Source organism: Endobacter medicaginis (assembly GCF_014192375.1).
GTDB lineage: Bacteria > Pseudomonadota > Alphaproteobacteria > Acetobacterales > Acetobacteraceae > Endobacter > Endobacter medicaginis.
Genome location: NZ_JACHXV010000012.1, coordinates 1 through 55619 on the forward strand (window position 1 = coordinate 1; position 55619 = coordinate 55619).

Below are 55619 nucleotides of genomic sequence, written 5' to 3' on the forward strand. Positions count from 1 at the left end.
GCAATCGTTCCCGTGTTCGTCGTCATCGTCCTCACCCCTGAGGCGGAGACCGTCCGCTAACGGAGTGTCTCAAACAACCGTGGGGCGGAGGACCTGATCAATGTGATGGACTTCGCATTGCCGGGTTGCACGTTCGCCTCCAGTCGATGCAGCCCCAGATCATCGAACGCGTGCTTCACCACCTTCGCCACGGCGGCTGTCATGAGACCACGACCGCACCAGTCGATCATACCGTAATAGCCCAGATAGGCACTCCGGAACGCACCCCATACAATCTCCGTGAGAGTGATCACGCCAACGATCGTCTCGCTGCTCGTCTCGCGGGCCACGAAACCAAGATTCGGGCCGGTCAGGATCCGGCCATACCAGGCCTCGAAACCCTGCCGATCCGTAAAGGGCGTCACCCACGGGGCATGATGCCGGCGGCTCGCCGTGTTCGAAGCGATCAGGTCGTCGGCGTCAGAATATCTGACAGGAGCGGTAATGACGTGCAGCATGTCCGGGTTCGTAGCACGAGCAGCGCCGGTATCAGACCGTCAGGAGGTGGCAACGGCGAACTGCCGGGCGACGGCGCGCGCGATGTCACGTGGCTGGGCGGCCACCTGCGGCAGGCCCATCAGTTCGCCATGCGCGCTGCGGGCCAGCGGGCCAGCGACGAACAGGTAGGGGTGCGGACGGCCTTCGGCGCCGATCGCCCGGTTGTCGGCGGTCACGTCGAGGCCGAGGCCAAGTCCGTCCTCACGGACCAGCCCGGCGGCGGCAAGGCTGGCGAGCACCGGGCTGGTGGCGACGACCAAGCCGTGACCCGGGCCGGTACAGTTGACGACGTGGTCGATGTCGAGCGTCTGCGCGCTGCCGCCGCGCGGAGTCCATGTGGCACGCAGCGTAGCCCGCAGTCCGGCGGCGACAGGCTCCACCGAGCGCAGCCGGCCGGTCAGGATGTGGAGCTGGCCGGCCGCACGCAGGCGACGCACCGTGGCGTCGATCTGCGGGGCGGCCTGGAAACGGTGGGTGTCCCAGAACGCGCGCGCATGGCGCAACAGGCGTCGCTTCTCGTTCTTGGGCAAGGCGCGCCACAGGATCGGCGCATCTCGGCGCAGGGCGTCGATCGCGTCTTCCCACGGACGGCCGAGGACACGCAACTCGGCGATGGTCGCGCGGATGCGGCGCAGCAGCGCGAGCGCCGTGGTGGCCGGCGCGGTGGCGAAGTCTCCATACGCTTCCACGGCCTGTTCGGTGCGCGGACGCGGCAGCAGACCGTGGCGCGACAGCGCGGTGATCGTGCCGCGATGCCCGCGAGACGCGAGCGAGGCGATCACGTCCGACGCGGTCAGGCCGGTGCCGACGATCAGCACATGCGACGCCGCCCCGATACCGCCCACCGCACCGTCGGCCCACGGGTCGGCAACCAGGGCAGCAGGGGGCACCGCGCGCAGGAAAGGCGGTGTTGCCGGCGGCGGGTGCGCGACCGCGAGAACCAGCCGGTCGGCGACAAGATCGCTGCCGTCATCGAGAGCGATCGTGAATCCCTCGCCCGCGGGTGCGACCGCGACCGCCCGCGCGCGGAGATGGCGCAGCGCGATGCGCGGCGCGGCCTCACGGGCGAGCGCGTCGAGCGTCTCGGCCATATAGGCACCGAAGCGGCCGCGCTGCGGATACAGTCGCCCGTCCGGCAGGGCGGCATCGGGATCGCGCGCCGCCTCGTCCGCTTCCTCCAGCCAGCGATGGAACTGCGTCGGGTCCTCGGCGAACAGCGCCATGCGATTGGCGGCGACGTTGATGCGGTGCTGCGGATCGGTGCTGCCATAGGCGACCCCCGCGCCGAGACGGGCGCGCGGCTCGATGATGGTCAGCTCCGCCTGCAACGCCGGATGGTCGCGCAGCAGGTGGATGGCAAAGGCAGCCCCAGAGAAGCCGCCGCCGATGACGACGATGCGCAGCGCGGTCATCGCCTATTCGGCCGCCTCGGCGTGCGCAAGCGGGGCGAAGCGGTAGCGATCGGCAGGATGCTCCGCGCCCAACCGGTCGCCGCGGCCGAACAGCTTCTCGCGCAGCGTGCCGGGCCGGTAGCGCGTCTTGTAGCGGCCACGACGCTGAAGCTCCGGCACGACATGATCGACGAAATCCTCGAAGGTCTCCGGGGTGACAGCATAGGCGAGGTTGAAGCCGTCGACACCGGTCTCGTCGATCCAGCGCTCCAGCCCGTCGGCGACCGTCTGCGGGCCACCGACGAGCGTGGCGCCCAGCCCCCCGATCGCGGCATGCGCGCCGACCTCGCGCGCCGTCCACACCCGGTCCGGATCGGCGACGGTGAGCGCGTCCACCGCCGAATGAATGGCGTCATTGCGGATCTGGCGGATCGGCTCGTCGGGATCGAGGCGGGAGAAATCGATGCCGGTCCAGCCCGACATCAGCGTCAGCGCGCCCTCCGCGTCGGCATAGCGACGATACTCGTGCGCCTTGGCCTCCGCAGCCTCGTCATCGGGCCCGGTGATGACGGTCAGCAGCGCGAAGATCAGCACGTTGCCCTCCGGGCGCCCGAGCGCGCGGGCGCGCTTGCGGATATCGGCCACAGCAGGAGCGATCACCTGCGGCGACGGTCCGGCCACGAACACGCATTCGGCATGACCGGCAGCGAAGGCACGGCCTTTCGACGAGGCGCCGGCCTGATACAGCAGCGGCGTGCGCTGCGGCGAGGGTTCGCACAGATGCAACGCGTCGACGCTGAAGTGCTCGCCGCGATGCTCGATCCGGCGCACCCGCGACGGATCGGTGAACACCCCCGAGACCGGATCGCGCCGCATCGCATCGTCGGCCCAGCTTCCCTCCCAGAGCTTGTAGACCACTTCCATGTATTCTTCGGCGATCTCGTAGCGGGTGTCATGCGCGGTCTGGTCGCGCCCGGACGTGCCGCGCGCCGCCGAATTGAGATAGCCGGTGACGATGTTCCAGCCGATGCGGCCGCGGGTGAGATGATCCAGCGTCGACATCCGCCGTGCGAACACGAACGGGTGTTCGTAGGACAGCGTCGCGGTCAGCCCGAAGCCGAGATGCTCGGTGACCGCGGCCATCGCCGGGACCACCATCGCCGGATCGTTGACCGGCACCTGGGCGGCGTGGCGCAGCGCGGCATCGGCATTGCCGCCATAGACGTCGTACACGCCCAGCACGTCGGCGAGAAACAGCCCGTCGAACAGGCCGCGCTCGAGAACCCGGGCGAGATGCGTCCAGTATTCGAGCGTGTTGTAGCTCGCCGAGCGGTCGTGCGGGTGCCGCCACAAGCCCGAGGCCTGATGGCCGACGCAGTTCATGTCGAAGGCGTTCAACCGAATCTCGCGTGCCATCTGCGTGTATTCCTCTGGGCCTGCGTCACGCAAAGTCATATCCGCTTATGACATTCGGTCAACGTGTTTATAGTGTTGACACGCTCATTGGTCGTTGTTTCTTCTGCGACCCCAAACAGAGACGGATTTGTGCGATGACGGTCACGGCCGCTCCTACCAGCCCGGGCCACGATCCGCGTATCGAGGCCCTCCGCGCCCGGTTCCGGCCGGTCTTCGCGCGCATTGCCGAGGGCGCGGTGGCCCGCGAGCAGCAGCGCCAACTGGCCTACGACGCGGTGGGCTGGCTGCGCGAGGCCGGGTTCACTGCCCTGCGCGTGCCGGAAGACTTCGGCGGCGGCGGCGTGCGGCTGACCGAGCTGTTCGCGCTGATCACAGAATTGGCGACGGCGGATTCCAACCTGCCGCAGATCATCCGGGCGCATTTCGGCTTCGTCGAGGCGCTGCTGGCCGAGCCGGACCGCGCGAAGGTCGCCCCGTGGCTGCGTCTGGTCGCGGACGGCGCGATCTTCGGCGCAGCGATGGCCGAACAGGCCTCCGTCACCTCGGTCACCACCACGCTCACTCCCCGGCTGCAGGGCGGCTGGCGTCTCGACGGCCACAAATACTACTCCACCGGCACGCTGTATGCCGACTGGATCTCGGTGATCGCCGCCGAGGGCGACGACCGCGTGCTGGTGGCGATCGAGGCGGACGCACCCGGCGTCGAGCGGGTCGACGACTGGGACGGGTTCGGCCAGCGCCTGACCGGCAGCGGCACTACCCGCTTCGACGGCGTCGACGTGCCCGCCGACCGGGTGATCGCCCGCAACAGGCTCGCCGAACTGCCCTCGGAGCCGTTCTTCACCGCCTTCTGGCAGCAGTTCCACCTCGCCACCCTCGCCGGCATCGGCCGCGCCATCCTGCGCGATGCGATCGCCTTCACCCTGCCCCGCAGCCGCACCTTCTACCGCCCCGGCCGCTCGGTGCCGCGCGAGGATGCGGTGGTGCAGCGGGTGATCGGCCGGCTCTCCGCCCTCGCCTTCTCGGCCGAGACCCTCGCCGCCCGCGTCGCCGCCAGCCTCGATGCGGTCGCCGAACTGCACCGCAGCGGGCCGCGCCGCGACGCAAGGCTGGTTGCCGTCGAGATCGAGGCCTACCAGGCCCAGCAGATCATCCTCGAACAGGTGCTGGAGGCGGCGAACCTGCTGTTCGAGGTCGGCGGCGCCTCCGCCGTCAGCCAGACCCGCGCGCTCGACCGTCACTGGCGCAACGCCCGCGTGCTGGCCTCGCACAACCCCGCCAACCAGCGCGAGCGCGACCTCGGCGACTGGTATCTCAACGGCGTGCTGCCGGCCGATTTGTGGGCCCGGAACCATGCCGCCCAGGCCTCCTCTGCCCAGCAGGCGGAGCCGGCCGCTCGATGAGCGCCCTGGTCTCGAACGCCGACGACGTCTCGCGCCTGGTCAACGAGGGCCCGCGCCACGGCAGCCATGCCCGCATCGTCGTGCTGCTCGCCCTGGGCGGCATCTTCCTCGACGCCTACGACCTGACCACGCTGTCCTACGGCATCGGCGACGTTCAGCGGCATTTCCACCTCTCCGACGCCGGCACCGGGCTGGTCGCGGCGGCGCTGAACGCCGGCACCATCCTCGGCGCGCTGATCGGCGGCTGGCTGACCGACCGTTTCGGCCGCTACGCGATCTTCATGGCCGACATGGCGTTCTTCGTCGTCGCCGCCCTCGCCGCCGGCTTCGCGCCGAGCGCACCGATCCTGATCGCCGCCCGGCTGGCGATGGGATTCGGCGTCGGCATGGACCTTCCCGTCGCGATGGCGTTCCTCGCCGAGTTCTCCAGACTCGACGGTCCCGGCAGCAAGGCGCAGCGGGCGGCTGCCTGGTGCCCGACCTGGTATGCGGCGTCGTCGGTGTGCTTCACGCTGATCTTCGCGCTGTATTTCGCCCTGCCCGCGCAGCATGTCGACTGGCTGTGGCGCGCCTCGCTCGCCTTCGGCGCGGTGCCGGCGCTGGTCATCATCGCGGTGCGCAGCCGCTTCATGGCGGAATCGCCGGTCTGGGTCGCCAAACGCGGCCAGCTGGCCCGCGCGGTCGCGATCCTGCGCGACAGCTACGGCATCGACGCGGTGCTCGACCCGCACGCGCAGGTCACGCCCGAACGCAAGCCACGGCCGAGCTATCTCGTGCTGCTCAAGCCGCCCTATCTGCGCCGTTTCGTGCTCATCAACGGCTTCGGCGCCGCCAGCGCCTTCGCCTATTCGGCGATCGCGTTCGGCCTGCCTGGCATCCTGTCGGGCGTGCTGCATCAGGGCCGCCTCGGCGTGCTGGCGGTGTCGCTGGTGATGAACCTCGCCTTCGCCTTCACCGGCGGGCTGCTCGGGGTGCGGCTGACGCGCTCGCTGCCCTCTCTGTGGCTCACGGTGGCAGGCTACGCCGTCCAGCTGGGAAGTGCGGTCACCCTCGCCCTGATCGGCATTCCGCACGATGCGGCGCAGACCGCCGGCGCGCTGGCAGCGCTGGCCGCGTTCCTGTTCGCCCAGGGCTTCGGCCCCGGCTGCCAGTGCATGGTCTATCCGACGCTGTCCTATCCGACGATGCTGCGCGGCACCGGCGTGGGTCTCAGCCGCGCGATCTCGTCGCTGGCGACGACGGTTTCGCTGATGCTGCTGCCGGGGCTGAACCACCATCTCGGCACGCAGGCCTTCTGGGTGGTGGCATGCGCCCCCGCCCTCGGCATCGCCATATTGCTCGCGATGCGCTGGGAGGTGTTCGGCTACGATGCGGATGCCGATCCGGCGCTGCAACACACGGCAGACCGTGCCTTCTGGCGGCCCGGCGTCGCCCAGGCAGCGGAGTAGTCCGCCCGTGTCGACGCCACCGCGCGAGATCCGGCTCAACGCGTTCGCGATGCACACCATCACCCATCAGTCGCCCGGGCTGTGGCGGCATCCGCGCGACCGCTCGCGCGAGTTCAAGCGCCTGCCGCTCTGGCTCGATCTCGCCCGCCTGCTGGAGCGCGGCCTGTTCGACGGCATCTTCCTCGCCGACGTGCTCGGCCCCTATGACGTGTTCGGCGGTGACGCGCGCGCGGCGATCCGCTCCGGCGCCCAGTTGCCGGCGCATGATCCGATGCTGCTGGTGCCGGCGATGGCAACGGTGACGCAGCATCTCGGCTTCGGCATCACCGCCTCGCTCAGCTACGAGCCGCCCTATCTGATGGCACGCCGCTTCTCCACCCTCGACCACCTCACCGACGGCCGCGTCGGCTGGAACATCGTCACCGGCTATCTCGATTCCGCCGCCCGCGCGCTCGGCCTCGACGCGCAGCGCGCACATGACGACCGCTACGCCTATGCCGAGGAGTATATGGACGCGATCCTCGCGCTGTGGCGCGACAGCTGGGCACCGGACGCGGTGCGCGCCGACGCCCAAGGCTACGCCGACCCCGACCGCGTGCAGGTCATCACGCACCGCTCGCCGAATCTCCGCATGCAGGCTCTGCATCTGTGCGAACCGTCGCCGCAGCGCATCCCCGTCCTCTACCAGGCCGGCAGCTCGTCGGCGGGCCAGGCTTTCGCCGCGCGTCATGCCGAATGCGTGTTCGTCTCCGGCCCCTCCGCATCGGTGATCGCGCCGCGGGTGGCGAAGCTGCGCACCGCCCTGCGCGCGGCAGGCCGCGATCCGGCTGCGGTGAAGGTATCCGCGCTCGCCACCGCGATCGTCGCAGACACCGACGCCGAGGCCCGTGCGCTGCTCGACGACTACCGCGCCCATGTCGATCCCGAAGGCGCACTCGTGCTGCTATCGGGCTGGACGGGGGTGGACTTCGCCGGCATCGGCCTCGACGACGAGGTCCGCTTCATCGCCAGCGAGGCCGGCCGCTCGGCGATGGAGAATTTCACCCGCGCCGACCCGTCGCGCGCATGGAGCGTGCGCGAGGTCGCGGCCCATGTCGGCATCGGCGGCGCCGGCCCGGTGTTTGCCGGCAGTGCCGCCACCGTCGCCGACGCGATGGAGGCGTTCGTCGACGCAACCGGCATCGACGGCTTCAACCTCGCCTATGCCGTGCTGCCGGAAAGCTTCGAACAGGTGGTCGATCTGCTGGTGCCCGAACTCCAGGCACGCGGGCGCTACAAGACGGCCTATACGGAGGGCACGCTGCGCGAGAAGCTGTTACGCGAAGAGGTTCTTTCTTAAAAGAAAGAACCAAAGAACTTCGAAAGCTGCGAGCGGTTCGAGGGCGAGCGTCCGCCCCCGAACCTTCCCAAAACGGACGAAAATCTTTTTGCTTCTTTTTCTTCAGAAAAAGAAGATCACGCCGCATCCACCATCACGATCTCGCTGTCTTCCAGGGCGGTGATGCGCACCACATCCTCACCCTCGATCGCCGCACCGTCGCGGGCGCCGACGCGCTGCCCGTCGATCTCGATCGCGCCCGTCGCCGGCACCAGATAGGCACGGCGATCTCGGCCGAGCGTGTATTGGGTGCTCTCGCCGGCCTTCAGTGTCGCGCCGAGCACGCGGGAATCGCTGCGGATCGGCAGGGCGTCGTTGTCATTGTCGAATCCCGAAGCCAGCACGACGAACTGTCCGGCGCGGTCGCCCTTCGGAAACGGCTTCTGGCCCCAGGCCGGCTTCTCGCCGGTGCTGCGCGGCAGGATCCAGATCTGGAAGATGCGTGTGGTCGTGTCCTCGAGATTGTATTCGGCGTGGGTGATGCCGGTGCCGGCCGACATCACCTGCACGTCGCCGGCCTCGGTCCGGCCCTGGTTGCCGAGATTGTCCTTGTGGGTGATCGCACCCTCGCGGACATAGGTGATGATCTCCATGTCGCGATGCGGATGCGGCGGAAAGCCGGATTTCGGCGCGATGGTGTCGTCGTTCCACACGCGCAGGTCGCCCCAGTGCATGCGGGCGGGGTCGTGATAGCCGGCGAACGAGAAATGATGCTTCGCGTCGAGCCAGCCGTGGTTGGCGCCGCCGAGGCGGTCGAAAGGACGGATGTCGATCATGGATCGGATCTCCTGCGAGGCCTGTTCGGGCCCGGGGCCGATCCCCGGCGTCGATCCTCGCGTCGGACGGTGATGTAGCGCAGGACAGACGTTCGCATAATCCATATAAAACTGTCGGAACCGTTCAGTTTTCTGGAACACCGCCATGAGTCGCGCCGGAACCCCGACCTATGACCAGCTCCGCATCTTCCTGGCCGTGGTCGAGGCAGGCGGTTTCGCGGCAGCGGCGCGCCGGCTGGGGCGGGCGGTATCGGTCGTCAGCTACGGCATCACCCATCTGGAGGCGCAGCTCGGCGTGACGCTGTTCGAGCGCGAGGGCGCGCGCAGCCCGGGCCTGACCGAGGCCGGACGCTCGGTGCTGGCCGAGGCGCAGGCGATCGCGTCGGGATTCGACGCGCTCACCGCCAAGGTGCAGGGGCTGCTGGACGGGCTGGAAGCGGAGCTGCACCTGGCGGTGGATGTGATGCTGCCGGCGGACAGGATCGGCGTCATCCTGCGTGCATTCGCCACGCGGTTTCCGACCGTGTCCCTTCGCCTGCACGTCGAGGCACTCGGCGGGGTGGCGGCGCGGGTCGCGTCGGGAGGCGCCACCCTGGGTATTTCCGGGCCGGTCGGGCTGGAGGCACCCGGACTGGACCGCGAGCAGGCGGGCTGCCTGGCCCTGCTGCCGGTCGCCGCCCCCGATCATCCGCTGGCCCGCCTGCAGCCGATCCCGCCCGGGGCGGTCCGGCAGCATGTGCAGCTGGTGCTGAGCGATCCGTCCGGGGCGACGCGGGGGCGCGACTTCGCGGTGCTGAGCCCCGACACCTGGCGGCTGAGCGACCTGGGCGCGAAAGCCGCACTGCTGCGCGAAGGCATCGGCTGTGGCAACATGCCGCAGCCGGCGATCGCGAACGACCTGCTCACCGGCACGCTGGTGCGTCTCGAAATCCCGGAATCACCGGGCGGCCTGTATCGCTTCTTCGCCATCTGGCGACGCGACCACCCGCCCGGACCGGCGGCGACGTGGCTGCGCGCCCAGTTCGTCGCCCATTGCGCGACCGATGTCGCACCGCCCGGCCTGGCCGAGCTGTGAACGTCCCTTGCCGACGGCGTCCCGCCATGTCGTGATGCGCGGAGCGAATGACCGGCGAGGCAGGATGAGCGGGGCGACGGCGCGACGCGGCGCATGGACCGCCCTGCGGCAGTTGCTGCCCGAAGATGTGCTCGAATCCGTCCGTCTCGGCCTCACCGCCATCGCGGCGATCTACCTCGCGATGCTGTTCGAGCTCCAGGACCCCGAATGGGCCGGCTGGACGGTGCTGTCGGTGTCGCTGGCGACGCGGGCGAGCTCGCTCAGCAAGAGCCTGTGGCGCGCGATCGGCTCGGTGGTGGGCGCCACCGTGTCGCTGCTGATGATGGCCGCCTTCGCCCAGGACACGCTGGCCTTCGACCTAGCACTCGCCGCCTGGCTCGCTTTCGTGACGCTGTTCGCCACCGTCGAGCGCGGCCAGCGCAGCTACGGGTTCGCGCTGATGGGCTTCACCGTGCCGATCATCGCGCTCGGCACGATCCAGACGCCAGACAACGTGTTCCATGTCGCGTTTGCGCGCTGCTCGGCGCTGCTGCTGGGCATCGCCTGCGCGCATGTCTCCTCGGTCTGCGTCGCACGCAGCGTGCAACACGTCGGGCGGGATCTGGCCGCACAGATGGAGGCCACCGCCGCCACCTGCGCGCACTGGCTGGGCGGCATCCGCGACCGCACCGAACGCGGCGCGGCGCCGCTTGCCGACATCCTTGCCCTCGACGAGGCGATCGCCGGGGCGATGGTGGAGCAGCCGAGCCTGCGCACCGGCGGCCGGTTCGTCGTCATCGTGCCTTATCGGCTGCTGCGGCTGTGTACACAGGGGATGCTGGCGCGGTGGCTTAACACACCGGATTTCGCCGCCACCGCGCGGCTGCTGGCGATGCCCGAACACCTGCGCACACCCGGCACCTGGCTGCGGCGCATCGCTGTGGTCGCCCGGCTGTTGCGAGAGGGACGTCGGATCGGGCTCGCCTATGCGCCGGCGCGCCCGCTGGCGGTCGATCGCGACTGGGTGCAGGCACGCAACAACGCCATCCGGACCGCGATCGCGGTCTCGCTCGCCAATGCGCTGTGGTATGCGACCGGCTGGTCGTCGGGCCATGTCGCCGTGGTGTGGGCAGCCCTGCTGTCGACCCTGTTCGCCGCCCGCGCCGACGCCGCGGACGCGGCGCGCAACTTCCTGCTCGGCGGGCTGCTCGCAGCCCTGGTGGGTGTCACGACGCACTACACCGCCCTGACCCTGACCGGGCATTTCGGATTGCTGGCGCTCTCGCTGCTGCCGATGCTGATGCTGGCCGCGATCGGCCGGCTCGATCCGCGCGCGGCGATCGCCGGCGGCTATGCGATGGTGGTGCTGACCTTCGTCGGCCTGCACAATGTCAGCACCTTCGATCTCGGCGCCGATCTCAACGCAGTGCTGGCCAATCTCGTCGGCATGGCGATCGCGGTCGCCGCCTTCACCGCGCTGCCACCGCCCGCCGACGCAGCCCGCCTGCAGCGCCGCGCCCGCCGCCGCATGGCGCGCGACCTGCGCCGTGCGGCCTGCGCGCGGCTGTGGCTGTCGGCACCGGGGAACCGGCGCATCCCCGGCCGGTTCATTGGCCCCGTCTCCAGCCATCTCGCCTTCGATCATCTGTGGCTCGGCCGCATGGCGCGGCGCCTCGCACGCCTGCCCGATTCGCAGGACGGCGAGCCGGTGCTGCTGTGCGGCGCGCTGCTGATCGCGATGCGCCGCCAGACGCCCGCGCTGTGGGGGCAGGCGGGGCCGGCGCTGTGGCAGGCGCGTCTCGAGGCGGGTGCCGCGCTCGCCGAACTCGCCTCGCGCACGGAGGACGCGCTGTCGCGCCAGCGTCTGGACCTGCTGGTCCGGCTGGTCGATGCTCTTCCGGCGAACTGGCCCGGCCTGCTGCCGGGAGCTGGAGACCGGACCTGAGATGCTGCCGCTGCACGAGATCGACCTGCTCGGGATCTACGTCTCGCCGGTGGCGCTCTGCGTGGCCGTCGCCCTGCCGGCAGCGCTGCTGCTGCGCCGGCTGCTGGACCGCACCGCGATCAACCGCTTCGTGCGCAACCGCGCACTGGTCGATCTGTGCATGCTGATCTGCATCGGCTCGCTGCTGGTGTTGTCGCTGCGATTCGGCGCCTGAGATGAGCGACACCGCACCCGACGCCCGGCGGAGCCTGCGCGACCTCAAGCCGCCGGCGGTGTTCAACTTCGCCGTCACCGTGATCGCGCTGCTCGCCGCCGTCACCCTCGCCGTATTGGCCTGGCGCTACTACGAATACACGCCCTGGACCCGCGACGGCCGCGTGCGGGTCTACACGGTGGAGGTGGCACCGGAGGTGTCGGGCACGGTGGTGGACCTGCCGGTCACCGACAACCAGTTCGTCCATGCCGGCGACCTGCTGTTCCGCATCGATCCGGGCACGTTCAGCAACGACGTCACCCAGGCCGAGGGCAGGCTGGCTGCCGCACGCGCGCAGGCCGCCTATCTGGGGGCGGATGCGGCCCGCAACGCCGCCCTGCCCGACATCGCCGCCTCCGCCCAGCAGCGCCAGGATTCGCGCGGTGTCGCCACCCATGCCGAAGGTGCGGCCCTCGATGCGCTCGGCGCGCTCGCCCAGGCGCAGCTCAACCTCAAGCGCACCGAGATCCATGCCGCCGTCGATGGCTGGGTGACGGACCTGCTGCTCCAGAAGGGCAGCTACGCCCGCGCGGGGCAGCGCGCGGTCACTCTGGTCAATGCAACGAGTTTTTGGGTGGACGGCTATTTCGAGGAAACCCAGCTAGCGCGCATCCATCCGGGCAACGCCGCCCGGATCGTGCTGATGGGTGCCCCCGCACAACCGCTCTCGGGGCGGGTGATGGGCATCGGCCACGCGATCGAGGTCAACAATGCGCGGCCCGGCGTGCAGGGCCTTCCCAGCGTCGAGCCGATCTTCACCTGGGTCCGGCTCGCACAGCGCATCCCGGTGCGCATCGCGCTCGATCCGCCGCCCTGCGGCGTGGTTCTGGCCGGCGGCATGACCGCGAGCGTCACGGTTCTGGATCGCAAGGCGGCAAACCCGACCGCACCGCCGCGCTGCGACGAGGCCCAGGAGCGGTGACATCAGGGACGGTAGAGCTCGAATCCGTCGTCGCGCGCCACCGCGGCGATGGTGATGCCGGCTGCCTTCGCGGTGCGCAGGGCGAGCGCGGTCGGTGCTGAGACCGCCACCACCAGCCCCGCCCCCATGCCTGCCGCCTTCTGCACCAGCTCGACGGAGATGCGCGAGCTGAGTGCGACGATCCCCGCCGACACATCGACGCCGCGCACGGCCAGCGCACCCCGCAGCTTGTCGAGCGCGTTGTGCCGGCCGACATCCTCGCGCAGCGCGACCAGCCCCTCGGCTTCGGTCCAGAACGCGGCGGCATGTGTCGCATGCGTCTCGCGTCCCAGCACCTGGTGCGGGCGCAACACGGCGATCGCGGCCTCGATCGCCTTCGCCGACCAGTCGGGTGCCGCACCGACACGCGGCGGCGGTCGCATCGCGGCATCGAGACTTTCCAGTCCGCACAAGCCACAACCGGTCGCCCCGGCCAGACGCCGCCTGCGTGTCTCCAGACGCGCCATCAGCGCATGGTCGATGGTCATGCGCAGCTCGACACCTTCGCCGGGCGTGACGATGTCGAGACGCCCAATCTGGCCGGGATGATCGACGATGCCCTCGGCGAGCGAGAAGCCGAGCGCGAAATCGGCAAGATCGGCCGGGGTGGCGAACATCACCGCATGGCTGAGCCGGTTGTAGCTCAGCGCGATCGGCGTCTCCTCGGCGACGAGACGATGGCCGGGCCGCCAGGCGCCGTCACGCCAGACCGACGGTGCTGAAGCGACCGTCGGCGGCGGGATCATTCCACCGTGACCGATTTGGCGAGATTGCGCGGCTGGTCGACATCGGTGCCCTTCAGCAGCGCCACCTCATAGGCCAGCATCTGCACCGCGATCGCGTGCAGGATCGGGGCGACGAACGGATCGACGGTGGGCACCACCACGATCTGCTCGGCGATGTTGAGCAGTTTCGGCGCGCCGTCGGCGTCAGTGAAGGCGAGGATGCGCGCGCCGCGCGCCTTGGCTTCCTGGAGGTTGGAGGCGGTCTTCTCGAACAGCCGTCCGCCCGGCGCGATCGCCACCACCGGCACGGTGCGGTCGATCAGCGCGATCGGGCCGTGCTTCATCTCGCCGGCGGCATAGGCCTCGGCATGGATGTAGCTGATCTCCTTGAGCTTCAGTGCGCCCTCGAGCGCGATCGGAAACGCCGCTCCACGGCCCAGATACAGCACGTCGCGCGCTTCCGCGACGACCTGCGCCATCGCCTGGATATCTTCACGCAGGGTGAGAAGTTCACTGGCGCGGCCCGGAAGATCGGTAAGTGCGGCGGTCAGCGCACCGGCACGCTCCTCGCCCAGCGTGCCGCGCGCGGTGCCTGTGGCGATCGCCAGACAGGCCAGCACGCAGAGCTGCGCGGTGAAGGCCTTGGTCGAGGCGACGCAGATCTCGGGGCCGGCCACCGTCTCCAGCACCGCGTCGCTTTCGCGCGCCATGGTGCTTTCCGGAACGTTGAGCACCGAAAGCACGTGCTGGCCGGCGCCATGCAGGCCGCGCAGGGCGGCGAGCGTGTCGGCGGTCTCGCCGGACTGGCTGATGAGCAGACCCAGGCCGCCCTCGGGCAGCGGCGGCTCGCGGTAGCGAAGTTCGCTGGCCACATCGGCATCGGTCGGCAGCCGCGCGATGCTTTCCAGCCAGTGCCGGCCGACAAGCCCGGCATAATAGGCCGAGCCGCAGGCGGTCATCGTGATGCGCGGGATGGTGGCGAGATCGAACGGCAGTTCGGGCAGCACCACCTGGCGCGTGGCCGGATCGAGCATCCGGCGCAGGGTCTGGCCGATCACCGACGGATGCTCGTGCAATTCCTTTTCCATGTAGTGCCGGTAGCCGTCCTTGCCGATCGCGCCGGCGGCGAGGGCGACCGCCTTGATCTCGCGGTTCACCGGCCGGTCGTCGAAATCAAAGATCTGCGCGCCGGTCTTGCTGACCACGGTCCAGTCGCCGTCGCGCAGATAGGTGATGCGACGCGCCAGCGGCGACAGCGCGAGGCTGTCGGAGCCGAGGAACATCTCGCCCTCGCCATAGCCGATCGCCAGCGGCGCGCCATGCTGCGCGCCGATCATCAGGTCGGGGTGGCCGGCGAACACCATCGCCAGCGCATAGGCCCCTTCGAGGCGCCGGAACGCGGTGAGGGCTGCCTCGCGCGGCGCCATGCCACGGGCGAGATGCAGGTCGACGAGCTGGGCGACGGTCTCGGTATCGGTCTCGGTGGAGAACACCTGCCCCTCGGCCTCGAGCTCGCTGCGGAGCTCCGCATGATTCTCGATGATGCCGTTATGCACCACCGAGACGCGCGAGGTGCCGTGTGGATGCGCGTTGCCCTCGGTGGGCGCGCCATGCGTCGCCCAGCGCGTGTGCCCCACGCCGACCACGCCGGGCAGCGGCATGCGGTCGAGCACGGCGGCGAGGTTGGCGAGCTTGCCCTCGGCGCGGCGACGGTCGATATGGCCGTCGATCAGCGTGGCGATGCCGGCGGAATCATAGCCGCGATATTCCAGCCGGCGCAGCGCCTCGAGCAGCACGGGCGCTGCGGGCGCGTTGCCGATGACGCCGACGATGCCACACATCTCAGACGGTCTCCTTGTTCGCCTTGCGCGCGCGCAAGGATTGTTTGAGGGCAGCACCTCGACCTTCGAGCTCGGTCTGCTGCGCGCGGCCAAAGGCCAGCGCGCCGGGGCTGACCGAGCGGGTGATGACGCTGCCGGCGGCGATCAGGCTATCGTCGCCGAGGCTGACGGGTGCGACCAGCACGCTGTCGGAGCCGACGAACACATCCGCGCCGATCGTGGTGCGGTGCTTGAAGGTGCCATCGTAATTGCAGGTGATGGTGCCGGCGCCGATATTGCTGTTTGCACCGATGCTGGCATCGCCGAGATAGGCGAGATGGTTGGCCTTCGCCCCCGCGCCGAGTTCGGTCGCCTTGAGCTCGACGAAATTGCCGACATGTGCCCCCTCGCCCACCACCGTTGCCGGCCGCAGTCGGGCGAACGGGCCGACCAGCGCGCCAGCCCGGACCTCGCAACCTTCCAGATGCGAGAACGACCGGATCTCGGCCGGCCCGTGCACGGTCACGCCGGGTCCGAACACCACGTTGGGATGCACCACCACATCCGGGCCGAGCACGGTGTCGTAGCTGAAGAACACGGTCTCGGGCGCGCGCAGGCTCACCCCCGCCTCCATCGCCGTCTCGCGCATCACCTGCTGGAAGGTCGCCTCAGCGGCGGCGAGTTCGGCGCGCGAGTTGACGCCGCGCAGTTCTGCCTCCGGCGCCTCCACCGCCTCCACCCGCGCACCCTCGGCACTGGCGGCGGCGATCGCATCGGTGAGGTAGTATTCGCCCTTGGCGTTGTCGCAGCCGACCGCGGCCAGCCAGCGGCGCAGGGCGGCGGCCTCGGCGCAGATCACCCCGGCATTGCAAAGTCCGATCGCCCGCTCCGCCTCGGACGCGTCCGCCCATTCGACGATCCTCCGCACCTGCCCGTCCTCGACCACCACGCGGCCATAGCGCCCCGGATCGGCCGGCCGCATCGCCAGCAGCACCAGATCGGCCGAGCCACGCGCCTCGCGCAGCCGCGACAGCGTCGCCGGCGTGATGAGCGGGTTGTCGGCATACAGGATCGCCACATCGCCCTCGCCGAACAGGGCTTCCGCCATGCGAGCGGCATGCGCGGTGCCGAGCCGGTCGGTCTGCACAACGGTCGGATGCGGGGCGGCGATCGCCTCCAGCGCCTCCATGCCGGGGCCGACGACGACCACGATGCGGTCGAACCGCGCCTCGGCGGAGGCGATCAGATGCGCCAGCATCGGCCGTCCGCCGATCGGATGGGCGGCCTTGGGGAGGGCGGATTTCATCCGGGTCCCAAGACCCGCGGCAAGGATGATAGCGGTCGCTGGCATGATCCTCATCGGCCTACGGCCGGGCCCCTGCGCTGTCAAATGGCCAGCAGCCGGCCTACGATCAAGTTCGATTGCCGATGGTTACGCCCCCCATGCCCTCCAGTCCGTTCAGCCCACCGCCCCTGCTGGTCTTCGACCTCGACGGCACCCTGGTCGACTCGCTCGACGACCTCACCGCCGTGCTGAACAGGCTGCCGGCGCGGGCCGGGCTGCCCGCACTCGACGCCGATATCGTGCGGCCGATGGTCGGCGACGGCGTCGGCGCTCTGGTCGCGCGCGCCATGACGCATGACGGGCGTGTGGCGACCCCGACCGATGTGACGGACTACCTCGCGATCTATGGTGCGGCCACCGCGGTCCGGACACGCCCCTTCGAGGGCATTCCCGACATGCTGGAGGCCTGCGCGCGCCGCGGCTGGCGGCTGGCGGTCTGCACCAACAAGCCGCACGCCGCCGCCCGCACCTTGCTCGAGTCGCTGGGCCTGCGGGCCTATTTCGCCGCGATCGGCGGCGGCGACAGCTTCACCAGCCGCAAGCCCGCCCCCGGCCACCTTGTCGCCACCATCGCCGCCGCCGAAGGCGCGCTCGGCCGGGCGGTGATGATCGGCGATCACCACAACGACATCGCCGCCGCCGCCGCCGCCCACGTGCCGTCGATCTTCGCCAGCTGGGGCTACGGCACGGCGGCGATGGGTGCGGCGGCCGATGCCGTGGCGACACGGGTGGCCGACCTGCCCGAGCACGCCGCCCGCCTGCTCGGAGCATGACGCCGCCGCAAGCCGCCCCTCTGCCGCCGGCGCGCATCGTCTCGCTGGGGCTCCAGCATGTGATGGTGATGTATGCCGGCACCGTCGCGGTGCCGCTGATCGTCGCCTCGATGATTGGCCTGACCGGCGGCCAGACGGCGCTTCTGGTCGATGCCAGCCTGCTGACCTCGGGCCTCGCCACCCTGCTGCAGACGCTCGGCCTGTGGCGTTTCGGCGGGCGGCTGCCGCTGATCCAAGGCTGCTCGTTCGTCATGTTGTCGCCACTGGTGCTGATCGGCCAGCGCTACGGGCTGCCGACCGTGTTCGGCTCGGCGATCGCCTGCGGCCTGTTCACCATCCTCGCCGCCCCGCTGTTCGGCCGCCTGCTGCGGTTCTTCCCGCCGCTGGTGATCGGCTGCGTGATCACCATCATCGGCATCTCGCTGATGCCGGCGGCGGCGCTGTGGATCGGCGGCGGCAATCCGGCAGCACCCGGATTCGGCGCGCCGGCCAATCTCGCCCTCGGCTTCGCCACCCTCGCCCTGCATTGCCTCACGCGCGGCATCCTGCGCAGCTTCAGCATCCTGTCCGGCATGATCGCCGGCACGCTGGCAGCACTCGCGTGCGGGCTGTGCGATTTCTCCGCCGTCGGCGACGCGGCCTGGATCGGTCTCGCCACACCCTTCGCCTTCGGCCCACCCCGCTTCGCCGCCGTGCCGGTCCTCGTCGCCTGCCTCGGCATGCTGGTCGTGATGACGGAGACCACCGGCAACGTGCTGCTGATCGATCGGCTGCTGGGTCGCGAGACCACGCCGCTGAGGCTGGCCGACAGCCTGCGCGCCGACGGGCTGGCGAGCGTGCTCGGCGGCTGCCTCAACAGCTTCCCCTACAATGCGTTCTCGCAGAATGCCGGGCTGATGATGCTCACCGGCGTCGCGCGACGCTCGGTGCTGGTGGCCGCCGGGCTGATCCTGATCGGGCTCGGGCTGTTCCCGAAGCTCGGTGCGATCGTGGCCGCAATCCCGCGCCCGGTGCTGGGCGGCGCCGGTATCCTGATGTTCGGCATGACGCTGGCCGCCGGTATCCGGCAGTTGCGCGAGGTCGATCTCGACCGCGATGCCAACATGCTGGTCATCGCCGTCTCGATCGGCGTCGGCGTGCTGCCGATGTCGCTGCCACGGCTGTTCGACGCGATGCCAGACGCGATGCGACTGATCCTCGACAGCGGCATCTTCCTCGGCGGCCTGGCCGCTGTCCTGCTCAACGCGCTCCTGAACCGGAAAGGATCACCACGCCTTGACTGACCGGACCACCGATCTCGACTTCCTGCGCCTGTCGAACGAGGTCGGCAGGCGTGCCACGACCCTCGGCCATCATCCGTTCGGTGCCGTGCTGGTCGGGCCGGACCGCCGCACGGTGCTGATGACCCAGTGCAACATCGATACCGTCAACCACGCGGAATCGACGCTTGCGCGCATCGCGGCGAGCAACTGGCCGGCGGAGGTGCTGTGGGACTGCACGCTGTATACCGCCGTCGAGCCCTGCTGCATGTGCGCGGGCACCATCTACTGGGCCAATATCGGCCGCGTGGTCTACGGGATGAGCGAGAAACGGCTGCTCGAATGCACGGGCGACCACCCCGAGAACCCGACGATGAGCCTGCCATCGGCCACCGTGTTCGCGCATGGCCAGAAGCCCATCACCCTCGAGGGCCCGTTCCCGGAGATCGAGGCCGAGACGTTGGCCTTGCAACGGGACTTCTGGTCGACCCGATGAGTGCTCAGGCGAGTGCTGCGCGACCCAGGGCGGGATCGTCGGTGAAGAACCCGTCGATGCCGGTCGCGAGATAGCGCCGGATCTCGGCGATCGAGCCCTCCGGATTGCGTGCCGCAGGGCCGGAATCGTTGCGGAAATCGGCGGCGAGAAAGACGTTTTCCGGACGGAATGTGTACACATGCACCGCCAGCCCGGCGGCGTGCGCATCGCTCACCAGGGCGGTCGGCGCGGCGAGGCGCTGGTCGGGGCCGAGCGGGATCACCGAGCGGGTGGAGGGGCCGATGATGTCGGCATAGGAGGCAACCTCGCGCAGGCCGGCGGGTGTCATCATCTCGCCGAACGTACCTGGCTGACCGGGGATCGTGATGTCGTGAGCCTCACCCATGAGCTGCATGAAGCGCAGGTTGCGGCGGCTGTGCCCGAGGATGTCGCGGACGTGGCGCAGGCCCTCGGCATAGAAGCACTGCAGCTCGACCGGCGCGGTCTGCGTGTAGCTGTGGGCGGAGATGACATCGACGAAGCGCTGCTCGGTGGGCAGGCCGAGGGCGCGGAAATCGCGCACCGATTTGAGCTCCGGGATCAGCCCGATCGGCCTGCCCCGGGTGGCGGATTCGGCGGCGACGAAGTCGATGATCTCCTCGAAGGTCGGGATCTGGAATTGCCCGTCATAGACGGTGTTCTGCGGCCGTATCTTCGGCAGTCGCTCCTTCGCGCGCAGCGTCTTGAGTTCGGCGAGGGTGAAGTCGACCGTGAACCAGCCGGTCTGGGTCTTGCCATCAATGGTGCGCGTGGCGCGACGCGCGGCGAATTCCGGCCGGCCCGCAACATCGGTGGTGTCGGCGATGTTGCTCTCGTGGCGTGCGACCAGCACACCGTCCTTCGTCGGCACCAGATCGGGCTCGACGAAATCCGCCCCGTCGGCGATCGCCTTGGCGTAGGAGGCCAGCGTGTGTTCGGGCCGCAGCGCCGGAGCACCACGATGGCCGATCACCAGCGGTTTGCCGTCTGCGGCACGGTCGCGCCCCACCACCGGTTCGGCGGCGGCGCGGCCGACCATCGAGGCGGCGAGCGCAGAGCCCATCAGCCCGCGTCTGGTGAACTTCATGGCGTTCTCCTCAGAAATGCGCGGTCACGGTGAGGAAGTACATCCGCGGCGCGATCGGGAAGGTGTTGTAGGTCCCCGACGCCGCGCCGACCACCACCGTCGACACGCCGCGCTGGTTGTTGAGATTGGTGATGTTTCCCTGCAGATAGATGTCGTGCAGGAACGTCTGCGCGCGCGGCAGCTCGATGCGGTACCCCGCCTGCAGGCCGAGCAGGAAGAAGCTCTTGACCGAGAGATCGTTGGTGTAGGTGGCGTAGCGCTTGCCGACGTAGTCGCCGGTGAGCTGGGCGTCGAAATCGCCCCAGTTGGCGGAGATCACGCTCTTGTTCATCCATTCCGGGCTGCCCGGAACCTTCTTGCCGGCGGTCGGCACCAGGGCGGTGCCGGAGGTGTAGTCATTGTCGTAGCGCGAATTGTTGTAGGAAATCGCGTCATAGACCGACAGATGCGGGCCGAAATGCAGCGTGCCGGCGAGGTCGACGCCGTCGGTGGTGACGGACCCGACATTGGCGATGATCGCCGCACCGCCGACGATCGAGGAGATCACCGGGGTGGCGCTGATGCTGAGCAGGCGGTTGGAGAAATCGACGTGGTAATACTCCGCCTGGCCCTCGAAACCGGTCAGCCAGCCCAGATCGAGACGATGCTGCGAACGCAGCCCGGCTTCGTAGGTCCATGAGGTCTCGGGCTTGCCGGTCTGCTTGAACAGGTCGAACGCCGCCTGGCTGCCGAGGCTCCAGGGCGACAGCCCGCCGGCACCATAGGTCATGAACTGGCGCGCATTGCGCTGGATGTTGGCAAACAGCTGCTCGCCATGGGTGACGTTCCAGGTCAGGCCGAATTCCGGCAGGAACGCCTCGGTGGTGTCGATCGAGCCCACCGGCAGCAGGCCGGTGGAGCCGACCAGCGAGCCGAGTTTCGGCTGCACCGGGACCTGGCCGTCGGCGAACTGCATCGAGCTCTTCAGCCCCGCCGTGGCGACGATGGTCTTCGTCACCTGGATGCGGTCGTCGATATGGGTCTGGAATTCGGTGGTGGCGATCTGGCTGCCATACTGGGTGATCAGCGGGCCCGTCGGACGCTCGTACGGCGTCGACGGGTCGTTTGCGAATAGCGGATACCAGCGGCGGAACTGCGAGGATTCGTTGTGCTCGACCCAAGCGCCGATCTCGATCGTGTTGCGTCCGGCCGTCCAGTCGAGCGCGGTCAGATAGCCGCCGCGATTGATGAGGTATTCGGTGGTGCGTGTCGCGTAGCCCGAGCCGCCGAAGATCTGCTTGAGGTTCTGACCGGGGAAATACACGTTGAACAGCGCCGGCAGACCGGCCGCCGTGATCGGACCCGCGACCACGCCCGCGCCGTCATCGTGGTGGTAGTAGATCTGGTTCGACCAGTGCAGATGGTCGGAGAACCGATGCGTCCATTTCAGGTAGCCGAGATAATCGGTGCGCTGCGCGTCGGAATAGTAGTTGCGATAGTTCGACCCGGCCGCGGCAGGTGTGGCACCGGTGGCGGAGAGATAGTTCAGCGCGGCGTTGAAATCGGGATAGAGGAACGGTCGCACATAGGGCGCGCTCTTCTCGCCGGCGACATGCACGGTGCTGTCCTCGTTCGGCTCGACCTTGTCGGACCAGTCGAAATAGCCCACCAGGCGATCGTTGCCCGCATCATGGACGAACTTGGCGTTCACCTGATAGCCGCCCTGGTGGCCGGCGAAATCCCATGCCCGCGCATCCTGCCGCGCAAAGGACACATACGCCGTGTTGCCATTGCCGAAATCGCCGCTGTCGATGCGCGCATAGGTGCGAAAGGTGCTGAACGAGCCGAAACTCTGGCCGATCGTGCCGCCGAAGCGGTGTTTCGGATCTGAGGTGAACGTGTCGATGGTGCCGCCGAGATTCGAGGTCGAGGCGGTGGCGAGATCGCCCGCGCCCGACGACAGCGTCACCTGCCCGACATTCTCGCTGATCACCGCGCGCTGTGGCGAAAGACCGTTGTAGTTGCCGTAGTTCTGATCGCCCAGCGGCACGCCGTCGAGCGTGTAGCCGAGCTGCTGCTGGTTGAAGCCGTGGATGTAGAGCGTGATGTTCTGCTCGTTGTTCCCCCACGGATCGGCGGTCTGATAAACCACGCCGGGCAGCGTCTCCAGGGCCTTGAGCGGATTGATGCCGGGCAGCAGCTTCTGCATCTCCGCGCCCGAGATCGTCACCGCCGAACGCGAGGTGCGATGCGCGAGCACGACGATCGAATCGCTGCTCTCCTTCGTGGTCGGCTTCGCCTTCCTGCTGTTGGCGTCATCGGCATGGGCGATGCCGCCGAGCGACAAGGCACTCGCCGCCAGCAGCACGCGACGCAGCATCAATTTCCGGCGAAACATCTCGAGCCTCAGGTTCGTTCGCAAACCCGCGCTGCGTAGAGCCATCGTTGTCCGACCTCAACGAGGCCGGACAATGTTTCATCGAAACGTCATCACCCGGCGGCGAAGAAGAACGCCATGGCGAGGAGCGCATACAGCCCGATCAGCAGCACGCCCTCATACCAGGTGGTCTCGCCATCGGCGGTCACCGCGCGCACCACGAAGGCGGTGCCGCCGATGGCCAGCAGGTCGAGCGGATTGCCGAACACCAGGTTCATCGGCGTGCCGATCAGCCACGACACCAGCACCAGAATCGGGGCGACCACCATCGCCATCTGGATCGCCGAGCCGATGCAGATGTTGAACACCATCGTCATGCGATCGTCGCGCGCGAACACGATCGCGGCGAACAGATCCGCCGCCGTGCCGACCAGCGCGAGCACCACCACGCCGAGGAACATCGACGACAGATGCAGCAACTCCGCCGTCTGTTCGAGCGAGCGCGAGACAAGCTCGGCCTCGAGCGCGACAACCGCGGTGACCACCACCAGCACGGTGAGCGAGCGTGCGACGCTCCAGCCCTGCGTCGTTCCACCCTCGCCCGTCTCCTCGCCGTCCTTGGCGGCGGTAAACACCCGGCGATGGGTGACGAGTGTGTAGACGAGATTGATCAGATACAGCGCGATCAGCACCACCGCGACACCGAGCGAAAGATGCTCGTCGGCGATCGCCACGATCGGCCTGGCCACCGCCGCGCGCTGCGTCGCGTCGAACACCGCCGGCAGCAGCAGCGCGATCAGCACCACGGTCAGCATCGTCGACAGCAGGCCGATCGCGTCGCGGTTGAAGAGCTGCTTCTCGCGCCCGATTCCGCCGGCCAGCATCGCCATGCCGAGACCCAGCAGCCCGGTGCCGATGATCGAGCCGGTGACCTGCGCCTGCACCACCGCCGCCTGGCCGCCCGTCAGCACGAACAGGGCGAGCAGCAGTTCGGCGATGCTGCCGAACGAGACATTGAGCAGCGAGCCGAGCGCGCCGCCGACCCGCTCGGCCAGATGCTCCGTCGCCTCGCGCACCCGGTCGGCCAGCACGGCGGTCGCCACCGCGCCGGCAGCGAACACCCACACAGGGGGTGCCTGAAACCAGGCCAGGGCCAGTGAGACCGGGACGATGAGGAGGAGAAGGAGGCGCAGCATCGTCACAATGTAACGAAGTCCGACCGCGTTGGAGACAGCTAAACTGCGCATCCCGACCCAAGGAGCCCAGTTTGCGCGACAGCCGGATCGCCTTCCGTTTCCGCCCCGTCGAAGGCGGGCGTACGACCGAGCCGTCGATCGGCTTCGGTGCCGACACCATCCGGCTGCCGGTCGAGATCAGGCTGCACGAGGCACCGCGCCCGGCGGAGACATCGAAGGGACCGCCCGCCCGGCTACCATCGGCGAAGCCATCCGTCATGCCGGGTGCGGGGCGCAACCACCCCGACCGCGACAACAACCCGCTCGACATGCGTTCGGGGGCGACCACGCGCCGTTTCGGCTCCACCACCGATGATGGCGGCTTCGCGGTATTCGACAGCGCGCAGACCGGGTTCGCCGCTGCCGCCTCGCGCTTCGACCGCATCGGCGGCACGCTCGACCATATCGTCTCGGTGTGGTCGCCCGCGGCGGACAACAACGACACCGCCGGCATGCAGAAGCAGATCGCCGCCGCCGCAGGACTGTCAGGCAGCCAGTACTGGCACGACCTGTCCGATGCGCAGAAGCGCGCCTTCCTGCAGGCCTACGCCCGGCGCGAGGGCTATCACGGCGGCGGCCCGCAGGCCGGCTGAGCTCAGTCGAGCGGCTCGGCCTTGACGAGGAACAGGTTGCCGTAGCCGAGCATCGGGTTCTCGAATCCGCCGCGGATCGGCACCGGCACATTCACCGCGCTGCCCTGCGGCACCGCGATCGAGGCGGTGCCGTGCATCGGGCGGCGGGATTTCGCCTCGTCGTCGTCATGCAGGATGCCGCCGACCTGGTTGGCGACGAAGTCGCAGCGCTGCGCGGGGCCTGCATAGGGCGAGCGGTCGGTGCTCTCGACCTGCACCTGGCCGGCATCGGTCGCGACCACCTTCGACAGCCGCAGCCCGTCGAACACCGTCGCCTGCTCGGCGCAGCCATGCCCGTCCAGCACGCCATGCAGCATCAACACCACCGCCGAGAGCGTATCGATGCTGCCGCGCGTCGCCTCGGCCGCGATCGGGTCGCGGTCCAGCTCGGCTGGGGTCTGCAACACCACCTGCGGGTCGCCGTCGTGATAGACCAGCTCGGAGTGGCGCTGCGCACCGCGTGTATAGCCCTGGCTGTCGAAGCGGTCCGGCACCACGCGCGCGCCGTCGAACCGGCCGGTCGCCTGGCTGACCACCTCGCTGCGGTTGATCATGTTGGCGATGCCGGTGGTGTGGTACGACAGCACGATCGAATAGCCGGACGGCGTCAGACGGAGCTGTGCGACCATCTGCATGGCCCGCAGCCCATGTGCATAGACGTTGTAGGTCAGCTTGAAATTGCCGGTCGCTCCCGGGGCAGCGACCGCAGGGCGGATCGGCAGCAAGGCGAGCCCGGCCGCCAGCGTGGCGGCAGAAAGAGGGCGCAGCATCGTGTCTCCTCGTGGTCCGGTAATGGGCGGGTGACGACTTCAGCCTTCAGGCGTAGTCGTATTTGCCGCCGCGGGCGAGAGCCGCCTGATAGGCCGGACGCGCCTGGATGCGATCGAGCCAGCCGCGCAGGGCGGGGAAGTCCGACAGTCCGACCCGAGATTTCGCCGCCTCGACCGGGAAGCTCATCATCACGTCGGCGGCCCCGAACGCCTCGCCGGCGAACCAGCCGCCCTTGGCGACAGCGCTTTCGGCGTAGGCGAAATTGTCCCGGATCTTGGGGCCGTAGAACTTCGCCTCCAGCCCCTTGCGGATGGCGCCGGCCACGGGACGGATGAAGAACGGGGCCTGTTTCGCCGTAACCGACATCACCAGGCTCATCACCAGCGGCGGCATCACCGTGCCTTCGGAAGCGAACATCCAGTAGAGATAATCCGGCCAGGCCGGGCTGTCGGGAGCGATGGAAAAGCGATGCTCCGGATCGAACCGGTGCAGCAGCCAGGTGACGATCGCACCGGTCTCGGCCAGCACCAGCCCTTCGCCATCGGTCAGCACCGGCGACAGGCCGAGCGGATGCACCTTGCGCAGCTCCGCCGGCGCGCGCTGGTCGGGCCCGCGCTGGTAGCGCACCAGCTCATAGGGGACGCCAAGCTCCTCCAGCAGCCAGAGCACGCGCTGGGAGCGCGAATTGTTCAGGTGATGGACGGTGAGCATGGGCGTTTGCGGTCCGGTTCTTGTGAGTATCTCACCACAGAACGCCCTTGACCGGCTGAAGTGGCGCGGGGACGTCCTTTTCTCCCATCGCCTGCAGCAGGTCGATCTCGATGGTGCGGCACATCGCCGTCATCGGCACGTCGTTCTCCCGGTTCTCGAACGGGTCCTGGAGGTCATCGCCGATCTGCATCACGCCGATCACCATGAAGCCGACCACGGTGGAGGCGAGCGGGGTGTAGAGCCGCAGCGAGTCGACGAAGCCGACCGGCAGCAGCAGGCAGAAGATCTGGGTGAAGATCCATGGCAGGAAGCCGTACTGGGCCGGCAACGGGGTGTTCTTGATCCGCTCCATGCCCCCTTGCGCGTTGGAGAGGTCGACCATGGTGGATTCGATGCGGTGCATGCGCATGCTGTCGGTCCAGCCCCGCGCACGCGCCTCGGCCACCAGCTTGGCCGAACCGTCGAGGATCGCATTCGGCACGTTGGCGACATGGCGCATCCGCTGCGCCTCGTCGGGCGGCAGGAAACGGTCGATGTCGTCGTACTCCTTGAGCTTGCGCAGATGGTTGCGCAAGGCATGCGCGAACGCGATCTGTCGGCGCACCAGCGCCTGGACCAAAGCGCGTTCCTCGAGCCCGCTCGCATCGTCGAGCAGTGTCAGTGCCTCGCGCGCGAAGCTGCGTGAGGCATTGATCGTCGCCCCCCATAGCGTCCGCGCCTCCCACCAGCGCGCGTAGGCGGTGGTGTTGCGGAACGATAGGAACAGAACCAGCACGGTGCCCAGCAGCGGCAGCGGCAGGCTGGGCAACTCGAGCCAGCTCGCGCCGAGATAGACGTAGGAAATGGTCACCACCACATCCCAGGCGAACAGCACCACGATCGCCCAGCCGATATAGTGGAGCGTGTGGTACAGCTTGGCTTCTTTGGGCAGGATCAAGCGGATGGTCCGTTCACTGTTGCAATCGGTTACACGATAGCATGACGCATCGCGTCATCCGCGCAAGGGTGCGTCTGACTGGACGCCGCACCAGCCGGAGGTTGCCATACCTGCGCCGCGAGCCTGCATCGCGTCTATCGCATGGCGCGGCATTTCGCGATAGGATGCGCCATGGACCAGACCGTGACCGTTCCCGCCGCTCCTGCCAAGGCGCCCCACCGTCTGCTGCTGCGCAAGACCGCGGTCCAGGTCGAACAGGAATCCGCCAGCCAGAATCTCCGCCGCAAGCTCGGCCCCGTGCATCTGGTGATGCTCGGCATCGGTGCCACGATCGGCGCCGGCGTCTATGTCATGACCGGCTCGGCGGCGGCGATGTATGCGGGTCCGGCGGTGGTGATGTCGTTCCTCATCGCCTCCTTCGCCTGCGTGTTCGTCGGCCTGTGCTACGCGGAACTCGCCTCGGTGATGCCGGTGGCCGGCTCCGCCTACACCTATGCCTACACGGTGATCGGTGAGCTCGGCGCCTGGACGGTGGGCTGGCTGATGCTGCTCGAATACGGTGTGTCAGGGGCTGCGGTCGCCACCGGTCTGGCCGGCTACGGCGCCTCGCTGCTGAAGGATTTCGGCATCATCATTCCCGCCTTCTGGATCACACCCACCATCCAGGCCGAGCCGACCGCGCATGGCATCCATCTCATCATCGGCCAGGGCATCGACATCCCCGCAGCCCTCGCCATTGCTGTCGCCGGCGCGATCCTGATCCGCGGCATCTCGGAATCGGCGACCGTCACCGCGGTGATCGTGGTCATCAAGGTCTCGGTGCTGCTGCTGTTCGTCGCCTTCGGCCTCTCCTGGGTCGATACCGCGCTGTGGCACCCGTTCATCCCGGCCAACGAGGGTGGTTTCCGCTTCGGGGTCGCGGGCATCTTCCGCGCGGCTTCGGTGCTGTTCTTCGCCTATTGCGGGTTCGAGGCGGTCTCCACCGCGAGTGCGGAAGCGCGGACGCCGAAGCGCGACGTGCCGATCGGCATCATCGGCGCGCTGGTGGTCTGCACGCTGCTCTACGTCATCGTTGCCCTGGTGCTGACCGGGCTTGTCTCGTACCGCGACCTCAACGTCGCCGATCCGCTGGCGATCGCGGTCAATGCGATGCACCGGCCGGGGCTGGCGATGATCGTCAAGATCGGTGCGGTGTGCGGGCTGTGTTCGGTACTGCTGGTGATGGCCTATGGGCAGACACGCATCTTCTACACCATCTCGCGCGACGGGCTGATGCCGAAGCTGTTCAGCGACCTCCATCCCCGCTTCGCCACGCCCTGGAAGGGCACCATCCTGCTGGGCGGATGCATGATGGTACTGGCCGCCCTGCTGCCGATCGACATCCTGTCGGACCTGGTCAGCATCGGCACCACCCTCGCCTTCGCCATCGTCTGCCTCAGCGTGATCTGGCACCGCAACGCGATGCCCGACGTGCATCGTCCGTTCAGGGTGCCGTTCGGGGGGGTGCGTATCCGCGGCTTCTGGATCGGCATCGTGCCAGTGATCGGGCTGGTGATGTGCGGCGTGATGCTTGCGCCGCTGATCGCCGACATGATCCGCAGCCTGTTCCACGGCAATCCGGTGCCGTTCTGCCTGCTCGCCGGCTACGCCATCCTTGGCGTGGCGATGTATCTGATCTACGGCCTGCGCAACTCGCGCCTCGCCGCCCAGCACCGCGCGGTCGGCTGAAACGCCCGCTGCTCATACCGCGCAGGAACCTGGTTGAAACCCTGTGCTTCGCGCTGACCGAGTTCGTCATCAGTTCGGCGCTGTCGGGCAACATCGTGATCGGCGTGATGGGGGCGATCTTCGCGGCCCTGTGCAGCCGGCTGCTGCTGGCGCGCCGGCGACGCAGGCTACATCCCGTCCTTGATGCCAAGCCTGACCAGGAACCAGTTCATCGGGTAGGACGTGATATAGCCGCAGGTCATCGCACACTGCATGACGAACCAGAATTCGACGCTATCGGTGTGCAGGCTCAGGCCGAGAGCGGGAAAGACCCGGAACCGTGCAACGGCCATGCAGCCATACATGCCGATCTGCCAGGCGATCAGGGACAGCGTATCGGCCTTGATCGCCGCCCATAGCCCGGGGCCGAACGACAACCCGCGCATCGGCGCGATGGCGAAATACTGAAACACCACGCCGAACGCGTAGGCGAAGATGAAATCGACCACCCAGGTGGCGAAGATCCGGTCGCCGAACAGGCTTCCCCAGCCGAACGCCACCGCGACTGCCGGCACGGCGAACACCAGCCACTCGGCGATGATGTCGCCGAGTGTGCATCCGGCCCCGCAATGCAGCGTATCGTTGGCGACCGAGAGCGCGAAGGCCGCGCCCGTCTTCGGACCGTCCTGGTGATGATGGTGATGCGACCCGTGCCCGCCCACCGGCGCGCGGCTGCGTCCATACAGCCAGCACACCCACAACCCGCCAAACAGCGCGCAGACCGGCCAGACAACGTTCATGATCGCCATCGGCTGCGGACGCCTCGAAACGTCCACGGCCAGTCCGACCGCGCATACGCAACCCAGGGCGAGAAAACCAATCGCCAGCCCGTGCAGCCAATCCATACCCGCCCCGCTTCCTGCGTCCTCAGGAGCAGCTACGCGGCAGACTGCCGATCCTTTCCCTCGAGGCAGGCGAAAAACCCGGCGCGCCGGGTGGAACGATCACACGTCGAGATTGGCGACCTTGAGCGCATTGCCGACGATGAAATCGCGCCGAGGCTCGACCACGTCGCCCATCAGGGTGGCGAAGACCTGGGCGGCGTTCTCGACATCACCGACCTTGACCTGAAGCAGGGTGCGGGTGGCGGGATCGAGCGTGGTGGACCAGAGCTGATCGGCGTTCATCTCGCCCAGACCCTTGAACCGCTGGATGGCGAGGCCCTTGCGGCCCAGGGTCAGCAGACGGTCGAACGCGGCCGCCGGACCGGCGACCTTGACCTGGGTGCCGTCGAGATCGAGCAGCGCGCCACGGTCGAGCTCGCCGAAATCGGCGAGCAGCTTGTCGGTGCGCTCGGCGAGGAAGCGCGCATCCGCGCTGCGCAGCGTCGCCGCGTCCAGCGTGTAGCGTTCGGCGACCCCGCGAACCGTGCGGCCGAGCTTGATGCCATCGAGATCGGCCGTGACCAGCCAGCCGCGTTCCGGCACGGGTGAGGCCGCATCGAGTCTTGCAACGAGCGTCTGCACCCGCGCCTGTGCGGCCTCGACATCGGTGGTCAGCACACCGGCCAGGGCGGCCTGCTCCAGCAGCCACAGGGGCGCGACCCCCGACATGCGACGCAGCGCACGCGCCGAATCACGCATCAGATCGATCTCGGCGGTCAGTTCGTCGCCGCGCAGCACCCGTCCGTCGGCCAGGGTCAGCGTCGCGTTGTGCAGCGCCTTGTCGAGCAGGTAGGCTTCGAGGGCGGCGTCGTTCTTGAGGTATTTCTCGTCATTGCCGCGCTTGGCGCGATACAGCGGCGGCTGCGCGATGAACAGATGGCCACGCTCGATCAGCTCCGGCATCTGACGGAAGAAGAACGTCAGCAGCAGCGTGCGGATATGCGAGCCGTCCACATCGGCGTCCGTCATGATGACGATGCGGTGGTAGCGCAGCTTGTCGGCGGTAAAGCCGCCCTGATCCGCCTCGCCGCGGCCGATGCCGGTGCCGAGTGCGGTGATCAGCGTGCCGATCTCCGCGCTGCCGAGCATGCGGTCGAAGCGCGCGCGTTCGACATTGAGGATCTTGCCCTTGAGCGGCAGGATCGCCTGGAAGCGGCGGTCGCGCCCCTGCTTGGCGGTGCCGCCGGCGGAATCACCCTCGACGAGGAAGATCTCGGATTTCGCCGGATCGCGCTCCTGGCAGTCGGCGAGCTTGCCGGGCAGAGAGGAGATGTCCAGCACGCCCTTGCGGCGGGTCAGTTCGCGCGCCTTTCGGGCCGCCTCGCGCGCGGCCGCCGCATCGCACACCTTCTGGGTGATGACCTTGGCCTCGCGCGGATGCGTCTCGAACCAGTGGCCGATCGCATCCGCCACCGCCGCCTGCACCACCGGCTGCACTTCGGAGGAAACCAGCTTGTCCTTGGTCTGGCTGGAGAACTTCGGATCCGGCACCTTGACCGACAGCACCGCCGTCAGCCCCTCGCGCATGTCCTCGCCGGTCAGGCCGGCATTGTCCTTCTTGTTGGACGTGCTCTCGACATAACGCCCGACGATGCGCGTCAGCGCCTGACGGAACCCGGCCAGATGCGAGCCGCCGTCGCGCTGCGGGATGTTGTTGGTGAAGCACAGCATCGTCTCGTGGAAACTGTCGTTCCAGGAAGCGGCGAACTCGACGCGGATGCCGCCAGGACCCTCGATGCCGACCGACGAGATCGGCGGCGTGATCAGCGAGGTCTTGCCGCGATCGAGCCATTCGGTGAACGCGACCAGGCCGCCCTCGTAATGGAAACGCTCCTCGCGCGCCGGTGCGTGGCGCTCGTCGCGCAACACGATCTCGAGCCCGGAATTGAGGAAGGCGAGTTCGCGAAGACGCCGTTCCAGGATGGCGAAATCGAATTCGGTGTGGGTGAAAGTCGCCTTGCTCGGCAGGAACGACACCTCGGTGCCGCGATCCTCGCTCGACGACCCGACCACCGCGAGCGGGGCGACCGTATCGCCATGCGCGAAGCGAATGACGTGCTCGCGCCCCTCGCGCCAGATCCGCACCGCCATCCATTCCGACAGCGCGTTGACCACAGCCGCGCCCACGCCATGCAGACCGCCGGACACCTTGTAGGAATTCTGGTTGAACTTGCCGCCGGCATGCAGCTTGGTCAGCACCACCTCGGCGGCGCTGATGCCTTCCTCGGCGTGCATGTCGGTGGGGATGCCGCGCCCGTTGTCGCGCACCGTGACCGAGCCATCGCCATTGAGCGTGAGGCGGCAGTAGGTGGCATGACCGGCCTGCGCCTCGTCGACGGCGTTGTCGATGATCTCGAAGGCCATGTGATGCAGGCCGGAGCCGTCATCGGTATCGCCGATATACATGCCGGGACGCTTGCGAACCGCGTCCAGCCCCTTCAGCACCGAGATCGACGCAGCGTCGTAGGCGTCGTTCTGGTCGTCGGGAACAGGGTGTTCGGACATTCGGTGGGGACACTCCGCAAGAGCCGTTGGGCGAGGGCTTCAACATAGGCCCTCGATCACCGAATCACCAGCCGCACGCAACCAAAACGTCCTGTTTTTTCAGGCAGAAACGCCACGGACGCGAGGTTGTCAGGATGTCAGTTCGCCGGATGCGACGCGAATGAACTGTGCGCGTCCGCGCAACGCGTCGAACACCGCTGCATCGGTGCCACTGACCAGCACCGGGCCGGGCAGGGCTGCGAGGGTCGCCAGCAGGGCACCGCGGCGGTGTTCGTCGAGATGCACCATGGGCTCGTCGAGCAGCAGCAGCGGCGGCAGCCCGCGCAGGGCGGTGATCGCCCGCGCATGCGCCAGCACCACGCCGATCAGCAGCGTCTTCTGCTGGCCGGTGCTGGCCAGCGCGGCATCCGTCCCCGTCGCCGCCTCGACAAGCGCCATGTCCGAACGATGCGCGCCGATCGAGGCGGTGCCTTGCGCACGATCGGCGGCCCGGGACGAGGCGAGGCCTGCACGGAGCGCGTCCTCCACGGCCAGCGCCGAGCCCGAACGCAACCGCTCGCCGATCGCGCAGACCAGCGCGAGACGCGGGCGGGGAAAAGCGTCCATCCCGGGCAGGAGACCAGCCGCGTCCGACGCCACCGCATTGAGCCGCCGCACCAGATCCGCGCGGGCGGCCGTCACCGCCACCGCATGGCGCGCGATCGAGGCCTCCAGCGCATCCAGCCAGCCGGGATCGGGCACAGCGCTGCCACCCAGCAACCGGTTGCGTTGGGCCAGCGCGGCGTCGTGGGCGGCAACCTCGCGCGCATGGCCGGGTTCGAGGGCGAGAACCAGACGGTCGAGGAATCGGCGGCGCGCCGACGCGCCTTCGCTGAACAGCCGGTCCATCTGCGGCGTCAGCCACACTGCGGCGAGGCGCTCGGCGACCTCGTCGCGGTTGCGCGGGGCGGCGCCATCGAGGCTGAACACCCGCCGGCCGGCGCGCTGCGGGTCTCCTGCCGTGCCCAGACGCCAGTCCTGCCCATCCTGCTCGAAGACCGCCGCCACGCCCCACTGCGCGCCCGGCTCGGCCTGCTGGCGCAGCAGATGCCCGCCCCGCGCGCCCCGCAGCCCGCGCCCCGGCACCAGCAGCGACACCGCCTCGAGCAGATTGGTCTTGCCGCTGCCGTTCTCGCCCGACAGCACCACCAGCCGCTCCGGATCGGTCCAGACCAGCCGCGCATAATTGCGAAAATCAGTCAGCGACAACCGCTTCAGACGCTGCATGGCCGCCATGGGCAGCCCCGCAGGCGGCGCTACACGCGCATCGGCATCAGCACATACAGGGCCGAGGGATTGCCTGCGTCACGCACCAGCGTCGGCGCATTGCCGTCGGAGAAGGCGAACTCGACATCCTTGTCGATCTGGTCGGTGATATCGTTGAGGTAACGGGCCTGGAAGCCGATTTCCAGCGGGGTCGCGTCATACTGCGCGCGGCCCTCGTCGAGTTCCTCGCTGGCGGTGCCCTGATCGGGGCTGGAGGCCGACAGAACCAGCAGGTTCTTCGACAGGGCAAGCTTCACCGGGCGCGAGCGCTCCTGGCTGATCGCCGCGACCCGGCTGACGGCATCGGCGAAATCGCGCTTGCCGACGCGCAGGATGGAGGCGTTGTCGCGCGGGATGACGCGCTCGTATTCGGGGAAGGTGCCGTCGATGAGCTTCGAGGTCAGCGTGATGTCGCCGACATCGAACTGGATGCGGGTTTCCGACAGGCTGACGGTCACGCCGTCCTCGATCTCGTCGAGCAGCTTGCGCAATTCGAGCACGGTCTTGCGCGGGATGATGACGCCGGGCATCTCGGCCGCACCCTCGGGGAGTTCGGTCTCGACGCGGGCGAGGCGATGGCCGTCCGTCGCCACCGCGCGCAGCATCGGCCCCTGCCCGAGCGATTTCGCATCCGCCGCAGCAACATGCAGATAGATACCGTTGAGATAGTAGCGCGTCTCTTCGGTGCTGATCGCAAACCGGGTCCGATCGACGAGGGCGCGCAGCACGGCCCCCTGGATGACGAAGCGATGCGGCAGCGTGCCGGTGGACATCGACGGGAAGTCCTCCACGCCGAGCACGTTCATCGAGGTGGCGAAGCGCCCGGCGCGGAGTGCGAGCGGCGCATCGGTGCCGGCCTGCGACAGCTCCACGGTGGCGCCGTCGGGCAGCTTGCGCACGATCTCGTGGAGCATCGCCGCCGGCACGGTGGTGGCACCTGGCCGGGCGATGTCGGCCTTGATCCGTTCGAGGACCGCGATCTCCATGTCGGTCGCGGTCAGCACCAGCTCGCCTTCGGCGCCGGCATCGCGGGCCGACAGCACAACGTTGGCGAGGATGGGAATGGTGTTGCGCTTCTCGGCCACGCTCTGGACATGGGCGAGCGCCTTGAGCAGCGTGCCGCGTTCGACCTTCAGCTTCATCTCACCTGCCCCGATGGCCGGACCACACCGATTCCGGCCGCACTCCCTTGACGTGATTTCTACCAGAACCCCCGCGAGTCGGCTAGCGGCGGTCATTTCGCCTTCAAAAGCAGATCCCCTGAGCGCGTCTGGAATGGTCAGATGGCCGCTCCAGGCGCGTTCACGCTCAGCTTTCGAGCATGCGGCGCAGGAGCTCGACATCCTCGGCGAAGGTCGCGTCGGTTTCCATGAGCTGCTGCACGCGGGTCACGGCGTGCATCACCGTGGTATGGTCGCGATCGCCGAAGCGACGGCCGATCTCCGGCAGCGAGCGGCCGGTAAGCTGCTTGGCGAGATACATCGCCACCTGACGCGGCCGGGCGACCGCACGCGCACGACGCTGCGAGGTCATTTCCGTCAGTCGGATGTGGAAATGCTCCGCCACCCGCTTCTGGATCTCCTCGATCGTCAGGCGACGGTCATGGGCGCGCAGGATGTCGTGCAGCACTTCCGGCACCGTCTCGATGCTGATCGGCGCGCCGACCAGCTTGGCGCGTGCGATCAGCCGGTTGAGCGCGCCTTCGAGCTCGCGGACATTGGTGGTGATCTTGTGGGCGAGGAATTCCATCACCTTGGGCGGCACGCTCACCTGGGCCGAGTTGGCCTTCGCCGACAGGATCGCCATGCGCAGCTCGAAGGTGGTGGCATGCACGTCGGCGACCATGCCGCAGCCCAGCCGGGTGCGCAGCCGGTCCTCGATGCCGGACAGGTCGGAGGGCGACTTGTCCGAAGACACCACGATCTGCTTGCCGGCATCGACCAGGGCATTGAAGGTATGGAAGAACTCCTCCTGGGTGCTCTCCTTGCCGATCAGGAACTGCAGGTCGTCGATCATCAGCACGTCGACCGAACGGAGCTGTTCCTTGAACTCCATGGTCGATTGCGAGCGGATCGCGGCGATGAAGCGGTACATGAATTTCTCGGCCGACATGTAGGCCACGCTCACCCGGCCGGATCGGGTCAGCTCGCCGCCGATCGCATGCATCAGATGCGTCTTGCCCAGGCCGACGCCGCCATAGAGGAACAGCGGGTTGAACCCCGGGCTGGAGGGCCGCTCGGCGACGCGGCGCGCACAGGCATAGGCGAACTCGTTCGGCTTGCCGACCACGAAGCTGTCGAAGGTGTAACGCTCATCGAGCGGGGCTGCGAGGTCGTTGGTGACGGAGCGGGTCGCCGCGGCCTGCTGTTGCGACGGTGCGGCCTGCACTATCGCCGCCTCGCTGGCGGCGGCGACCGCCGGACGGGTGCCGCTGATCGCCCCGCCGGGCCTCGGCGCAACACCGAAGATCACCCGGGCCACCCCGGGCATCTCGGCGCGGACCAGGCTTTCGATCAGATCGCCATGGTGGCCGCGCACCCAGTCGCGGAGGAACGGCGAGGGCAGCGTCAGGGTCAGTTCGTCGCCGTCGCAGGCGCCGGGGGCCAGCGCGCGCAGCCAGGTCTCGAATTCCCGCTCGCCGACACGCGCCGGCAGCGCCGCTGCCACCCGCGCCCAGCCGCGGGTGATCTCGCCCGGCAGGAAGCCGGAGGTACCGTCGTCGTGGAGACCGTCATCGACCGCGAGCGAAGAAGTCATCAAACGATTACCGGCAACCACGTCGCGCCCACCACTTCCAGCATTCATGCTCAAGACACAGAAAACCCGCCGCGCAACTGCACGTCAGTCAAATCTGACTTGAAAGGGAATAATTTGACTTAAGTAAAAGCGGTCGAGACCGGATCAGACAAACGACCGCAGAACTCGACAGAACGCACCAGCATCACTCACGTCCCGGAGCCTCTTATCAAACGTTCGACCCAAAAATTGCGTGTCTTTTCAGCGATTTGGACATCGAACGCGATCCCGGAGGCCCGCAAGACGATACCCTGATCCGCTCAATCGCGACCGTCTTCGGATGGTAGGCCAGCGCTCATTCGGAGGCAACGGGAATCTGGCCCCAATGGCGTGTCAATAATGACAATGCTCGTCAGAGCAATAAAGAAGAGAAATAACAGCTTAAAATCATTACAAACGAGAACGGACCGAGAGATACCTCCCGGTCCGTTCGTTTAGATCATTCCTGATGGGGCCGAGCAGCCGCCGCGGCGGCATCGGCACCCGGCCTTCAGGCGCCGGCGAGCGCCTTGATGCGGGCCGAAAGGCGCGAGACCTTGCGCGACACGGTATTGGCATGCACCACACCCTTGCCGGCGGCGCGCTGCATTTCGGGCTGTGCCGCGCGCAGGGCGGCAACGGCGGCCTCCTTGTCGCCACCGGCGATCGCGGTCTCGACCTTCTTGATGAAGGTGCGCATGCGCGACTTGCGGGCGGCATTGCGCTCGGTGCGAACGGCGGTCTGACGGATGCGCTTGCGCGCGGAAGCAGTGTTGGCCATGCGTGTTCTGCGTTTCGGTCCTGAGGAGCGCCGTGAGGCGCGATCGATACAAGGCGGCCGACAGTCTCCTGACCCTCAGGGCCAGGCACCACGGCGAGAGGGGCGCCTTTTAGAAGCCCGGCGACCCCTGAGTCAACCATTTTCACCCGTGAGGCTGGGCGCGCTCGCAGAAGAAGGTGCTGCGCCCGGACTGCGTCTCGCGACGGATGCCCGGGCAACGCGCCCCGCAGGCCGAACAGCGCTCACCCTCGCGGCCGTAGACCTGCCACTGGGCCTGGAAATAGCCCAGCTCGCCGTTCGGCTGCACGTAGTCGCGCAGCGACGACCCGCCCGCCGCTACCGCGGCAGTCAGCACGCTCACGATCGCGCGACGCAGCCGGCCGATCTCGCGCGGGCCGAGCGACGCGCCGCTGCGGAACGGCGATAGTCGTGCCGCGAACAGCGCCTCGCACACATAGATGTTGCCCAGGCCCGCGATCAGCCTCTGGTCGAGCAGGAGCGCCTTGAGCGGCGCGCGGCGGCCGGCCAGGCTTGCGGCCAGCACCGCATCGGTAAAGTCCGCCGACAGCGGCTCGGGCCCCAGTGCGGCCAGCAGCCTGTGGATCGCCCCGCCCTCCGGCTCGATCAGGTCCAGGGCTCCGAACCGGCGCGGATCGACTAGCCCGAGTCGCCAGCCATGCGCCGTGTGCAGCACCACATGCTCGTGCGGGTGCGCTCCGGCTGCCGTCTCCGGCGCGCTGATCACCATGCGCCCCGACATGCCGAGATGCAGCAGCAGGCCCGCGCCGCGATCGAGCCGGATGAGGATGTACTTGCCGCGGCGGGTCAGCCCGGTGACGCGCGCGCCCTTCGCCACCGCGACCAGACCGGGCGGAATCGCCCAGCGCAGATCGGCGCGCCTGAGCTCGATATCGGCGATGACCTGGCCCAGCAGCGGACCGGCCATGCCGCGCATCGTGGTCTCGACTTCGGGGAGTTCCGGCATGGCTGGGGTTCAGGCTATAGACTGGCCGGACATGAGCGCCAATGCCCCTCCCCCGTCCAACAACCCCGAGCTGGCCGGCACCGTCGACTTCGGCTACCGGCAGGTGCCGAGCGGTGAGAAGAAGCCGATGGTGCGCGCGGTGTTCGACAGCGTCGCACGGCGCTACGACATCATGAACGACCTGATGTCGCTCGGCATCCACCGGGTCTGGAAGCGCCGTCTGCTGACCCTGCTCGCGCCGCGCCCGCATCTCGAACTGCTCGATCTCGCGGGAGGTACCGGCGATATCAGCTTCGGCTGGCTCGCCGCCGGCGGCGGTCCGGCGATCCTGTCCGACATCAACGCGCAGATGCTCTCGGTCGGCCGCGAGCGTGCCGCAGAGCGCGCGATGATCGGCGATCTGCGCTTCCTGGTCGCCGACGCGGAAGCACTTCCGCTGCCGTCGGCCAGCGTCGACCGCGTCACCATCGCTTTCGGCCTGCGCAACTGCACCGACAAGTTGGCCGTGCTGCGCGAGGCGCGCCGTGTGCTGCGGCCGGGCGGGCGGTTCTTCTGCCTCGAATTCTCCACCGTGCAGGTCGCCGCCCTCGCGCCGGTCTATGACGCCTGGTCGTTCAAGGTGCTGCCGCGGCTCGGCTCGGCTGTCGCGGGCGATGCCGAGAGCTACCAGTATCTCGCCGAGAGCATCCGCACCTTCCCCCGCCAGGAGGTGCTCGCCGAGATGATGCGCGAGGCCGGGCTGGAACGCGTGAGTTACGAGAACATGAGCGCCGGCATCGTCGCGATCCATTCCGGCTGGCGGCTGTAAGGCAGGTGAACGCGCCCCACACACCCGACCGGCTGGCCGGCAGGCGCGTCCTGATCGTCATCAGCGGCGGTGTGGCGGCGTTCAAGGCGCTCGAACTGATCCGGCTGCTGGTCAAGCGCGGCTGTTCGGTGCGCACGGTCCTGACACGGGCGGGGGCTGAGTTCGTCACCCCGCTCAGCATCGCCGCGCTGAGCGCCGGCGAGGTGCACACCGAGCTGTTCTCGCTCACCGAGGAAAGCCGGATGGGCCATATCGAGCTGTCGCGCGCGGCCGACCTGCTGGTGGTGTGCCCGGCCAGTGCGGACATCCTCAGCGCCATGGCCACGGGGCGTGCCCACGACCTCGCCACCACCCTGCTGCTGGCGACCGACAAGCCGGTGCTGGTCGCCCCCGCGATGAACGTCCGCATGTGGCTGCACCCCGCCACCACCGCCAATGTCGCCACCCTCATCGAGCGCGGGGTGATGATGGTCGGCCCCGACGAGGGGGTGATGGCCTGCAACGAATACGGCCCCGGCCGCCTCGCCGAACCCGAGGCGATCCTCGCCGCCATCGAGCAGGCGCTGGAACCCACCCCCGCCCCTGCCCCGCTGCGCGGCCGTCGCGCGCTGGTGACCGCCGGGCCGACGCACGAGCCGATCGACCCGGTGCGCTATCTCGCCAACCGCAGCTCCGGGCGCCAGGGGTATGCGATCGCCGCCGCGCTGGCCCGGCTCGGCGCCCAGGTCACGCTGATCAGCGGCCCGACCGCGCTGGCGGCGCCGGCCGGGGTCGAACGCGTGTCGGTCGAGACCGGCCGTCAGATGCGCGATGCGGTGTTCGCCGCACTGCCCGCCGAGATCGCGGTGATGACCGCCGCCGTCGCCGACTGGCGCATCGCCGATCCGGCCACCGACAAGATCAAGAAGCGCCCCGGCGGCACGCCGCCCGAACTGCGCCTGCTGCCCAATCCCGACATCCTCGCCGAGCTCTCGGCCCCCGGCCCCGACCGCCCGCGCCTGGTGATCGGCTTTGCCGCCGAGACCTCGAAGGTGGGTGAGAACGCGCGCGACAAGCTCGCCCGCAAGGGCTGTGACTGGCTGGTCGCCAATGATGTCAGCGGCGACGTCATGGGGGGGGCGGACAATGCGATCGAGCTGCTCACCCCGCAGGGCTCCGAGCACTGGTCACGCCGCAGCAAGGAGGCGATCGCCACCATGCTCGCCGGCCGCATCGCGACCGCGCTCGGACCTCGGACGCCCGGGCCTCAGAAATAGGGCGCGTCGGTCAGGCGCTGCGAGATCCACCAGATCGTGCCGGCCGGGTCGCGTACCCCGCCCTGGCGGTCGCCATAGGGCATGTCGGCCACCTCCATGATCCGCTCGGCCCCGGCCGCCTCCGCCTGCGCCATCGCCGCATCGGCGTCCGCCACATAGAGATAGAAGGCGGCACGCGACGCCTCGAACGCTGTCGAGGCCTCGCTGACCATCAGCGTCACGCCGAACACGTCGATCTGGGCATTGGCGATCCGCCCGTCCGGCGCCCGGCTGCATCCGATCTCGCGTGCGCCGAACGCCGCTGCAAGGAAACCCAGATAGTCGTCCGCTCCGTTCACGAACAGATAGGGCGTGACGACGCTGAACCCGGCAGGAACACGCATCGCGACGGCCTCAGAGGATCTTGTTGATCAGGCTGGTGCCGAGACCGAACCCGGCACCGTTTTCGAACGCACGGCCGAAATTCGAGTTCAGCAGCCCGCCGAGCAGCCCGCCGATCCCGGCCTGGGACTGCGGCGCCGAGGCCAGCAGGGCGTGGATGGATTGCAGCAGGCCGCCGATCTGCTCCTGTTCGCCCTTCAGGGCGAGCGCCAGTTCGCGCAGGTCGAGCGACCATTCGCGTGCCCGCGGATCGCCGGAATCGGCCGCCGACTGGAGCTTGCCGCCAAGCGTCTGCACGGCCTGCGCCGCTTGCTGCGCCTGGGCCTGCAACTGCTGGAACTGCTGGTCGATGGTCTGCACGTCCACACGAACTCTCCGGCTGGCAGGATGTCGTGCCGCAGGCGACCATAGCCGCCGCCGCGTGTCCACCTCTTGCCCCCTGCCCGGCCCAGGCGGCAGAACGGGCCCGCCCACGCAGAAGACAGGACACGCCCATGACCGCGCCGACCCGCACCATCGCCGTCCGCCGGCTGCCGCATGGCGAGGGGCTCGACCTGCCCGCCTACGCCACCGAGGGCGCGGCGGGCATGGACCTGCTCGCCGCCGTCACCGAGCCCATCACCCTGCCGCCCGGCGGCCGCGCGCTGATCCCGACCGGGCTCGCCATCGCGTTGCCGCCCGGCCATGAGCTTCAGGTGCGCCCGCGCTCCGGGCTGGCGCTCAAGCACGGCATCACGTTGCCCAACAGCCCCGGCACCATCGACGAGGATTATCGCGGCGAGCTGCAGATCATCGTGATGAACGCCGGTGACGCGCCCTTCGAGATCACGCGCGGGATGCGCATCGCCCAGGGCGTGCTGGCCCCGGTGCTGCGCGCCACCTGGGAGGAAGTCGACACCCTGCCCGAGACGATGCGCGCCCAGGGCGGATTCGGCAGTACCGGGCACTGAGCCGGTGGACTGGCTGCTGCTGGGGCTCGCCATCGGCGCGGAGGTGGGTGCCACCACCGCGCTCAAGCTCTCCGCCGGCTTCACCCGGCTGGTGCCCTCGGCCGTCACCGTGCTCGGCTACGGTGTCGCGTTCTATTGCCTCGCACTGGCCCTGCGCACGATCCCGACCGGCATCGCCTATGCTGTGTGGTCGGGCGTGGGCATCGTGCTGGTCGCGGCCATCGCCTGGATCTGGCAGGGCCAGCGCCTCGGCGTGCCTGCGCTGGCCGGCATCGCGCTGATCCTCGCCGGCGTGCTGGTGATGAACCTGTGGCCGGACCGCACGCGCGGATGACGCTTTGATGAAGCCTGTCGCAGCGGCGCCACAGCCTCCGTGGCGCAGTGGTGACAGCCCGCAGGGGCTGCGCTAAAGGCGCAAGGGACATCGGACCAGACGGCGCGGGGCGAGCATGTGGACACCAAGAGCCTCCGCCAACGCCGCCGTGCGCACCACGCCCAACGTCTTCGACCTGATGGCGATCCTCATCATGCTGGGGGCGGCGATCACCATCGCCGGGGTCGCGCGTCACACGCTCGCGCCGCTGAGCGCGCCCGGGGCGGCTGAAATCCATCTCGACCCCGCTTTCCTGCCCGGCTACGCGGTGCGCACCACCGCGCGGATGTTCGCAGCCCTCGGCCTGTCGCTGCTGTTCACCTTCACCTATGCGGTGCTGGCGGCGAAGAGCCGGCGCGCGGGGCTGATCCTGGTGCCGGTGCTCGACATCCTGCAGTCCATCCCGATCTTCGGCTTCCTGACCTTCACCGTGGTGTTCTTCATGGGGCTGTTCCCCGGCCGCGTGCTGGGCGCGGAGCTGGCGGCGATCTTCACCATCTTCACCTCGCAGGCCTGGAACATGGCGTTTTCCATGTATCAGTCACTCACCACGGTGCCGCGCGAACTGGACGAGGCGTCGCGCTGCTTCGGGCTGTCGGCCTGGCAGAAATTCTGGCGTCTCGAGGTGCCGTTCGCCATTCCCGGCCTGGTGTGGAACACCATGATGTCGATGTCGGGCGGCTGGTTCATGGTGGTCGCGTCGGAGGCGATCTCGGTCGGCGACGTGCATGTCGTGCTGCCGGGCATCGGCTCCTATGTGGGTGCGGCGATCGCCGCACAGGACATCCATGCGGTGTTCTACGCCATCGTCGCGATGCTGGTGGTCATCATCGCCTATGACCAGCTCATCTTCCGCCCCGTCGTCGCCTGGTCGGCGCGCTTCCGCTACGAGATGACCCAGGGTGCGGTCGCACAGGATCCGTGGATGCTGACGCTGCTGCGCCGCACCCGGCTGCTGGCCGCGGGCGGACGCATCTTCGGCAGCATGGTCAGCGCGTTCGCCGGGCTGCGCATCGGCCCGCGTGCGGGGTTCGACCGCAAGCCGCTGCTGCCGCCGCAGGCGATGAACGTCATCTGGGCAGCTTCCCTCGTCACGCTGGTCGGCTTCGCGGCCTGGCAGATCGCGATGTATGTGCATCACTCGGTGAGCTGGCACGAGGTCGGCCGCGCGGTGCTGTATGGATTTTACACCATGCTGCGGGTGATCGCGATGATCGCGCTCGCCACCCTGATCTGGGTGCCGGTCGGCGTCTGGCTCGGCCTGCGCCCGGCCTGGGCGCGTCGCGCGCAGCCGGTCGCGCAGTTCCTCGCCGCCTTCCCCGCCAACCTGTTCTTCCCGCTTTTCGTGGTGGTGATCGTCGCTTTCCACCTCAATCCCGACATCTGGCTGACGCCGCTGATGGTGCTCGGTACGCAGTGGTACATCCTGTTCAACGTCGTTGCCGGTGCGGCGGCGTTTCCGGGCGAACTGCTGGAAGCCTCGCGCAATTTCAACGTGCGCGGCTGGCTGTGGTGGCGCAGCGTGATCCTGCCGGGCATCGCACCCTATTACATCACCGGCGCGATCACCGCCTCGGGTGGTGCGTGGAACGCCTCGCTGCTGGCCGAGGTCGCGAGCTGGGGCCACACCACGCTGCACGCGCACGGCATCGGCGCCTACATCACCGACGCCACCACCGCCGGCGAGACCGCGCGCGTCGCGCTGGGGATGGTGGTGATGACGCTGTTCGTGCTGAGTTTCAACCGCATCGTCTGGCGCCCGATGTATGCCTATGCCGCCCGCCGGCTGACCTTTGCCTGAGGATCGTCCGATGGATCATGTCGTGACCGCCGACACCGAACTGGTCCGCATCCGCGGGGTAAGGCAGGCCTATCACAAGGACAGCAACGCCGACCTCGTGGTGCTGGACGACGTCAGCCTCGACCTCAAGGCGGGCGAGATCGTCGGGCTGCTGGGCCGGTCGGGCTCGGGCAAGTCCACCCTGCTGCGCATCGTTTCCGGCCTGCTCAAGCCGACCTCCGGGGATGTGCGCTGGCGTGGCCAGCCGTTGCGTGGCCCCGCCGACGGCGTGGCGATGGTGTTCCAGAGCTTCGCGCTGTTTCCCTGGCTCACCGTGCAGGCCAATGTCGAGCTGGGTCTGGAAGCCAAGGGTGTGGCGCGGGCCGAGCGCGAGCGGCTTGCCGAGGAAGCGATCGACCTGATCGGTCTCGGCGGCTACGAGAACGCCTTCCCCAAGGAGCTGTCCGGCGGCATGCGCCAGCGCGTCGGGCTGGCCCGCGCGCTGGTGGTGCATCCCGACCTGCTGCTGATGGACGAGCCGTTCTCGGCGCTGGACGTGCTGACCGCGGAGAACCTGCGCACCGACCTCATCGAGCTGTGGTCGGAAGGGCGCCTGCCGGTGAAATCGGTGCTGATCGTCACCCACAACATCGAGGAGGCGGTGCTGATGTGCGACCGCATCCTGGTGTTCTCCTCCAACCCGGGCCGCGTCGCCCATGAGCTGACGGTGCCGTTCGCCCATCCGCGCAACCGCCACGACCCTGCCTTCCGCGCCCTGGTGGACCGTATCTACGGGCTGATGACGCGTCGCCCGGTCGAACCGCCCGCCGCCGGTCCCGGCGAGGAGAAGGCGGGTCCGGCGAAATGGACCGCGCTGGCGCCGCTGCCGACCAACCTGATGGCCGGCCTGCTGGAGACCCTCGCCGCCGAACCCTATCGCGGCCGCGCCGACCTGCCGCAGCTCGCCTCCGCCCTCCAGCTCGAACTCGACGAGCTGCTGCCCCTTGGTGAATCGCTCCAGATGCTGAAATTCGCCGTGCTGGAGGAGGGCGACATCAAGCTGACCGACGCCGGCCGCGCCTTCGTCGCTGAGGAGAACGACGACCGCAAGACGCTGTTCGCGCAGAGCCTGCTCGCCAACATCCCCCTCGCCGCCGCCATCCGACAGGTGCTCGACGAGCGCTGGAACCACCGTGCCCGCGCCGAACGCTTCCGCGACGAGCTCGAGGACCACATGTCGCCCGAATACGCCCAGGAGACGCTGCTGACGGTGATCGGCTGGGCGCGCTACGGCGAGCTGTTCAACTACGACGACGAATCGGACCAGTTCTTCCTCGAGGAAGAGGACGACTGATCAGGGGATCAGCCGCCTCTCGCGAAGCTGAGCGAACAGGGCGAAGAAGGCATCGTCGGTCGGCTGGTAGTCGAGGAAGCCGAGCCGGCGGCTCTTCGACATGTCCGTCACCACCTCGATCGGCCGGCCGAGATCGGCATCAGTGTGCCACGGCGAGACCAGCCGCGACAGCTCCGGCTCGACCAGCTTCTCGCGTTCGGCGATCCGCCGCCAGGCGTCGGCATCGTCCGCCATCTGCGCCTCCAGCGGCCGCACCACGCCGTCGAACGCCGCCGGTTCCAGCCCGAACCAGCCTGCGATGCGGCCCCACATCCAGCGCCAGCGGAAGACGTCGCCGTCGACGACGTTGAACGCCTCGTTCGCCGCCGCCGGGGTCTGCGCCGCCCAGGCGAGATGGCGCGCAAGCAGCCCTGTATCGGTCATGTCGGTCAGCCCGTCCCACTGCACCGCGGAGCCGGGAAAGCGGAACGGCCGGCCGAGCGCGCGACACAGTGTGGCGTAGACCGCAAGCGTGGTGCCCATGTTCATCGCGTTGCCGACCGCCTCGCCGATCAGCGTATGCGGCCGGTGCACGCTCCAGGTGAAGCCGTCGCGGGCGGCGGCCTCGAACAACTCATCCTCCTGCGCATAGTAGAAGTTCTCGACATCGAGACGCGGCATGTCCTCGCGCAACGGCGTCGGCGGTGGGGCGCCGGTGCCATAGGCCTCGAACGGGCCGAGATAATGTTTCAGCCCGGTGACCAGCCCGACATGGCGTACGCTGCCGGCCGGGGCGAGGGCGGACAGCAGGTTGCGCACCATCGCCGCATTGACGCGGATGTTCTCCGCCTCCGTCGGCTGGCGCGACCAGGTGGTGATGAACACCGCATCGGGTGTCAGCCCCGACAGCGCCTCGCGCACCCCCTCCGGATCGCCGAGATCGACGGTTACGGGCAGCAGGCCCGGTAAGGCCACCGGGCGCCGGCTCAGCCCATGCACCCTCCAGCCAAGCGACAGCATATGGCGGGCCGCAGCCGAGCCGGCGATGCCGCTGGCGCCGACGATGAGAACCGTGCGTGTCATCTCCGCGCTCAGGCCCTTGCCGTTTCCTTCAGCCGGTCGGCGAACGCCTTGCGGAACTTCACCACCTTGGGGGCGACGACGGCCTGGCAGTATCCGGAGTACGGATTGCGGGCGAAATAGTCGTCATGCTCCTCCTCCGCCGGCCAGAACACCGCAGGACCGGCGATCTCGGTGACGATCGGGTTCGCCCAGATGCCCTCGGCGGCGATCTCGTCGCGCACCGCCTGCGCGGTCGCCCGCTCGTCGTCATCGCCGGTGAAGATCACCGAGCGGTACTGGGTACCGATATCGTTGCCCTGCCGATTGAGCGTGGTGGGATCATGGATGACGAAGAAGATCCGCAGCAGGTCGGCATAGCTCACCTGCTCCGGGTTATAGGTCACCTGCACCACCTCGGCATGGCCGGTGGAACCGGTGCAGACCTCGCGATAGGACGGGTTCGACGTGTGGCCGCCGGCATAGCCCGACTGCACCTTCGTCACCCCGCGCAGGTCGCGATAGATCGCCTCGACGCACCAGAAGCAGCCCCCGCCAAGCAGTGCCACCTTCTCCTGAGGTGCGGGATTCGGGGTCCGGACGTCATCCATGAGTAGCTTCCTTGCTCTTGCGCGTGCTCAGATGGTGCCGACCGACAACCCGGTCAACCGCGCTGCGTTGCACAGACCCGGCAATCCTTGCCGCACTTTCGAGGCACGTCCACCCATGGCCAGAAAAGCGAAAACCCCTGCAAATCCCCTCGAGGACTCGCCAGCGCGCGACAACCGCATCCGTGAGCGCGCCTACCACCTGTGGGATGAGGAAGGCCGTCCGCATGGTCGCGACGTCGAGTTCTGGGAACGCGCCACGGCACTGATCGGCATGGAAGACAGTGCAGGATCGGGCCAGTTGCCTGCGACCGGCCCGTCACCGACCGAGACCGTGATCGAGGAGGCCTCGATCCAGGAGAATCTCGGCGAATTCCCCGCTCAGCTCACCGACCAGGGCGACGTCACCCCGACACCGAAGCCGCGCCGGGCGAAGGCCGCGGCCGCTGAAGCTCCGCCACCCGCCAGCACCAAATCGGCGACAGCGGACAAGGCTGCCGCAAAGACGCCGGCGAAGAAACCGGTCAAGGCACCCGCAGGCAAGTCCTGAGCGGCGAGCCACTGTCGCGTCAGAACCGGTCGCGAAACCGCTCCGGCAGCCGCCACAACGCCATCGGCGCGAGATCGAGCGCATAGCGATAGGTACCGCCGCTCCAGGCCCTGTCACTGTCGGTGATGGCGGCGGTCCAGCGGCGCAGTTCCGCATCCTCGGCATCCAGCCGACGGGCCGGATCGCCGGGCAGCCCCGCCATGCCGCGCAGCATCGCCAGCCAGTCCGCGTCCGCCATGCGCTGGTGCGAGCCCGCCCCCGCCTCCGCCCAGGGCTGCGCGCGGGTACGGGCGAGGCGGGCCAGCCCGTCGGCCTCGTCGGCGAAGCGAAGATGGAACAGATGCAGGTCGCCGAACACCGGCGGCGCCTCGATGCAGTGGAAGCCCGGCGCCCAAGCCACCGGCCGCCGGATCAGCACCGGCTTGCACAGCGCCGAGGAGAAGCGCAGCCAGTGGCGCTGCCGGCCGGCCGGCCGGCTCCAGTCCAGCGTCGCCTCGTCGGAGGCGCGATGGATCACCTCATAGCCATGCGCGGTGATCACCGCGGGTGCGGACGGGTCCGCGGCGAGCGCGGCCGCGTAATCCGCCAACCCCGCATGACGATCGGGATCGGCAACGACGATCTCGTCGCTGTCGGTGTACATCACCGCCGGGTAATAGCCGAGCAGCGCCGAGCACAGCGCCGAGACGAAGGCGGCGCGCCGTGTGTCGTCCTGCGGCGAGCGCGGCAGGCGGATCACGTTGACCCCCGCCCCGACCCCCGCCCGCCAGCGCGCCATCAGCACCGGATCGGAGCCATGATCGATGACGGTGCAGTTCGCGGCCCCCAGCTCGCGCACGTAATGGCGCGTCCAGAACGGCAGATGCGTGGGCTCGTCGAACACCATGGTGACCGCCGCCAGCTCCGGGCGATCCGCAGTTCTTCCCGTCACGCCCGGCGCACTCCCCTGTGCCGGCGGACGGTGATCCGCCTGCACGGGGGCGTCAAGGCCGGGCAGACGGGCGCGCCGCCAGCACCCGTGCGTCATAGCCCGCCGGCAGCGGCGAGCGCCGCGGCTGGCGAAGGCATTCGCACACCAGCGGCGCACAGGCGGCATCCGGCCCGCTGAGCGCGCCGGTGGTGCCGGTATAGTGCACCTCGGCCACCCGCGAGCCGGAGATCCGCAGCACCAGATGGCAGCCGCCACCGCCGCCCAGCGACAGTGACAGATCGTCGAGAAATTTCAGCGAGATCGCAGCCCCTGTGGCGCTGTAATCGTAGGTGAACAACTGCTCCTGAGGATCGAGCCAGGCGATCCGTGCCGGGATGCCGGCACAGGCCTGCACGTCCACCGCCGACATGCCGACCAGTGCGTGGCGGGCCTGCCGCGCCTCGATCGCCGCGCAGCCCGTCAACCCGATGCAGGCGAGCAGGAGTGCCACCCACCTCATTGATGCGCCCCCACCTGGCCGAGCGCACGCAGGTCGCCGGCGAGGGTCGCGAAATCGAGATCACCAGGGCTGGTGCCGCGCGGCCCCAGCCACTCGCCCGGCGCGAACACCGCATAGGCCTCGTCGCAATAACGATCGAGAAACGCCCAGGATGCCTTCTGCACCCCGCCCCAGGTAATGAGCGATACCTCCGCCTCGTCATAGCCGGCGACCAGCACCGCATGGCCGCCCCAGGAGCCCGGCCGATCGAGCGCATCGTCGCCCGCAACCGGTTCCCAGACCGTCTGGGTCTGGGCGCGGCGCGGCAGGTCGAGCCCGAGATAGGCCGAGCCGAACAGTTGCACCGCCTGGCGGATCGCCTCGCGGTCACCCGCCGCAAGCCGCGCCCAGACCCCGCACTCGACCCCCTGAGGGCGCAGTCGCACCCCCTCGCGGGCGAACCAGCCCAGCACGTCGGTCTCCACCGCCCCCGCATCGGTCTCCGGCCGGCCTGGCACGTAGCCGCCGACGATGCCGTAGCAGTGCTCGACGGTGGCATCGTCCATCACCAGCGGCGTCCCGCCGCCAAGCTGCGTGCGCTGCACGATCGCGTTGGCCAGGGCCGCGATGGTGCAGCAGCCGAGGCGGTCGTTGCAGAACATCCGCCAGCCGATGCCCGTGGCGCGGTCGAGCCGCGCAGGGGCTGGCGGCGGTGCCGCGCGCAGGTAGCGCGCCAGACGGGGGGCCGGCGTGCCCGGCGGCGGCGCCCGCCGCCCCAGGCGGCCGCGCGCGGGCGGCACCACCCTCAGGGTGACCCCGCCAGCGTCACCCGCATCTGCATCGGCCCGACACCGATGAAGGCATCGAGCAACGCATCGGCGATGGCGAGCGCGGCACTCACCGGCGGCGGCAGCGTGCCGGGCGGGATGATCGCCGCCAGGGCGGCGAGTGCGGTGCGCACGTCGCGCGCCAGCGTCTGCAACCTGGCGAGATCGAGTGCGCCCACCGCGCCGGCATGCGCCGCCTGCGCGGCCAGCGGCGCCGCGAGTGCGGCGACCGCGAGCTGCGCCTCGCTCTCGAGCAGCTTCGTGCGTGTCGGATCGAGCCGGCCGGCCGCGACCAGCGTGTCCGCCTGCGCACTGAGCACCGCACATGCGGTGCGCGCGTCGCTCGCGAGCTCCGCATAGTCGAAGCTCCTGGCTCCCCCATCCGCGCAGCCGCCGAGCCCCGCCGGCAGCAGCGCGCCCATCGCCATCGCGGCGATCCGCAGCCTTGCGCGGCTCATCGTCCGCCCTCCGACATCGTCACCGGGTGCGCCGCACCCGGCTGGGCCAGATTGCGGGCGTTGAGCCAGTTGGCGCCGATCGCGCTGAGGATGCGCCGCGGCAGCACCCAGGGCGAGCCCGACGGCGGCTGCGGCAGCATCGCATCGAGCACCGCGCACAGGCCGATCGCCGCCAGAGCAGGCACCGCCAGGCGCGCCGGCAACAGCGACAGGATATAGCTGACCGGGTCCATCAATGGTGCACCTCCCGGCCGGCCTGTGTGGCGGGTGCGCTGCCCGACACCGCCACCGGACCGCCGCCATGCACGCCGACCTGATAGAAGGCATGGCGTCCGCGGGTGCAGCGGAACCGCTCCCAGGTGGCCCAGAACGGCCGGTCCGAGCCGAGCGCGAAATAGGAATCCGCGCCGCGCACGATATCGGGCAGCATGCCGGCCTCCAGACGCTGCGCCATCAGCAGCGCGGAGCGAAAGGCCGGGTCGCGCTCGCCGACCGCGAGCATCGCATCGTGATTGGGATCTTCCTCGTTCCAGCACGAGAACTGGTGGATGCCGTGGCAGGAGGCGGTGCAGACGGAGGCGATATCGTGCCCCCACCAGCCCGGCTGAGCCACGCGCGCGGCGATGGTGTTGAGGACGGCCTGCATGCCCGCGGCACCTTCGCCACGCGCCTCGCCCCAGGCAGTACGGGCGGCCAGTTGAACGGGATCGCTCATCATTGTTCCCTGTCGGTGAAGGACGCAGCCACATCGGGCTGGATCGTCCTTCCGGCCGCCGATGACCCGCCTTGGCGGTTCGGCATGGGCCGGAAGCCCGAACATCCCCGGATTATCCGTGACCCAGCGGGCGGAACAAAACGAAACAAACACAGATCGATACAGAACCGCGGCTTGCACCCCCCGCCCGTGCCGCTACCATCCGGTCGACGCCCACCGCACGGACGACGATGCCGGCCTCCATCACGCTTCCCCACGGCCCGGCGGCGTCGCTGCCGGCACGCGCCGCCACCGATGCGGCCGGGCCACGCATCCTGTCGAGATGGGAGTTCCTGCCCGGCTGGGCGGTCTACACGCCGCTGGTCGTGCAATGGATCGCGCTCGGTCTGCGCCACGGCAGCTTCGCACTTCCCTGCCTGAGCAATCCGACCATCCCGACAGGCGGCATGGTCAACGAGAGCAAGGCCGACATCCTCTCCCGGCTCGGCGACCCGCCCCCCGACTTCATCGCCCGCTGGGCGACGCTCACCGCCGGCGCGAGCGCGCTCGCCGAGGCGGAGGCGGCGATGACGCGTCTCGGCCTCGCGTTTCCGGTGGTGCTGAAGCCGGATATCGGCTGCCGGGGCGCGGGGGTGAAGCTCGTCGGCGATCACGCAAGCCTGGTCCGCGCGCTGGCCGCCTTCCGCCCCGGTGTCGCGCTGATGCTGCAGTATCTGGTGCCGCACGAGGGCGAGGCGGGCGTGTTCTGGTCGCGCGCGCCGGGGGCGTCGAAGGGCGAGATCCTGTCCATCACCCTCAAGCACTCGCCACGCGTCACCGGCGACGGTGTGCGCACGCTGCGCGCCCTGATCGAGGCGCATCCGCGCGCCGGGAAGGTCCCGCATCTGTATCTCCCCCGCCTGGCCGACCGGCTCGACGAGGTGCCGCCGGCGGGAGAGGAGGTGCGGCTGGTGTTCACCGGCAATCATTGCCGCGGCTCGGTGTTCACCGACGCGACCTCGCTCGCCACCGACGCGCTGCGCGAGAGGTTGGAAGCGATCCTGTCCGGCATCGAGGAGTTCCACCACGGCCGCGTCGACCTGCGCTTCGCCGATCTCGACCGGCTGCTCGCCGGCCACGACTTCACCCTCATCGAGATCAATGGCGTCGGCTCGGAGGCGACCCATGTCTGGGACGCGCGCACGACGCTGCGCGAGATCTTTGCCAGCCAGGCCCGCATCACCGCGCGCGCCTTCGCCATCGGCAATGCCAACCGCAGACGCGGCTGGCGCAGCCCGGGTATCCTCGACCTGCTGAAGCAGTGGCGCCGTCAGGTGCGGCTGGTGCGCGACTATCCGCCCGGAGACTGAATAGAGATGCCTCGCCCCGCCCTCGCCGCCTGCTGCGCGCTCCTCGCCCCCAGCCTGACCCTCGCCGCGCCTGCCGCCGCGGCCACGCCGGACACGCTGAACATCGGGCTTCAGCTCGAACCGCCCTCACTCGACCCGACCACCGGCCCGGCGGAAGCGATCCGCGACATCGTCTACGACAACGTCTTCGAAAGCCTCACCAGGCTCGACGAGCACGGTTCCGTCCAGCCCCAGCTCGCGAAACGCTGGAGCATCGCCGATGGCGGCCGGCGCTACGAGTTCGCTCTCGACACCGGTGCGAGCTTTTCCGACGGCACGCCGTTCGACTGCGCCATCGTGAAGTTCAGTCTCGACCGAGCCCGTGCCCCCGACAGCCTCAACCCGGAGCGCGCGTTCTATGCGCCGATCGCCTCGATCTCCTGCCCCGCCCCCGACCACGCGGTAATCACGCTTTCGGCCCCCGACAGCGAGTTCCTCTACCACCTCGCCTGGGCCGCCTCGGCCATGGTCGCGCCCGCCACGGCGGCCACCAACGCGCAGCACCCGGTCGGCACCGGGCCCTATGTTCTGGAGAACTGGAAACGCGGCTCATCCATCACGCTGAGCCGCCGCGAGCATCTGCGCGCACCGATCCCCGCCATCGCGCGGGTCAGTTTCCACTTCATCGCCGACCCGCTGACCGCCGCCGACGCTCTCGACGGCAACCGTCTCGACGGCTACGTCAACTTTCCCAACACCGACATGCTGTCGCGCTTCCAGGGCGACCCGCGCTTCACCGTCCTGGTCGGGCGTTCGCCGATCAAGCTGATCTGGGCGCTCAACGAGGCGCGGGCCCCCTTCAACGACCTGCGCGTGCGCCTCGCCCTCGCCGCCGCGATCGACCGTTACGCCATCGTCACCGGCTACGCCAACAACTTCGCCACCGTGATCGGCAGCCACGACACGCCCGAGGATCCCGACTATCTCGATCTGTCGGCGCACGCGCCGTACGATGTCGGCCACGCACAGGATCTTCTCAGACAGGCCGGCGTCGCCGCGGGCACGGTGATCGAGATCGCGCTGCCGCCGACCGACTATGCTCACAAGGTCGGCGACATGCTCGCGGCCTATCTCGCCCAGGTCGGGCTCGTGGCGAAGCTGGTGCCGATGCAGTGGCCGCAATGGCTCGGCGACGTCTACGGACATGCGAACTACCAGACCACGGTGATCGCCCATACAGAGCCGCGCGATCTCGATATCTATGCCCGGCCGCACTACTATTTCGGCTATCACGACACGGTCTATGACGCTCTGTTCGCGCAATACCGCACCACCACCGACCCCGCCGCGCAGCACGCGCTGTGGCAGAAGCTCCAGCAGCGTCTCGCCGACACCCAGGCCAACGTGTTCATCGCCGCGCTGCCACGAATCTCGATCTGGAACGCCAGGCTGCGCGGCATGTGGCGCGACGAGCCGATCCCGCTGAACCGGATCGCCGACCTCTCATGGACGCCCTGACCACCCTGCGGTCCTTCGCCTCCCGGCTGCTGTGGCTGGCGCTCGCCCTGCTGGCCTGCTCGGCGATCACCTTCGCGATCCTCGATATCCTGCCCGGCGATCCGGCCCGCGCGATGCTGGGCATGAACGCCACCGACGAGGCGCTCACCGCCCTGCATGCGAAGCTCGGCCTCGACCGTCCGCCGATGATGCAATACCTCGCCTGGCTCGACGATCTCGCCCATCTGCGCCTCGGCACCTCGATGACCTACGACATCCCCGTCGCCCAGCTTCTCTCCGGACGCCTCGCCATCACCCTGCCGCTCGCCGCCGGGGCGATGACGATCGCACTCAGCCTGGGCCTGCCGTTCGGCGCGATCGCCGCAAGGCGGCGCCACCGCGCCGACGGCGTGATGCTCGATGCCGCCGCGCAACTCCTGCAATCAGTGCCCGATTTCTGGCTCGGCATCGCGCTGGTCGGCATCTTCGCCCTGCACTGGCGCTTCGCCCCGTCGGGCGGCTTTCCCGGCTGGGCGCATCCCGCCGCCGCCCTCGGCGCCCTGGTCCTGCCGGCCCTCGCCCTCGCCCTACCGCAGGCCGCGGTGCTGATGCGCGTGATGCGCTCCGCCCTGATCTCGATCGAGCCGCAGGACTTCATCCGCAGCGCGCGTGCGCGGGGCCTGTCTCCCGCCCGCATCTTCCTGCGCCACGCACTGCCCCATGCGCTGCTGCCGGTGCTGACCATCGCCACGATGCAGATCTCGTTCCTGATCGGCGGCGCGGTGGTGGTCGAGACCGTGTTCGACCTGCCGGGCCTGGGGCGGATGCTGTTCGACGCGGTCGGCAATCACGATCTCGTGGTGCTGCGCGACCTCGTGCTGCTGGTCGCCGCTGCCATCACCCTCCTCTCGATGCTCGCCGAATGGCTGGCGACCCGGCTCGACCCGCGCGGCCAGCCCCGATGAGCCGACCCCGATGAACCGCCCCGACCCGCGCCTGCTGCTCGGCGCCACCTGCCTCGCCGGACCGATCGCCCTCGCCCTGCTGTCGCTCGCCTGGACTCCGTTCGCAGTCAACGGCCTCGACATCGCCCACCGACTGCTCCCGCCCGACGCCGCACACCCGTTCGGCACCGACGGTTTCGGCCGCGACCTGCTCTCGCGCAGCATGGCCGGGCTGCGCGCCACCATCGCCACCGCCTTGGCCGCAACCGGGCTCGGGGCCGCGATCGGCATCCCGCTGGGCATCACCATTGCCGCCAGCCACGAACGTCGGAGCGCCCCGCTGCGCCGCCTCGCCGACCTCGTCTTCGCGTTTCCGCCGGTGCTGACCGCCGCGATGCTTGCCGCCCTCTGGGGTGGGAGCGCCGCCGGAGCGGTGGTGGCGATCGGCGCGTTCGATGTCCCGGTCTTCGCCCGCATCGCCGCCGCCGCCGCCCTGCCGGTGCTCGCACAGGACTTCATCGCCGCCAGCCGTCTCGCCGGGCGCGGGCCGCTCGGCGTGCTGTGGTGGCACATCCTGCCCAACATCGCCGCCCCGCTGATCGTACAGGCCTCGCTCCAGGCCGGCATCGCCGTGCTGGCCGAGGCCGGGCTGACCTATCTCGGCTTTGGACTACCGCCCCCCGCCCCCTCGCTCGGCGGCATGCTCAAGGACTACCAGAGCGCGCTCGGCGCCGCCCCCTGGCTGGTGCTCATCCCAGGCGCGCTGGTGACCCTGCTGGTGCTGGGCTGCAATCTGCTCGGCGACGGGCTGCGCGACAGGCTTGCACGCTGATGCTGCTCGAACTCGACGGGTTCGGGGCGACGCTCGGCTCCCTCACCCTACTGCGTGGCATCGACCTGTCCCTCAGCCCCGGCGACAGCCTCGCTTTGGTCGGCGAATCCGGCTCCGGCAAGACCACCCTCGCCCTTGCCCTGATGCGCCTGCTGCCCGAGGGCGCGCAGCTGCACGGCCACGCCCGCCTCGACGGCACCGACCTCACCCGGCTGCACGAAGCCGACATGCGCCGTCTGCGCGGCCGTCGCATCTCCATGGTGTTCCAGGAACCCCTGCGCGCGCTCGACCCGCTGATGCGCGCCGGGCGGCAGATCGCCGAAGCCGGCGGCGACCCTGCTGCCCTGCTGGCGCATGTCGGCCTGTCGCCACAGACCGCCCGCGCCTGGCCCCACCAGCTTTCCGGCGGCCAGCGCCAGCGCGTGCTGATCGCCACCGCCATTGCCGCCCGGCCCGCCTTGCTGATCGCCGACGAGGCCTCGACCGCGCTCGATCCCGCCACCCAGGCGCAGGTCCTCGCCCTGCTCGACCGTCTGCGCGCCGAGCACGCCATGGGCCTGCTGCTGGTCAGCCACGATCTCGGCCTCGTCGCGGCCACCGCGGCCCGCCTCGCCGTGCTCTACGCCGGCCGGCTGGTCGAAACCGGCCCGACGGCCGAGCTGCTCGCCCGACCCGCCCACCCCTACACCGCTTCTCTTGCCGCCTGCTCGCTGCACCTGCGCACCCCGCCCCCCGACACCATCCTGCCGACCCTCCCCGGCCTGCCGCCCGGCCCCGCCGAC

At 69.0% G+C, this 55619-nt stretch carries 54 protein-coding genes (1 of these 54 running past the window's edge); 24 read left to right on the plus strand and 30 right to left on the minus strand.

Going from position 1 to position 55619, the window contains the following annotated elements:
- Positions 1-56 precede the first annotated feature (56 nt).
- The 3 genes from FHR90_RS13205 to FHR90_RS13215 are packed head-to-tail and all read right to left on the minus strand — an operon-like array spanning position 57 to position 3344.
- On the minus strand, positions 57-497 hold the full coding sequence (locus tag FHR90_RS13205; protein ID WP_176626471.1) for a GNAT family N-acetyltransferase: 441 nt from the start codon (positions 495-497) through the stop codon (positions 57-59).
- Between the two features lie 39 nt (positions 498-536).
- Positions 537-1949: an FAD/NAD(P)-binding protein gene (locus FHR90_RS13210; RefSeq protein WP_183275375.1), complete on the minus strand. Its 1413-nt coding sequence runs from the start codon at positions 1947-1949 to the stop codon at positions 537-539.
- A 3-nt stretch (positions 1950-1952) separates the two neighbouring features.
- Positions 1953-3344: an LLM class flavin-dependent oxidoreductase gene (locus FHR90_RS13215; RefSeq protein ID WP_176623444.1), complete on the minus strand. Its 1392-nt coding sequence runs from the start codon at positions 3342-3344 to the stop codon at positions 1953-1955.
- Between the two features lie 134 nt (positions 3345-3478).
- Here FHR90_RS13215 and FHR90_RS13220 point away from each other — a divergent pair, with 134 nt between their 5' ends.
- From FHR90_RS13220 to FHR90_RS13230, 3 genes are read left to right on the plus strand one after another with little or no spacing between them, the layout of a single operon-like run.
- Complete coding sequence (locus tag FHR90_RS13220; protein ID WP_176623442.1) at positions 3479-4747, plus strand: acyl-CoA dehydrogenase family protein; 1269 nt, start codon at positions 3479-3481, stop codon at positions 4745-4747.
- The gene (locus FHR90_RS13225) at positions 4744-6195 is read left to right on the plus strand and encodes an MFS transporter (RefSeq protein ID WP_176623440.1); all 1452 of its coding nucleotides are present in this window, start codon (positions 4744-4746) and stop codon (positions 6193-6195) included. Before FHR90_RS13220 ends, FHR90_RS13225 begins: the two co-directional genes overlap by 4 nt.
- A gap of 7 nt (positions 6196-6202) precedes the next feature.
- Positions 6203-7534 carry an LLM class flavin-dependent oxidoreductase gene (locus FHR90_RS13230; protein ID WP_266152813.1) on the plus strand — a complete coding sequence of 444 codons (1332 nt, stop codon included), beginning with the start codon at positions 6203-6205 and terminating at the stop codon, positions 7532-7534.
- Positions 7535-7650: 116 nt separating this feature from the next.
- Here FHR90_RS13230 and FHR90_RS13235 read toward each other — a convergent pair whose 3' ends face one another.
- Positions 7651-8349: a pirin family protein gene (locus FHR90_RS13235; RefSeq protein ID WP_176623438.1), complete on the minus strand. Its 699-nt coding sequence runs from the start codon at positions 8347-8349 to the stop codon at positions 7651-7653.
- Positions 8350-8494: 145 nt separating this feature from the next.
- Between FHR90_RS13235 and FHR90_RS13240 the strand changes: the two genes are divergently transcribed.
- The 4 genes from FHR90_RS13240 (at position 8495) to FHR90_RS13255 (ending at position 12523) form a co-directional block, all read left to right on the plus strand.
- A complete protein-coding gene (locus FHR90_RS13240) occupies positions 8495-9424 on the plus strand; it encodes a LysR family transcriptional regulator (protein WP_183275376.1) in 930 nt (309 codons plus the stop codon).
- Positions 9425-9488: 64 nt separating this feature from the next.
- Positions 9489-11348 (plus strand): FUSC family protein, encoded by a 1860-nt coding sequence (locus FHR90_RS13245; RefSeq protein ID WP_183275377.1) that lies wholly within the window; start codon positions 9489-9491, stop codon positions 11346-11348.
- A 1-nt stretch (position 11349) separates the two neighbouring features.
- The gene (locus FHR90_RS13250) at positions 11350-11562 is read left to right on the plus strand and encodes a DUF1656 domain-containing protein (RefSeq protein WP_176627119.1); all 213 of its coding nucleotides are present in this window, start codon (positions 11350-11352) and stop codon (positions 11560-11562) included.
- A 1-nt stretch (position 11563) separates the two neighbouring features.
- A complete protein-coding gene (locus FHR90_RS13255) occupies positions 11564-12523 on the plus strand; it encodes an efflux RND transporter periplasmic adaptor subunit (protein ID WP_183275378.1) in 960 nt (319 codons plus the stop codon).
- 2 nt (positions 12524-12525) lie between these two features.
- Here FHR90_RS13255 and fdhD read toward each other — a convergent pair whose 3' ends face one another.
- Genes fdhD through glmU form a run of 3 tightly spaced genes read right to left on the minus strand, consistent with a single transcriptional unit; the run spans position 12526 to position 16458 of the window.
- Positions 12526-13308 carry a formate dehydrogenase accessory sulfurtransferase FdhD gene (gene fdhD / locus FHR90_RS13260; RefSeq protein ID WP_176621852.1) on the minus strand — a complete coding sequence of 261 codons (783 nt, stop codon included), beginning with the start codon at positions 13306-13308 and terminating at the stop codon, positions 12526-12528.
- Positions 13305-15128, minus strand: coding sequence for a glutamine--fructose-6-phosphate transaminase (isomerizing) (gene glmS, locus FHR90_RS13265; RefSeq protein ID WP_176621851.1), 1824 nt, complete (start codon positions 15126-15128; stop codon positions 13305-13307). The genes fdhD and glmS overlap by 4 nt, the downstream gene beginning before the upstream one ends.
- 1 nt (position 15129) lies before the next feature.
- Positions 15130-16458: a bifunctional UDP-N-acetylglucosamine diphosphorylase/glucosamine-1-phosphate N-acetyltransferase GlmU gene (glmU, locus tag FHR90_RS13270; protein ID WP_176621850.1), complete on the minus strand. Its 1329-nt coding sequence runs from the start codon at positions 16456-16458 to the stop codon at positions 15130-15132.
- Between the two features lie 92 nt (positions 16459-16550).
- Between glmU and FHR90_RS13275 the strand changes: the two genes are divergently transcribed.
- The 3 genes from FHR90_RS13275 to FHR90_RS13285 are packed head-to-tail and all read left to right on the plus strand — an operon-like array spanning position 16551 to position 18980.
- The gene (locus FHR90_RS13275) at positions 16551-17225 is read left to right on the plus strand and encodes an HAD family hydrolase (RefSeq protein ID WP_176621854.1); all 675 of its coding nucleotides are present in this window, start codon (positions 16551-16553) and stop codon (positions 17223-17225) included.
- On the plus strand, positions 17222-18508 hold the full coding sequence (locus FHR90_RS13280) for a nucleobase:cation symporter-2 family protein (RefSeq protein WP_176621849.1): 1287 nt from the start codon (positions 17222-17224) through the stop codon (positions 18506-18508). The genes FHR90_RS13275 and FHR90_RS13280 overlap by 4 nt, the downstream gene beginning before the upstream one ends.
- Positions 18501-18980: a nucleoside deaminase gene (locus tag FHR90_RS13285; protein ID WP_176621848.1), complete on the plus strand. Its 480-nt coding sequence runs from the start codon at positions 18501-18503 to the stop codon at positions 18978-18980. Before FHR90_RS13280 ends, FHR90_RS13285 begins: the two co-directional genes overlap by 8 nt.
- A gap of 4 nt (positions 18981-18984) precedes the next feature.
- Here FHR90_RS13285 and FHR90_RS13290 read toward each other — a convergent pair whose 3' ends face one another.
- From FHR90_RS13290 to cax, 3 genes are all read right to left on the minus strand, one after another.
- Positions 18985-20085: a glycerophosphodiester phosphodiesterase gene (locus FHR90_RS13290; RefSeq protein ID WP_176621847.1), complete on the minus strand. Its 1101-nt coding sequence runs from the start codon at positions 20083-20085 to the stop codon at positions 18985-18987.
- 10 nt (positions 20086-20095) lie between these two features.
- Entirely contained in the window at positions 20096-22462 is a 2367-nt protein-coding gene (locus tag FHR90_RS13295; protein WP_176621846.1) for a TonB-dependent receptor, read from the minus strand.
- A gap of 92 nt (positions 22463-22554) precedes the next feature.
- On the minus strand, positions 22555-23637 hold the full coding sequence (gene cax / locus FHR90_RS13300) for a calcium/proton exchanger (RefSeq protein ID WP_176621845.1): 1083 nt from the start codon (positions 23635-23637) through the stop codon (positions 22555-22557).
- A 71-nt stretch (positions 23638-23708) separates the two neighbouring features.
- Here cax and FHR90_RS13305 point away from each other — a divergent pair, with 71 nt between their 5' ends.
- Entirely contained in the window at positions 23709-24269 is a 561-nt protein-coding gene (locus FHR90_RS13305) for a hypothetical protein (protein WP_176621844.1), read from the plus strand.
- Between the two features lie 2 nt (positions 24270-24271).
- Here the strand turns inward: FHR90_RS13305 and FHR90_RS13310 are convergent, their stop codons facing one another.
- From FHR90_RS13310 to FHR90_RS13320, 3 genes are read right to left on the minus strand one after another with little or no spacing between them, the layout of a single operon-like run.
- Positions 24272-25078 carry a DUF3108 domain-containing protein gene (locus FHR90_RS13310; RefSeq protein ID WP_176621843.1) on the minus strand — a complete coding sequence of 269 codons (807 nt, stop codon included), beginning with the start codon at positions 25076-25078 and terminating at the stop codon, positions 24272-24274.
- Positions 25079-25124: 46 nt separating this feature from the next.
- Positions 25125-25790: a glutathione S-transferase family protein gene (locus FHR90_RS13315; RefSeq protein WP_176621842.1), complete on the minus strand. Its 666-nt coding sequence runs from the start codon at positions 25788-25790 to the stop codon at positions 25125-25127.
- 31 nt (positions 25791-25821) lie between these two features.
- Positions 25822-26727, minus strand: a complete 906-nt coding sequence (locus tag FHR90_RS13320; RefSeq protein WP_176621841.1) for a bestrophin family protein — start codon at positions 26725-26727, stop codon at positions 25822-25824.
- Between the two features lie 171 nt (positions 26728-26898).
- Between FHR90_RS13320 and FHR90_RS13325 the strand changes: the two genes are divergently transcribed.
- A complete protein-coding gene (locus FHR90_RS13325) occupies positions 26899-28455 on the plus strand; it encodes an amino acid permease (RefSeq protein WP_176621840.1) in 1557 nt (518 codons plus the stop codon).
- A gap of 167 nt (positions 28456-28622) precedes the next feature.
- Here the strand turns inward: FHR90_RS13325 and FHR90_RS13330 are convergent, their stop codons facing one another.
- From FHR90_RS13330 to mutM, 7 genes are all read right to left on the minus strand, one after another.
- Positions 28623-29234, minus strand: a complete 612-nt coding sequence (locus FHR90_RS13330; protein ID WP_246330271.1) for a DUF4396 domain-containing protein — start codon at positions 29232-29234, stop codon at positions 28623-28625.
- A gap of 204 nt (positions 29235-29438) precedes the next feature.
- Positions 29439-31883 (minus strand): DNA topoisomerase (ATP-hydrolyzing) subunit B, encoded by a 2445-nt coding sequence (gyrB, locus tag FHR90_RS13335; protein ID WP_176621838.1) that lies wholly within the window; start codon positions 31881-31883, stop codon positions 29439-29441.
- Between the two features lie 129 nt (positions 31884-32012).
- Positions 32013-33149, minus strand: a complete 1137-nt coding sequence (gene recF, locus FHR90_RS13340) for a DNA replication/repair protein RecF (RefSeq protein ID WP_183275379.1) — start codon at positions 33147-33149, stop codon at positions 32013-32015.
- A gap of 29 nt (positions 33150-33178) precedes the next feature.
- Complete coding sequence (dnaN, locus tag FHR90_RS13345) at positions 33179-34330, minus strand: DNA polymerase III subunit beta (RefSeq protein ID WP_176625734.1); 1152 nt, start codon at positions 34328-34330, stop codon at positions 33179-33181.
- 166 nt (positions 34331-34496) lie between these two features.
- Positions 34497-35993, minus strand: a complete 1497-nt coding sequence (dnaA, locus tag FHR90_RS13350) for a chromosomal replication initiator protein DnaA (RefSeq protein WP_408871437.1) — start codon at positions 35991-35993, stop codon at positions 34497-34499.
- A 481-nt stretch (positions 35994-36474) separates the two neighbouring features.
- Entirely contained in the window at positions 36475-36744 is a 270-nt protein-coding gene (gene rpsT / locus FHR90_RS13355) for a 30S ribosomal protein S20 (RefSeq protein ID WP_176625253.1), read from the minus strand.
- Positions 36745-36886: 142 nt separating this feature from the next.
- The gene (gene mutM, locus FHR90_RS13360) at positions 36887-37729 is read right to left on the minus strand and encodes a bifunctional DNA-formamidopyrimidine glycosylase/DNA-(apurinic or apyrimidinic site) lyase (protein ID WP_176625251.1); all 843 of its coding nucleotides are present in this window, start codon (positions 37727-37729) and stop codon (positions 36887-36889) included.
- 31 nt (positions 37730-37760) lie between these two features.
- Between mutM and FHR90_RS13365 the strand changes: the two genes are divergently transcribed.
- Together FHR90_RS13365 and coaBC are read left to right on the plus strand one after the other, a co-directional pair.
- Positions 37761-38537, plus strand: a complete 777-nt coding sequence (locus FHR90_RS13365; protein WP_176625249.1) for a class I SAM-dependent methyltransferase — start codon at positions 37761-37763, stop codon at positions 38535-38537.
- A gap of 5 nt (positions 38538-38542) precedes the next feature.
- On the plus strand, positions 38543-39793 hold the full coding sequence (coaBC, locus tag FHR90_RS13370) for a bifunctional phosphopantothenoylcysteine decarboxylase/phosphopantothenate--cysteine ligase CoaBC (protein ID WP_266152811.1): 1251 nt from the start codon (positions 38543-38545) through the stop codon (positions 39791-39793).
- On the opposite strand, the gene FHR90_RS13375 is transcribed toward coaBC, so the two are convergent.
- Together FHR90_RS13375 and FHR90_RS13380 are read right to left on the minus strand one after the other, a co-directional pair.
- Positions 39784-40176, minus strand: a complete 393-nt coding sequence (locus FHR90_RS13375; RefSeq protein WP_176626516.1) for a VOC family protein — start codon at positions 40174-40176, stop codon at positions 39784-39786. The genes coaBC and FHR90_RS13375 overlap by 10 nt on opposite strands.
- Before the next feature lie 10 nt (positions 40177-40186).
- Entirely contained in the window at positions 40187-40540 is a 354-nt protein-coding gene (locus tag FHR90_RS13380) for a hypothetical protein (protein WP_176626514.1), read from the minus strand.
- A gap of 128 nt (positions 40541-40668) precedes the next feature.
- Between FHR90_RS13380 and dut the strand changes: the two genes are divergently transcribed.
- The 4 genes from dut to FHR90_RS13400 all read left to right on the plus strand — a co-directional run bounded on the left by dut (position 40669) and on the right by FHR90_RS13400 (position 44631).
- Positions 40669-41124: a dUTP diphosphatase gene (gene dut, locus FHR90_RS13385; protein ID WP_183275381.1), complete on the plus strand. Its 456-nt coding sequence runs from the start codon at positions 40669-40671 to the stop codon at positions 41122-41124.
- Between the two features lie 4 nt (positions 41125-41128).
- On the plus strand, positions 41129-41458 hold the full coding sequence (locus FHR90_RS13390; RefSeq protein ID WP_176623969.1) for a DMT family transporter: 330 nt from the start codon (positions 41129-41131) through the stop codon (positions 41456-41458).
- Between the two features lie 115 nt (positions 41459-41573).
- Entirely contained in the window at positions 41574-43298 is a 1725-nt protein-coding gene (locus FHR90_RS13395; RefSeq protein ID WP_176623968.1) for an ABC transporter permease, read from the plus strand.
- A 10-nt stretch (positions 43299-43308) separates the two neighbouring features.
- Positions 43309-44631, plus strand: a complete 1323-nt coding sequence (locus tag FHR90_RS13400) for an ABC transporter ATP-binding protein (RefSeq protein ID WP_176623966.1) — start codon at positions 43309-43311, stop codon at positions 44629-44631.
- Here FHR90_RS13400 and FHR90_RS13405 read toward each other — a convergent pair whose 3' ends face one another.
- Both FHR90_RS13405 and msrA read right to left on the minus strand, forming a co-directional pair.
- Positions 44632-45693, minus strand: a complete 1062-nt coding sequence (locus tag FHR90_RS13405; protein ID WP_176623964.1) for an SDR family oxidoreductase — start codon at positions 45691-45693, stop codon at positions 44632-44634.
- An 8-nt stretch (positions 45694-45701) separates the two neighbouring features.
- On the minus strand, positions 45702-46280 hold the full coding sequence (msrA, locus tag FHR90_RS13410; RefSeq protein ID WP_176623962.1) for a peptide-methionine (S)-S-oxide reductase MsrA: 579 nt from the start codon (positions 46278-46280) through the stop codon (positions 45702-45704).
- On the opposite strand from msrA, the gene FHR90_RS13415 reads away from it, so the two are divergent.
- On the plus strand, positions 46279-46827 hold the full coding sequence (locus tag FHR90_RS13415) for a DUF2934 domain-containing protein (RefSeq protein ID WP_221188276.1): 549 nt from the start codon (positions 46279-46281) through the stop codon (positions 46825-46827). The two genes, msrA and FHR90_RS13415, sit on opposite strands and share 2 nt — an antisense overlap.
- Before the next feature lie 19 nt (positions 46828-46846).
- Here FHR90_RS13415 and FHR90_RS13420 read toward each other — a convergent pair whose 3' ends face one another.
- From FHR90_RS13420 to FHR90_RS13445, 6 genes are read right to left on the minus strand one after another with little or no spacing between them, the layout of a single operon-like run.
- Positions 46847-47758, minus strand: coding sequence for a glycosyltransferase family protein (locus FHR90_RS13420; protein WP_183275382.1), 912 nt, complete (start codon positions 47756-47758; stop codon positions 46847-46849).
- 52 nt (positions 47759-47810) lie between these two features.
- Positions 47811-48248 carry a hypothetical protein gene (locus tag FHR90_RS13425; RefSeq protein ID WP_183275383.1) on the minus strand — a complete coding sequence of 146 codons (438 nt, stop codon included), beginning with the start codon at positions 48246-48248 and terminating at the stop codon, positions 47811-47813.
- Positions 48249-48253: 5 nt separating this feature from the next.
- Positions 48254-49036: a hypothetical protein gene (locus FHR90_RS13430; RefSeq protein WP_183275384.1), complete on the minus strand. Its 783-nt coding sequence runs from the start codon at positions 49034-49036 to the stop codon at positions 48254-48256.
- A 5-nt stretch (positions 49037-49041) separates the two neighbouring features.
- Positions 49042-49521 carry a hypothetical protein gene (locus FHR90_RS13435; RefSeq protein WP_183275385.1) on the minus strand — a complete coding sequence of 160 codons (480 nt, stop codon included), beginning with the start codon at positions 49519-49521 and terminating at the stop codon, positions 49042-49044.
- A complete protein-coding gene (locus FHR90_RS13440) occupies positions 49518-49754 on the minus strand; it encodes a hypothetical protein (protein WP_176624961.1) in 237 nt (78 codons plus the stop codon). The genes FHR90_RS13435 and FHR90_RS13440 overlap by 4 nt, the downstream gene beginning before the upstream one ends.
- Positions 49754-50236 carry a cell wall hydrolase gene (locus FHR90_RS13445; RefSeq protein WP_176624963.1) on the minus strand — a complete coding sequence of 161 codons (483 nt, stop codon included), beginning with the start codon at positions 50234-50236 and terminating at the stop codon, positions 49754-49756. Before FHR90_RS13445 ends, FHR90_RS13440 begins: the two co-directional genes overlap by 1 nt.
- Positions 50237-50466: 230 nt before the next feature.
- Here FHR90_RS13445 and FHR90_RS13450 point away from each other — a divergent pair, with 230 nt between their 5' ends.
- The 5 genes in view from FHR90_RS13450 to FHR90_RS13470 are tightly spaced (at most 10 nt apart) and all read left to right on the plus strand, a layout consistent with a single transcriptional unit that may run on beyond the window.
- Positions 50467-51585 (plus strand): D-alanine--D-alanine ligase, encoded by a 1119-nt coding sequence (locus FHR90_RS13450; protein WP_246330272.1) that lies wholly within the window; start codon positions 50467-50469, stop codon positions 51583-51585.
- A 6-nt stretch (positions 51586-51591) separates the two neighbouring features.
- Complete coding sequence (locus tag FHR90_RS13455) at positions 51592-53082, plus strand: ABC transporter substrate-binding protein (protein WP_176624965.1); 1491 nt, start codon at positions 51592-51594, stop codon at positions 53080-53082.
- Positions 53070-54026 (plus strand): ABC transporter permease, encoded by a 957-nt coding sequence (locus FHR90_RS13460; RefSeq protein ID WP_183275386.1) that lies wholly within the window; start codon positions 53070-53072, stop codon positions 54024-54026. Before FHR90_RS13455 ends, FHR90_RS13460 begins: the two co-directional genes overlap by 13 nt.
- A gap of 10 nt (positions 54027-54036) precedes the next feature.
- Positions 54037-54837, plus strand: a complete 801-nt coding sequence (locus FHR90_RS13465; RefSeq protein WP_183275387.1) for an ABC transporter permease — start codon at positions 54037-54039, stop codon at positions 54835-54837.
- Positions 54837-55619, plus strand: the 5' portion of a protein-coding gene (locus FHR90_RS13470; protein WP_183275388.1) for an ABC transporter ATP-binding protein. The gene runs 123 nt beyond the window's last position; 783 of the gene's 906 nt are visible here — the first part of the coding sequence; its start codon is at positions 54837-54839; its stop codon lies off the right edge, out of view. Before FHR90_RS13465 ends, FHR90_RS13470 begins: the two co-directional genes overlap by 1 nt.

What these genes read in the sequence shown, in the direction of transcription:
- FHR90_RS13255 (WP_183275378.1), top strand. Translation starts at nt 11,564, where the DNA reads ATGAGCGACACCGCACCCGACGCCCGGCGGAGCCTGCGCGACCTCAAG.
- FHR90_RS13405 (WP_176623964.1), bottom strand. Translation starts at nt 45,693, where the DNA reads ATGACACGCACGGTTCTCATCGTCGGCGCCAGCGGCATCGCCGGCTCG.
- recF (WP_183275379.1), bottom strand. Translation starts at nt 33,149, where the DNA reads ATGCAGCGTCTGAAGCGGTTGTCGCTGACTGATTTTCGCAATTATGCG.
- fdhD (WP_176621852.1), bottom strand. Translation starts at nt 13,308, where the DNA reads ATGATCCCGCCGCCGACGGTCGCTTCAGCACCGTCGGTCTGGCGTGAC.
- mutM (WP_176625251.1), bottom strand. Translation starts at nt 37,729, where the DNA reads ATGCCGGAACTCCCCGAAGTCGAGACCACGATGCGCGGCATGGCCGGT.
- FHR90_RS13325 (WP_176621840.1), top strand. Translation starts at nt 26,899, where the DNA reads ATGGACCAGACCGTGACCGTTCCCGCCGCTCCTGCCAAGGCGCCCCAC.
- FHR90_RS13205 (WP_176626471.1), bottom strand. Translation starts at nt 497, where the DNA reads ATGCTGCACGTCATTACCGCTCCTGTCAGATATTCTGACGCCGACGAC.
- FHR90_RS13210 (WP_183275375.1), bottom strand. Translation starts at nt 1,949, where the DNA reads ATGACCGCGCTGCGCATCGTCGTCATCGGCGGCGGCTTCTCTGGGGCT.
- FHR90_RS13400 (WP_176623966.1), top strand. Translation starts at nt 43,309, where the DNA reads ATGGATCATGTCGTGACCGCCGACACCGAACTGGTCCGCATCCGCGGG.
- FHR90_RS13290 (WP_176621847.1), bottom strand. Translation starts at nt 20,085, where the DNA reads ATGAAGTTCACCAGACGCGGGCTGATGGGCTCTGCGCTCGCCGCCTCG.
- FHR90_RS13395 (WP_176623968.1), top strand. Translation starts at nt 41,574, where the DNA reads ATGTGGACACCAAGAGCCTCCGCCAACGCCGCCGTGCGCACCACGCCC.
- dnaN (WP_176625734.1), bottom strand. Translation starts at nt 34,330, where the DNA reads ATGAAGCTGAAGGTCGAACGCGGCACGCTGCTCAAGGCGCTCGCCCAT.
- FHR90_RS13280 (WP_176621849.1), top strand. Translation starts at nt 17,222, where the DNA reads ATGACGCCGCCGCAAGCCGCCCCTCTGCCGCCGGCGCGCATCGTCTCG.
- FHR90_RS13455 (WP_176624965.1), top strand. Translation starts at nt 51,592, where the DNA reads ATGCCTCGCCCCGCCCTCGCCGCCTGCTGCGCGCTCCTCGCCCCCAGC.
- FHR90_RS13330 (WP_246330271.1), bottom strand. Translation starts at nt 29,234, where the DNA reads ATGAACGTTGTCTGGCCGGTCTGCGCGCTGTTTGGCGGGTTGTGGGTG.
- FHR90_RS13310 (WP_176621843.1), bottom strand. Translation starts at nt 25,078, where the DNA reads ATGCTGCGCCCTCTTTCTGCCGCCACGCTGGCGGCCGGGCTCGCCTTG.
- FHR90_RS13250 (WP_176627119.1), top strand. Translation starts at nt 11,350, where the DNA reads ATGCTGCCGCTGCACGAGATCGACCTGCTCGGGATCTACGTCTCGCCG.
- FHR90_RS13450 (WP_246330272.1), top strand. Translation starts at nt 50,467, where the DNA reads ATGCCGGCCTCCATCACGCTTCCCCACGGCCCGGCGGCGTCGCTGCCG.
- FHR90_RS13240 (WP_183275376.1), top strand. Translation starts at nt 8,495, where the DNA reads ATGAGTCGCGCCGGAACCCCGACCTATGACCAGCTCCGCATCTTCCTG.
- FHR90_RS13225 (WP_176623440.1), top strand. Translation starts at nt 4,744, where the DNA reads ATGAGCGCCCTGGTCTCGAACGCCGACGACGTCTCGCGCCTGGTCAAC.
- rpsT (WP_176625253.1), bottom strand. Translation starts at nt 36,744, where the DNA reads ATGGCCAACACTGCTTCCGCGCGCAAGCGCATCCGTCAGACCGCCGTT.
- dnaA (WP_408871437.1), bottom strand. Translation starts at nt 35,993, where the DNA reads ATGAATGCTGGAAGTGGTGGGCGCGACGTGGTTGCCGGTAATCGTTTG.
- FHR90_RS13275 (WP_176621854.1), top strand. Translation starts at nt 16,551, where the DNA reads ATGCCCTCCAGTCCGTTCAGCCCACCGCCCCTGCTGGTCTTCGACCTC.
- gyrB (WP_176621838.1), bottom strand. Translation starts at nt 31,883, where the DNA reads ATGTCCGAACACCCTGTTCCCGACGACCAGAACGACGCCTACGACGCT.
- FHR90_RS13460 (WP_183275386.1), top strand. Translation starts at nt 53,070, where the DNA reads ATGGACGCCCTGACCACCCTGCGGTCCTTCGCCTCCCGGCTGCTGTGG.
- FHR90_RS13220 (WP_176623442.1), top strand. Translation starts at nt 3,479, where the DNA reads ATGACGGTCACGGCCGCTCCTACCAGCCCGGGCCACGATCCGCGTATC.
- FHR90_RS13235 (WP_176623438.1), bottom strand. Translation starts at nt 8,349, where the DNA reads ATGATCGACATCCGTCCTTTCGACCGCCTCGGCGGCGCCAACCACGGC.
- msrA (WP_176623962.1), bottom strand. Translation starts at nt 46,280, where the DNA reads ATGGATGACGTCCGGACCCCGAATCCCGCACCTCAGGAGAAGGTGGCA.
- FHR90_RS13440 (WP_176624961.1), bottom strand. Translation starts at nt 49,754, where the DNA reads ATGGACCCGGTCAGCTATATCCTGTCGCTGTTGCCGGCGCGCCTGGCG.
- FHR90_RS13295 (WP_176621846.1), bottom strand. Translation starts at nt 22,462, where the DNA reads ATGTTTCGCCGGAAATTGATGCTGCGTCGCGTGCTGCTGGCGGCGAGT.
- FHR90_RS13415 (WP_221188276.1), top strand. Translation starts at nt 46,279, where the DNA reads ATGAGTAGCTTCCTTGCTCTTGCGCGTGCTCAGATGGTGCCGACCGAC.
- dut (WP_183275381.1), top strand. Translation starts at nt 40,669, where the DNA reads ATGACCGCGCCGACCCGCACCATCGCCGTCCGCCGGCTGCCGCATGGC.
- FHR90_RS13315 (WP_176621842.1), bottom strand. Translation starts at nt 25,790, where the DNA reads ATGCTCACCGTCCATCACCTGAACAATTCGCGCTCCCAGCGCGTGCTC.
- FHR90_RS13435 (WP_183275385.1), bottom strand. Translation starts at nt 49,521, where the DNA reads ATGAGCCGCGCAAGGCTGCGGATCGCCGCGATGGCGATGGGCGCGCTG.
- FHR90_RS13445 (WP_176624963.1), bottom strand. Translation starts at nt 50,236, where the DNA reads ATGAGCGATCCCGTTCAACTGGCCGCCCGTACTGCCTGGGGCGAGGCG.
- glmS (WP_176621851.1), bottom strand. Translation starts at nt 15,128, where the DNA reads ATGTGTGGCATCGTCGGCGTCATCGGCAACGCGCCCGCAGCGCCCGTG.
- FHR90_RS13375 (WP_176626516.1), bottom strand. Translation starts at nt 40,176, where the DNA reads ATGCGTGTTCCTGCCGGGTTCAGCGTCGTCACGCCCTATCTGTTCGTG.
- cax (WP_176621845.1), bottom strand. Translation starts at nt 23,637, where the DNA reads ATGCTGCGCCTCCTTCTCCTCCTCATCGTCCCGGTCTCACTGGCCCTG.
- FHR90_RS13215 (WP_176623444.1), bottom strand. Translation starts at nt 3,344, where the DNA reads ATGGCACGCGAGATTCGGTTGAACGCCTTCGACATGAACTGCGTCGGC.
- FHR90_RS13365 (WP_176625249.1), top strand. Translation starts at nt 37,761, where the DNA reads ATGAGCGCCAATGCCCCTCCCCCGTCCAACAACCCCGAGCTGGCCGGC.
- FHR90_RS13245 (WP_183275377.1), top strand. Translation starts at nt 9,489, where the DNA reads ATGAGCGGGGCGACGGCGCGACGCGGCGCATGGACCGCCCTGCGGCAG.
- FHR90_RS13465 (WP_183275387.1), top strand. Translation starts at nt 54,037, where the DNA reads ATGAACCGCCCCGACCCGCGCCTGCTGCTCGGCGCCACCTGCCTCGCC.
- glmU (WP_176621850.1), bottom strand. Translation starts at nt 16,458, where the DNA reads ATGCCAGCGACCGCTATCATCCTTGCCGCGGGTCTTGGGACCCGGATG.